General features: G+C 44.1%; 58 protein-coding genes, 1 tRNA gene and 2 other annotated features (2 of these 61 only partly in view). Of the genes, 36 read left to right on the top strand and 23 right to left on the bottom strand.

Annotated elements, in window-relative coordinates; genetic code table 11:
* Together mprF and A5883_RS09275 are read right to left on the bottom strand one after the other, a co-directional pair.
* Positions 1–671 carry the 5' end (the start) of a bifunctional lysylphosphatidylglycerol flippase/synthetase MprF gene (gene mprF, locus A5883_RS09280; protein ID WP_074931775.1) on the bottom strand. Its footprint begins 1,876 nt before the window's first position, so the window shows 671 of its 2,547 coding nt (coding positions 1–671); its start codon is at positions 669–671; its stop codon lies beyond the left edge, outside the window.
* A 2-nt stretch (positions 672–673) separates the two neighbouring features.
* Complete coding sequence (locus tag A5883_RS09275) at positions 674–1,399, bottom strand: alpha/beta fold hydrolase (protein WP_074931772.1); 726 nt, start codon at positions 1,397–1,399, stop codon at positions 674–676.
* A gap of 266 nt (positions 1,400–1,665) precedes the next feature.
* Here A5883_RS09275 and A5883_RS09270 point away from each other — a divergent pair, with 266 nt between their 5' ends.
* From A5883_RS09270 to A5883_RS19135, 3 genes are all read left to right on the top strand, one after another.
* On the top strand, positions 1,666–2,691 hold the full coding sequence (locus A5883_RS09270) for an NAD(P)/FAD-dependent oxidoreductase (protein WP_074931769.1): 1,026 nt from the start codon (positions 1,666–1,668) through the stop codon (positions 2,689–2,691).
* A 200-nt stretch (positions 2,692–2,891) separates the two neighbouring features.
* Entirely contained in the window at positions 2,892–3,767 is an 876-nt protein-coding gene (locus A5883_RS09260) for a cation diffusion facilitator family transporter (RefSeq protein WP_005225697.1), read from the top strand.
* A gap of 131 nt (positions 3,768–3,898) precedes the next feature.
* Positions 3,899–4,069, top strand: coding sequence for a hypothetical protein (locus A5883_RS19135; RefSeq protein ID WP_005225698.1), 171 nt, complete (start codon positions 3,899–3,901; stop codon positions 4,067–4,069).
* A gap of 115 nt (positions 4,070–4,184) precedes the next feature.
* Here A5883_RS19135 and A5883_RS09255 read toward each other — a convergent pair whose 3' ends face one another.
* Complete coding sequence (locus A5883_RS09255; protein WP_015509456.1) at positions 4,185–4,448, bottom strand: hypothetical protein; 264 nt, start codon at positions 4,446–4,448, stop codon at positions 4,185–4,187.
* Positions 4,449–4,616: 168 nt separating this feature from the next.
* Here A5883_RS09255 and A5883_RS09245 point away from each other — a divergent pair, with 168 nt between their 5' ends.
* Together A5883_RS09245 and A5883_RS09240 are read left to right on the top strand one after the other, a co-directional pair.
* Entirely contained in the window at positions 4,617–5,105 is a 489-nt protein-coding gene (locus A5883_RS09245; RefSeq protein ID WP_086338388.1) for a GNAT family N-acetyltransferase, read from the top strand.
* A 30-nt stretch (positions 5,106–5,135) separates the two neighbouring features.
* Entirely contained in the window at positions 5,136–5,873 is a 738-nt protein-coding gene (locus tag A5883_RS09240; RefSeq protein WP_086338387.1) for a MurR/RpiR family transcriptional regulator, read from the top strand.
* 23 nt (positions 5,874–5,896) lie between these two features.
* On the opposite strand, the gene A5883_RS09235 is transcribed toward A5883_RS09240, so the two are convergent.
* Positions 5,897–6,667, bottom strand: a complete 771-nt coding sequence (locus A5883_RS09235) for a MurR/RpiR family transcriptional regulator (RefSeq protein WP_015509458.1) — start codon at positions 6,665–6,667, stop codon at positions 5,897–5,899.
* A 171-nt stretch (positions 6,668–6,838) separates the two neighbouring features.
* On the opposite strand from A5883_RS09235, the gene A5883_RS09230 reads away from it, so the two are divergent.
* The 10 genes from A5883_RS09230 (at position 6,839) to A5883_RS09185 (ending at position 16,576) form a co-directional block, all read left to right on the top strand.
* A complete protein-coding gene (locus A5883_RS09230) occupies positions 6,839–8,230 on the top strand; it encodes a glycoside hydrolase family 1 protein (protein WP_086338386.1) in 1,392 nt (463 codons plus the stop codon).
* A 12-nt stretch (positions 8,231–8,242) separates the two neighbouring features.
* Entirely contained in the window at positions 8,243–9,547 is a 1,305-nt protein-coding gene (locus A5883_RS09225; RefSeq protein ID WP_074931750.1) for a PTS sugar transporter subunit IIC, read from the top strand.
* Between the two features lies 1 nt (position 9,548).
* The gene (locus A5883_RS09220; RefSeq protein WP_010747943.1) at positions 9,549–9,794 is read left to right on the top strand and encodes a hypothetical protein; all 246 of its coding nucleotides are present in this window, start codon (positions 9,549–9,551) and stop codon (positions 9,792–9,794) included.
* A 140-nt stretch (positions 9,795–9,934) separates the two neighbouring features.
* On the top strand, positions 9,935–11,233 hold the full coding sequence (locus tag A5883_RS09215) for a PTS sugar transporter subunit IIC (RefSeq protein ID WP_005225702.1): 1,299 nt from the start codon (positions 9,935–9,937) through the stop codon (positions 11,231–11,233).
* A 28-nt stretch (positions 11,234–11,261) separates the two neighbouring features.
* Complete coding sequence (locus tag A5883_RS09210; protein ID WP_005225703.1) at positions 11,262–11,513, top strand: hypothetical protein; 252 nt, start codon at positions 11,262–11,264, stop codon at positions 11,511–11,513.
* A 1-nt stretch (position 11,514) separates the two neighbouring features.
* Entirely contained in the window at positions 11,515–12,609 is a 1,095-nt protein-coding gene (locus A5883_RS09205) for a DUF871 domain-containing protein (RefSeq protein ID WP_086338385.1), read from the top strand.
* A 4-nt stretch (positions 12,610–12,613) separates the two neighbouring features.
* Positions 12,614–13,726 carry an amidohydrolase/deacetylase family metallohydrolase gene (locus A5883_RS09200; protein WP_086338384.1) on the top strand — a complete coding sequence of 371 codons (1,113 nt, stop codon included), beginning with the start codon at positions 12,614–12,616 and terminating at the stop codon, positions 13,724–13,726.
* Positions 13,710–14,816, top strand: coding sequence for a DgaE family pyridoxal phosphate-dependent ammonia lyase (locus A5883_RS09195; protein WP_086338383.1), 1,107 nt, complete (start codon positions 13,710–13,712; stop codon positions 14,814–14,816). Before A5883_RS09200 ends, A5883_RS09195 begins: the two co-directional genes overlap by 17 nt.
* Positions 14,813–15,562, top strand: coding sequence for a 2-dehydro-3-deoxy-phosphogluconate aldolase (gene dagF, locus A5883_RS09190; protein WP_086338382.1), 750 nt, complete (start codon positions 14,813–14,815; stop codon positions 15,560–15,562). Before A5883_RS09195 ends, dagF begins: the two co-directional genes overlap by 4 nt.
* Before the next feature lie 9 nt (positions 15,563–15,571).
* On the top strand, positions 15,572–16,576 hold the full coding sequence (locus A5883_RS09185) for a sugar kinase (protein ID WP_086338381.1): 1,005 nt from the start codon (positions 15,572–15,574) through the stop codon (positions 16,574–16,576).
* A 106-nt stretch (positions 16,577–16,682) separates the two neighbouring features.
* Here the strand turns inward: A5883_RS09185 and A5883_RS09180 are convergent, their stop codons facing one another.
* From A5883_RS09180 to A5883_RS09140, 8 genes are all read right to left on the bottom strand, one after another.
* Complete coding sequence (locus tag A5883_RS09180) at positions 16,683–17,261, bottom strand: TMEM175 family protein (protein ID WP_010747949.1); 579 nt, start codon at positions 17,259–17,261, stop codon at positions 16,683–16,685.
* A 99-nt stretch (positions 17,262–17,360) separates the two neighbouring features.
* Positions 17,361–17,921, bottom strand: a complete 561-nt coding sequence (locus tag A5883_RS09175; RefSeq protein ID WP_010747950.1) for a TetR/AcrR family transcriptional regulator — start codon at positions 17,919–17,921, stop codon at positions 17,361–17,363.
* Positions 17,922–17,923: 2 nt separating this feature from the next.
* Positions 17,924–18,847 (bottom strand): phytoene/squalene synthase family protein, encoded by a 924-nt coding sequence (locus A5883_RS09170; protein WP_086338380.1) that lies wholly within the window; start codon positions 18,845–18,847, stop codon positions 17,924–17,926.
* Positions 18,837–20,324 (bottom strand): phytoene desaturase family protein, encoded by a 1,488-nt coding sequence (locus A5883_RS09165; protein WP_005235239.1) that lies wholly within the window; start codon positions 20,322–20,324, stop codon positions 18,837–18,839. The genes A5883_RS09170 and A5883_RS09165 overlap by 11 nt, the downstream gene beginning before the upstream one ends.
* Entirely contained in the window at positions 20,321–21,037 is a 717-nt protein-coding gene (locus A5883_RS09160) for an ABC transporter ATP-binding protein (protein ID WP_005225713.1), read from the bottom strand. The genes A5883_RS09165 and A5883_RS09160 overlap by 4 nt, the downstream gene beginning before the upstream one ends.
* 11 nt (positions 21,038–21,048) lie before the next feature.
* Positions 21,049–22,113, bottom strand: coding sequence for an ABC transporter permease (locus A5883_RS09155; protein WP_086338379.1), 1,065 nt, complete (start codon positions 22,111–22,113; stop codon positions 21,049–21,051).
* 315 nt (positions 22,114–22,428) lie between these two features.
* A complete protein-coding gene (locus A5883_RS09145) occupies positions 22,429–23,088 on the bottom strand; it encodes an HD domain-containing protein (RefSeq protein ID WP_086338378.1) in 660 nt (219 codons plus the stop codon).
* Entirely contained in the window at positions 23,078–24,001 is a 924-nt protein-coding gene (locus A5883_RS09140) for a dihydrodipicolinate synthase family protein (protein WP_086338377.1), read from the bottom strand. Before A5883_RS09140 ends, A5883_RS09145 begins: the two co-directional genes overlap by 11 nt.
* A gap of 337 nt (positions 24,002–24,338) precedes the next feature.
* On the opposite strand from A5883_RS09140, the gene A5883_RS09135 reads away from it, so the two are divergent.
* From A5883_RS09135 to A5883_RS09125, 3 genes are read left to right on the top strand one after another with little or no spacing between them, the layout of a single operon-like run.
* Positions 24,339–26,171, top strand: coding sequence for a beta-glucoside-specific PTS transporter subunit IIABC (locus A5883_RS09135; protein ID WP_086338376.1), 1,833 nt, complete (start codon positions 24,339–24,341; stop codon positions 26,169–26,171).
* 46 nt (positions 26,172–26,217) lie between these two features.
* On the top strand, positions 26,218–27,681 hold the full coding sequence (locus A5883_RS09130; RefSeq protein ID WP_086338375.1) for a glycoside hydrolase family 1 protein: 1,464 nt from the start codon (positions 26,218–26,220) through the stop codon (positions 27,679–27,681).
* A gap of 20 nt (positions 27,682–27,701) precedes the next feature.
* Complete coding sequence (locus A5883_RS09125) at positions 27,702–28,550, top strand: PRD domain-containing protein (protein WP_086338374.1); 849 nt, start codon at positions 27,702–27,704, stop codon at positions 28,548–28,550.
* Positions 28,551–28,615: 65 nt separating this feature from the next.
* On the opposite strand, the gene A5883_RS09120 is transcribed toward A5883_RS09125, so the two are convergent.
* On the bottom strand, positions 28,616–28,981 hold the full coding sequence (locus A5883_RS09120; RefSeq protein WP_005225720.1) for an HIT family protein: 366 nt from the start codon (positions 28,979–28,981) through the stop codon (positions 28,616–28,618).
* A gap of 209 nt (positions 28,982–29,190) precedes the next feature.
* On the opposite strand from A5883_RS09120, the gene A5883_RS09115 reads away from it, so the two are divergent.
* From A5883_RS09115 to A5883_RS09100, 4 genes are all read left to right on the top strand, one after another.
* A complete protein-coding gene (locus A5883_RS09115; RefSeq protein ID WP_086338373.1) occupies positions 29,191–30,171 on the top strand; it encodes an aldo/keto reductase in 981 nt (326 codons plus the stop codon).
* 75 nt (positions 30,172–30,246) lie between these two features.
* Positions 30,247–30,654, top strand: coding sequence for a MerR family transcriptional regulator (locus tag A5883_RS09110; protein ID WP_034868481.1), 408 nt, complete (start codon positions 30,247–30,249; stop codon positions 30,652–30,654).
* 60 nt (positions 30,655–30,714) lie between these two features.
* Positions 30,715–31,275, top strand: coding sequence for an NAD(P)H-binding protein (locus A5883_RS09105; protein WP_086338372.1), 561 nt, complete (start codon positions 30,715–30,717; stop codon positions 31,273–31,275).
* A 164-nt stretch (positions 31,276–31,439) separates the two neighbouring features.
* Positions 31,440–32,063: a YitT family protein gene (locus A5883_RS09100; RefSeq protein WP_086338371.1), complete on the top strand. Its 624-nt coding sequence runs from the start codon at positions 31,440–31,442 to the stop codon at positions 32,061–32,063.
* 102 nt (positions 32,064–32,165) lie between these two features.
* Here the strand turns inward: A5883_RS09100 and A5883_RS09095 are convergent, their stop codons facing one another.
* Genes A5883_RS09095 through A5883_RS09080 form a run of 4 tightly spaced genes read right to left on the bottom strand, consistent with a single transcriptional unit; the run spans position 32,166 to position 35,245 of the window.
* Positions 32,166–32,930, bottom strand: a complete 765-nt coding sequence (locus tag A5883_RS09095; RefSeq protein ID WP_086338370.1) for an ABC transporter permease subunit — start codon at positions 32,928–32,930, stop codon at positions 32,166–32,168.
* Positions 32,927–33,838, bottom strand: coding sequence for an ABC transporter ATP-binding protein (locus tag A5883_RS09090; protein WP_016610334.1), 912 nt, complete (start codon positions 33,836–33,838; stop codon positions 32,927–32,929). The genes A5883_RS09095 and A5883_RS09090 overlap by 4 nt, the downstream gene beginning before the upstream one ends.
* Positions 33,835–34,062 (bottom strand): PLD nuclease N-terminal domain-containing protein, encoded by a 228-nt coding sequence (locus tag A5883_RS09085; RefSeq protein WP_010747962.1) that lies wholly within the window; start codon positions 34,060–34,062, stop codon positions 33,835–33,837. Before A5883_RS09085 ends, A5883_RS09090 begins: the two co-directional genes overlap by 4 nt.
* A complete protein-coding gene (locus A5883_RS09080; RefSeq protein ID WP_016610333.1) occupies positions 34,055–35,245 on the bottom strand; it encodes a helix-turn-helix domain-containing protein in 1,191 nt (396 codons plus the stop codon). The genes A5883_RS09085 and A5883_RS09080 overlap by 8 nt, the downstream gene beginning before the upstream one ends.
* 170 nt (positions 35,246–35,415) lie before the next feature.
* Between A5883_RS09080 and A5883_RS09075 the strand changes: the two genes are divergently transcribed.
* Positions 35,416–36,567 carry a glycerate kinase family protein gene (locus A5883_RS09075; RefSeq protein ID WP_123833874.1) on the top strand — a complete coding sequence of 384 codons (1,152 nt, stop codon included), beginning with the start codon at positions 35,416–35,418 and terminating at the stop codon, positions 36,565–36,567.
* Between the two features lie 73 nt (positions 36,568–36,640).
* Here A5883_RS09075 and A5883_RS09070 read toward each other — a convergent pair whose 3' ends face one another.
* Positions 36,641–36,979 carry a RidA family protein gene (locus tag A5883_RS09070; protein WP_086338368.1) on the bottom strand — a complete coding sequence of 113 codons (339 nt, stop codon included), beginning with the start codon at positions 36,977–36,979 and terminating at the stop codon, positions 36,641–36,643.
* 268 nt (positions 36,980–37,247) lie between these two features.
* On the opposite strand from A5883_RS09070, the gene A5883_RS09065 reads away from it, so the two are divergent.
* Positions 37,248–39,812 (top strand): HAD-IC family P-type ATPase, encoded by a 2,565-nt coding sequence (locus A5883_RS09065; protein WP_086338367.1) that lies wholly within the window; start codon positions 37,248–37,250, stop codon positions 39,810–39,812.
* 16 nt (positions 39,813–39,828) lie between these two features.
* On the opposite strand, the gene A5883_RS09060 is transcribed toward A5883_RS09065, so the two are convergent.
* On the bottom strand, positions 39,829–41,280 hold the full coding sequence (locus tag A5883_RS09060) for a helix-turn-helix domain-containing protein (protein WP_016610327.1): 1,452 nt from the start codon (positions 41,278–41,280) through the stop codon (positions 39,829–39,831).
* An 861-nt stretch (positions 41,281–42,141) separates the two neighbouring features.
* Positions 42,142–42,354, top strand: a binding site (T-box leader).
* A 66-nt stretch (positions 42,355–42,420) separates the two neighbouring features.
* Positions 42,421–42,668 (top strand) — a binding site (T-box leader).
* A gap of 58 nt (positions 42,669–42,726) precedes the next feature.
* Between A5883_RS09060 and trpE the strand changes: the two genes are divergently transcribed.
* From trpE to trpA, 7 genes are read left to right on the top strand one after another with little or no spacing between them, the layout of a single operon-like run.
* Positions 42,727–44,133, top strand: a complete 1,407-nt coding sequence (gene trpE / locus A5883_RS09045) for an anthranilate synthase component I (protein ID WP_086338366.1) — start codon at positions 42,727–42,729, stop codon at positions 44,131–44,133.
* Positions 44,114–44,692, top strand: coding sequence for an anthranilate synthase component II (locus A5883_RS09040; RefSeq protein ID WP_086338365.1), 579 nt, complete (start codon positions 44,114–44,116; stop codon positions 44,690–44,692). The genes trpE and A5883_RS09040 overlap by 20 nt, the downstream gene beginning before the upstream one ends.
* 16 nt (positions 44,693–44,708) lie before the next feature.
* The gene (gene trpD / locus A5883_RS09035) at positions 44,709–45,743 is read left to right on the top strand and encodes an anthranilate phosphoribosyltransferase (protein WP_086338364.1); all 1,035 of its coding nucleotides are present in this window, start codon (positions 44,709–44,711) and stop codon (positions 45,741–45,743) included.
* A 26-nt stretch (positions 45,744–45,769) separates the two neighbouring features.
* Positions 45,770–46,528 carry an indole-3-glycerol phosphate synthase TrpC gene (trpC, locus tag A5883_RS09030; RefSeq protein ID WP_086338363.1) on the top strand — a complete coding sequence of 253 codons (759 nt, stop codon included), beginning with the start codon at positions 45,770–45,772 and terminating at the stop codon, positions 46,526–46,528.
* Positions 46,525–47,172, top strand: coding sequence for a phosphoribosylanthranilate isomerase (locus tag A5883_RS09025; RefSeq protein WP_086338362.1), 648 nt, complete (start codon positions 46,525–46,527; stop codon positions 47,170–47,172). Before trpC ends, A5883_RS09025 begins: the two co-directional genes overlap by 4 nt.
* On the top strand, positions 47,169–48,362 hold the full coding sequence (trpB, locus tag A5883_RS09020) for a tryptophan synthase subunit beta (protein ID WP_060792448.1): 1,194 nt from the start codon (positions 47,169–47,171) through the stop codon (positions 48,360–48,362). The genes A5883_RS09025 and trpB overlap by 4 nt, the downstream gene beginning before the upstream one ends.
* On the top strand, positions 48,359–49,135 hold the full coding sequence (gene trpA, locus A5883_RS09015) for a tryptophan synthase subunit alpha (RefSeq protein WP_005225741.1): 777 nt from the start codon (positions 48,359–48,361) through the stop codon (positions 49,133–49,135). Before trpB ends, trpA begins: the two co-directional genes overlap by 4 nt.
* Before the next feature lie 147 nt (positions 49,136–49,282).
* On the opposite strand, the gene A5883_RS09010 is transcribed toward trpA, so the two are convergent.
* A complete protein-coding gene (locus A5883_RS09010; RefSeq protein ID WP_086338361.1) occupies positions 49,283–50,140 on the bottom strand; it encodes a PhzF family phenazine biosynthesis protein in 858 nt (285 codons plus the stop codon).
* Positions 50,141–50,254: 114 nt separating this feature from the next.
* Between A5883_RS09010 and A5883_RS09005 the strand changes: the two genes are divergently transcribed.
* Positions 50,255–50,791: an AAA family ATPase gene (locus A5883_RS09005; protein WP_086338360.1), complete on the top strand. Its 537-nt coding sequence runs from the start codon at positions 50,255–50,257 to the stop codon at positions 50,789–50,791.
* 39 nt (positions 50,792–50,830) lie between these two features.
* Here the strand turns inward: A5883_RS09005 and A5883_RS09000 are convergent, their stop codons facing one another.
* From A5883_RS09000 to A5883_RS08990, 3 genes are all read right to left on the bottom strand, one after another.
* A complete protein-coding gene (locus A5883_RS09000) occupies positions 50,831–51,253 on the bottom strand; it encodes an HIT family protein (protein ID WP_086338359.1) in 423 nt (140 codons plus the stop codon).
* A 341-nt stretch (positions 51,254–51,594) separates the two neighbouring features.
* Positions 51,595–51,668, bottom strand: a tRNA-Arg gene (locus tag A5883_RS08995).
* Positions 51,669–51,813: 145 nt separating this feature from the next.
* A complete protein-coding gene (locus tag A5883_RS08990) occupies positions 51,814–52,512 on the bottom strand; it encodes an O-methyltransferase (protein ID WP_005225745.1) in 699 nt (232 codons plus the stop codon).
* A 574-nt stretch (positions 52,513–53,086) separates the two neighbouring features.
* Here A5883_RS08990 and A5883_RS08985 point away from each other — a divergent pair.
* The 4 genes in view from A5883_RS08985 to leuD are tightly spaced (each overlapping or abutting the next) and all read left to right on the top strand, a layout consistent with a single transcriptional unit that may run on beyond the window.
* Entirely contained in the window at positions 53,087–54,607 is a 1,521-nt protein-coding gene (locus A5883_RS08985) for a 2-isopropylmalate synthase (RefSeq protein ID WP_086338358.1), read from the top strand.
* A complete protein-coding gene (gene leuB, locus A5883_RS08980; RefSeq protein WP_086338357.1) occupies positions 54,604–55,668 on the top strand; it encodes a 3-isopropylmalate dehydrogenase in 1,065 nt (354 codons plus the stop codon). Before A5883_RS08985 ends, leuB begins: the two co-directional genes overlap by 4 nt.
* Positions 55,649–57,031 (top strand): 3-isopropylmalate dehydratase large subunit, encoded by a 1,383-nt coding sequence (gene leuC / locus A5883_RS08975; RefSeq protein WP_086338356.1) that lies wholly within the window; start codon positions 55,649–55,651, stop codon positions 57,029–57,031. Before leuB ends, leuC begins: the two co-directional genes overlap by 20 nt.
* Positions 57,031–57,113: the 5' end (the start) of a 3-isopropylmalate dehydratase small subunit gene (gene leuD, locus A5883_RS08970; RefSeq protein WP_086338355.1), read on the top strand. Its footprint extends 505 nt past the window's final position; the window shows 83 of its 588 coding nt (coding positions 1–83); its start codon is at positions 57,031–57,033; the stop codon falls past the right edge of the window. The genes leuC and leuD overlap by 1 nt, the downstream gene beginning before the upstream one ends.

Here is a 57,113-nt window from a genome sequence, read left to right as displayed (position 1 = left end):
CCCATCAACAGACCCGTCGTAAAGAAGGCGGCAAAAACACCTAGCCATTCCAATAAGGAAGCGGCGATCAGCTGCAGACGATCGCGTCGTTGCAGCCCACCTAAGTAGGCATTTTTTTTGGAAAAACTAAGCGCATAGACGATTGGAAAATAAAGACTGCCGCCTAAAAGCCAGATCCAATACTGTTGGAGATAATCGGTCGTGGGGCCGAAGAGGACGAATGCCAGCGCAGCAAGCGATAAAATCGAAAGACCAGACATCAAATAGATAAAAATCTTCGATATTGCTTGGGCAACGTCTTTGCCTTTTTTTCCTTTGCCATAAAATTCCGACCGTAACCCGATACTGATGAAACCGCCAAAGCCGATCAAATTGTTCATGGTATTGATGATCCAGCTGGTTTCTAGTAAATAACGGCGATCAGGTTTGTCCCCTAGCAAGCGATTCAAGACGATATCATATAAGACCATGGGAAAGACACACAGTAAGCCAATGACAGCCATTAAAGCCACTCGCCAAAGGGATAGCTGCGCAAACAATTGTTTTAGTTGATCAATCGAGATCGTCTTGCTTAACGAAAGCAGCTCGCCGAACACGATCACGGCGACTGCAATTAAGAAGAGGGTTTTAAACAGTGAGCGGTGGTCGCGGAGCCAAGTAAAGATTCTCATAGTTATTCACCGACCCTTTCTAAAAAAGATAAAACTTTCGTATTAAATACTTCTGGATTTTTTCGTGCAAAACTATGTCCTTGTCCTTTGACGACGATAAAATTGGACTGAGGAATACTGTTTGCAATATAAAAAGAATGGGAAAGCTTGATCGAATCACGTTTGCCGACCAAAATCAATGTCGGCACACTGAGGTGATTCAAATCGGCTGTAGATAAACCGATTGGACGAAACAACAATCCCAAAATAGGCAGAAAGCCCCGCATGCCTTTGGAGAATGGGGAACAAAGCCAAACGATCAGATATTGCAAGACACTGCCGATTCGAGAAAAGAGCCTTACACCTCGCGGTTCCGTGTTGCCAGAGTTTAAAATCATGCAGCTGACATGCTCTGGGTAGAGATGGCAAAAGACCATCGCCAGATTGGCACCATCGCTAAATCCTAGTAAGGCGATTTTCGTTAGCTTTTCTTGCTGAATAATTGCTAAAAGATCTGTTGCCATTTTAAAAAAATCGATTTTCTTCTGCGTATTGGTGGATTTGCCATGCCCTCGACTATCGATTAAATACAGTTGATGTTTTTGACGCAAGGCGTCGACCTGCTTTGAGAAATAGGCACTGCTGCCGCCATTTCCGTGCAATAAAAAAAGAGGGCGTCCTGAACCGGTTTTCTCGTAATAGAGGACAGACCCGTCCGGTAAGGGCGCGTAACATTTTTCAACTTCCATTTTTTCACCTACTTTCTAAGAGTATACCTTGAAGTCAGGGACGATCACAAATATATCACTAGATAAAATGAGAAAAAATAACAATCTGCTCATCTTTTTTTTACCAGAAGTTCAGGAAAAGGCTTTTTTCTTTACAATGTAAAGAAAAATAATTGGTAAACATAATTAATTTGTTTTCAGAAAATTCTTTACAAATGGACGATCGTTGTCTATAATCGAACTAACTAATTGAGAATGATTTTCATTTACGAAAGAGAGGCTAGCTAATGACCACTATAGCAGATGTTCTGATTATCGGCGGAGGACCCACTGGACTCTATGCGAGTTTTTATGCTGGATTACGTGATCTATCGGTCGTATTGTTTGAAGCACAAGCCGAATTAGGCGGGAAGATCAATTTCTATCCTGAAAAAATGGTCTGGGATGTGGGTGCATTGCCGCCCACCAAGGGAAAGAAAGTCAAAGAACACTTGATTGAACAGGCCAAGTTGTTTGATCCAACGGTCTATCTGAAAACGAAAATCATCGCATTGACCAAGGAAGACGACCTTTTTTATGCAGTGGATGACCAAGGGAGGACCCACGTTGGACGCACCGTTTTAGTCTGTATCGGCGGCGGTGTCGTTTCTCCGCAAAAATTGCCATGTTTCATCCATAATAATGTCGACAACTATATCCACTATCAGTTTCCTGACCAGCAAGCTATCCAAGGCAAGCATCTAGTGATCTCTGGCGGCGGTGATGCGGCAGTGGATTATGCGATCGAAGCAGTGTCTTATGGTGCCAAAGTCACCCTGTGTTACCGAGGAGAAAAATTGAAAGCTCATGAAGCACAAGTAAAGAAGATGAAAGCAGAAGGGATTCAAGTGCTGATGAATCACACCATCGATGGGGTGAATCAAGCCGAAACATTCAATATGGTTCTACGACTAAAAAACAGTGCCAACCATGAAACGATCGATTTTTTATGCGATCATCTACTGATCCAACACGGGTATGACCGTGACAGTGGCTTGTTAGATAAAGTCTCCTTTGATCTTGCACGCCATGAAGACTTTTACCTCAATTGCGAGATTCCTACAAAAACTAGCCATCCTGGTGTTTTTGCGGCGGGCGACATTCATTATTTCAAAGGCAAAGTGAATCTTTTGGCGGGAGCCTTTCAAGATGCTGCGCAAGCAGTCAACCAAATCAAACACTATTTAGAGCCGACCAGTGTCCCACAGGCGATGGTTTCATCCCACAATGAGAAATTCAGTGAAAGAAATCGCCAGTTGTTGGTGAATGAGTAGCCATGCTTCTTTGTGAAAGAAAAAGTAGAAAAAGCAGGAGTCCCTTATGGGTCCTGCTTTTTTGGTGTCCTCAGAACAGAAATTCGTTTCACTAGAAGTGAATGTTTGCCGCTCCTAAAAAATAAAATCTCTCAAATAAATGATGCAAACTGTGAAAATTTCAGCTATTATTTTCAAGTTGACTATTTGGAGGGGATGACATGAATCAAACAAGATACGCAGAATTAAAACAAGCAGAAAGAGGCGCCATCTTAAGTATCGTTGCTTACATTTTGGTTTCGATCGCCAAACTTGCCATCGGTCGTTTGGCAAACTCTGAAGGACTATGGGCAGATGGGTTGAACAATGCGACGGATATCGTAGCGTCGATCGCTGTCTTGATTGGTTTGCGTTTGGCTCAAAAGCCAGCAGATGAAGACCATAAATATGGTCATTGGAAAGCAGAAAACGTGGCGAGTCTCGTAACGTCCTTGATTATGCTGGCAGTCGGTCTGCAGGTCTTATGGTCTTCCATTCAAACGATTCTACTCGGAGAAACGCAAAGTCCCGATATGATCGCGGCAGTCGTCGGTATCATTTCAGCTATTTTGATGTATGGCATGTATTATTATAATAAGCGATTATCCGCTCGCGTAAAAAGCTCCGCTCTGCTAGCAGCTGCTAAAGACAACCGCAGCGATGCGTGGACGAGTATTGGAACTGCGATCGCTATTTTTGCCGCATCATTTGGTATCGGTTGGTTGGACAGTTTGACTGCGATCGTGGTAGCTCTTTTGATTATCAAAACCGCCGTCGATATTTTTCGTGAGAGTGCCTTTTCACTTTCTGATGGGTTTGATGAATCGTTAGTCGTGGAGTATGAAGCGGCAATCGCTGGTTTTTCTGAAGTGAAATCTGTCAAATCGATTCGAGGAAGAATGTATGGCGCCAATGTTTTTCTTGATGTCGTCGTGACGATGGACAAATCTTTGACGGTTGAAAAGAGTCATAACGTTGCAGATGCTATTGAAGATCTCTTAGCTGATCGTTTTCAGGTGTTTGATACTGACATCCACATCGAGCCTGCTACCGAATAAATTTTCTGGCAAAACCTTGATAGGACAAGGATGTAAACCACCCGTTTCCTGTTTGTAAACTGAAAAGTTCTTACGGAACCTGCTCATTCATGCCAAACTAGAGGTAACAAAGGAAGAAAGTAGGGAGCCCTATGAATAATAAGCAGGTAGTAGAAAATGAATTAGTTATTTCTTTAGATAAAATGGATGAAACAGAAATGATGGCACTTTGCCAACAATATATTGCGGCTATTGATGATAGCCAAGTCCTCTTCGCTTTACTGAAAAAAGTTCAAGCCTCAAAAGCAGCAGTAAGTAAATAAAAAACAAACCGGCATCTTATGCATTGATGTTCCCCTCAGCGAAAGCGAAAGGCGCATTGATCAACAGGAAAAGATGCCGGTTGTTTTTATTTTGTTTGAGTCTTTTTAAAAACTTTTAAAGGACGTTTAATAGTGCGATTAACCCATAGATGATCAAAGAGGCTATTCCTAGAGGAACAATGCGTCGGAATATAATCTCTTTCAAGCGCTTGCCTGCTTGTCGTTCTTTTTCATAGTTAGGATCATGGGCATGCGCTTTAAATTGCTGAGGAGAACGAGAGAAGATCAAGCCATTGGTCATCGATAAAACCCAGCCAATCAACGCCATGAAGAACGAAACAAAAATGATTGCCAGTAAAAGTAGTTGCAAGAGCTGCATCGTGTTGCTACCTCCTTTTCGTCACCATTTTTTCACTTCTAGTTTACCATCTTTTGAGACATTTTGGGGTCTTTGTTCCACGTGCCCTTTCTTTTTTTTCCCTATCCATTATAATAGAGATATTTATAAACGAGTTTTTGTTTCGTGCAGCAGAAAGAAGGGGTTCTTATGGCAATCACAAAAAAAATCGTTCAATCACCTGAAGATTTCCAAACGTTGGATCGTTTGATCAAAGAAATCTGGCCAGAAGTGTTTACACCTATCATTGGGTCCGATCAAGTCGCGTATATGCTGGCTCATTACCAATCACCAGCAGCGATTCAAAACGAAGTCCAGCAAGGAGCAGTCTATCTTTTGTTATTAGAAGGAGACCGAGCAGTAGGATATACAGCGTATGAAGAAACGCAGCAGCAGATTTATTTAAGTAAATTGTATCTCCATCAATCCACTAGAGGCAAAGGCTATGCCAGCCAAGTCTTTGATTGGTATGAGGAGATCGCCTCAGGCAAAACACTGCATTTAAACGTCAACAAACAAAACCAGCAAGCGATCGCTGTTTATGAGCATCGCGGCTTTACGCGTGTTTCTGAACGCACCGTTACGATTGGTTCGGGGTTTGTGATGGATGATTTTATTTATGAGAAGAAGATGGTTTGAAGGCGAAGGTGCGCAGCAAGGAGAAAACTGATGGAACTCACTGCCGAGAATAAGTCATTTAGTAAGAAAGAATGGCAACTATTTCAGTACGTATTAAATCAGCAAGCAGAAGTCTGTTCGATGTCTATTCGTGAGTTGGCGGATGCAACAAAAACTAGCTCAACGACTGTTCTGCGGTTTTGTCGAAAATTTGATTGCGAAGGTTTTTCAGAATTTAAAATCAAATTGAAAAGGACGTTACAGAAACAAGGAAAGACTGATCGATTATTCAAACAAGATAAAAAAGCCCTGCACTATTTTTTTGAACGTATGGATGAATCCTTCTATCGAGAAACATTATTAACGATTGCTAAACGAATAAGCAAAACAAAACTTTTGATCTTAGCCAGTGACAAAGAATCGACACTTGCTTTGACCTATGCCCAACAAAAGTTTGCACGTTTAGATAAGATCGTGTGCGTAGAGAAAGAAACAACATCGATTAAATCCGTTTGGCGAACCTTAAGTAGCGAAGCCACGTTGCTGGTTTTTTCTAATAAAGGCGCCGATCCATTCCTTGAATCCTTGATTACTGAATGTACCACCGCTGGAATTTCGACCATTTCACTAACAAATCGTTCAACAACGTCAATTGCCAGACTTTCTGAGCGAAACTTTGCTTACTATTTTTCCGATAATCAAGCAGCTGATTCATTGTCCTCACAAATTCCAGCCATTTATTTGGTGGAACTTTTATTTGATTTAGTTACAGATTGTGAAGATCGCTGAATAAATGAAACTACCTGCGCCTATCAGAGAAGTTCTTCTGATAGGCGTATTCTTTTGGCAATTTTTTCAATTAAATAAATTGCTGGTAGTTGAGAAGTCAATTCAATGGTTTTCTCTTTTTTTTGACTGGCTTTAAAAATGGTCTCTCTTTCGATGTAATAGGGCACCGTTAAGTCGGATAACTGGCTGATAGTTGAATCTTCGGTATTCGTGATGGCAATAATCTGACAATCTTTTTGATTTAACTTTTGTAAGTATCGAATCATTTCTTGTGTTTCCCCAGAAATCGACAAAACAATGATACCGGTTTTGCACAATATGTCTTCAGGAAACCAGTCGATAGGATAATTTGAGGGATCGTCAACTTTTAATGCCGTTTTTCCCAAGTCAGTAAAATAGAGTGCGCCATATTCCGCAATCGTTTCAGATAAGCCTGATCCAATAAATAGCACGAAGCTTTTGTTCTTAAGAATCTCTGTTGCTCGATCGATTCTTTCAGATAAAAAGGGCTGGTTTACTCGCTTCAAGAAATCAATTGTTTGGGACTCATCACTATCGGATATTTTAGATTTTACGAGAGAATCTAAGTAAAAGCGCAAATTGATCTTAAATTCGGTAAACGTATCACATTCAAATTTCTTGCAAAAACGGCTAATACTAGCAGTACTGGTATGGGTCTCTTTGGCAAGTTCTTTCATCTTCATTTTAGACACTGAAGCCAAGTTTTTTGATACAAATCGGTAAACCTCGTATTCTAGTGCAGTAAGTTCAGGATTGTAGTCAAGAAAAAGCATGATGCACCTCCGTAACAAAGTGTTTTTTTTGTGGAACAAATGACAAGGGATGAAAACGTTCTCTATTTAGGATTATAACATTATATTGATTTTACTTCATGCTATACTTTCGTTGTTCAATAATGTAAGCGGATGCTTCGCTTAGTAAAAAAGGAATTGTAGGAGGGCGACATGGAGTATAATTTTTCGAAGGACTTTTTCTGGGGTGCAGCAACGAGTGCGACACAATCAGAAGGAACGATAGCTGGAGACAATAAAGGAGAAAACATTTGGGATTATGCCTCAAAAAACTATAACCATCGGTTTTTTGAAGGAGTTACAACAGAACATACATCAAGGTTTTATCAGGAAATGGAAGCGGATTTGGATCGAATGGCGGCACTTTCTTTTAATTCTTTTCGGACTTCGATCTCTTGGTCACGTCTTATTCCCGAAGGTACAGGGGAAGTTAATCCTGAAGCTGTTGACTTTTATACCAGAATGCTTGATGGGTTAAATCAAAGAGGCATCAAACCGTTTATCAATCTTTATCACTTTGACATGCCAATGAAATTACAAGAAATCGGCGGATTTGAAAATCGTGAGGTCATCGAAGCGTATCGGTCGTATGCGAAAATTTGTTTTGATCTATTTCATGAGAAAGTTGCGTACTGGTTTACCTTTAATGAGCCGATGATTCCAGCAGAAGCCGGCTATTTGCATGACCGACACTATCCTTATGTAGTAGATTTTAAACGGGCGGCACAAGTACTTCACCATATCATCCTTGCTCACTGTGAGGCAGTTAAGGTCTTTCGACAAGGAACTTATCAAGGAAAAATCGGTATCATCATGGATGTGATCCCAGTTTACCCAAGAAGCCAGCATCCTGCCGACTTAAAAGCAGCGGAAATGGCAGACCTCTTCTATACTCGCTCCCTTAATGAAGCGATTTTAAAAGGTCGTTACCCACAGGAGTTAAAGGCTATTTTAACGCGCTACGACCAAATGCCACGAGTGGAAGAACAAGATCTTGCTTTGATTGCTGAAACAACGATTGATCTGTTAGGAATCAATTATTACCGTCCACGGCGAGTGAAAGCCAAAGAATCTTTGCCTAATCCCGAGGGAGTTTTCTCACCAGAATGGTTTTACGATGATTACGAGATGCCTGGCAGAAGAATGAATACTTCAAGGGGGATTGAGATTTATCCTCATGGCTTGTATGATATCGCTAAAAAAATCCAGTTAGAATATGGGAATATTGATTGGTTTGTTTCAGAAAATGGCATCGGGATTCAGGGAGAAGAAACATTTATCGAAGGGGGGCAAGTGCAAGACAACTACCGAATTGCTTTTTTAAAAGAGCATTTAATTGAGCTTCATCAAGCAATGATGGAGGGGAGTAACTGTCTGGGGTATCACATGTGGACATTTGTGGACTGTTGGAGTTGGCAGAATGCGTTCAAAAATCGCTATGGCTTTTATCGTCTGGATTTAGAAACGGGAGAAAAAACGATGAAAAAGTCTGGCCTATGGTTTAAAGAAGTGATTCAAAAAAATGGTTTTTCAAACGAATTTTAGGAGGGTTTTATAATGAAAGTTTTAGACTCGGTTGCAATGAAGTTATTACCGATTGCCAATGCTATTGGACAGCAGCGGCACTTGCAGGCTATTCGAAATGGGTTGATTTCTATTTTACCGCTCACGATCGTTGGCTCTTTTTTCACTATTATTTTAAATTTGCCGATTCCTGGTTATACCGAATGGGTCGCACCTTATTTACCGGCACTTGACATTCCTTTTCGATTTACGGTGGGGTTAATGTCTCTCTATGCCTCATTTACGATTGGCTCCAACTTAGGTGCTAGTTACAAACTCGATCGGATAACAAGTGGGTTTTTATCCATGTTAGCGACGATTTTAATGGTCGTTCCGATCAATTTGGCGGAAGGCATCAGCACGACAGGAGATGCCGTACTTGCAGGAAGGTATTTACCCATCGCTTCCCTTGGATCCCAAGGATTATTCGGTGCGATCATTGCGGCGCTAGTTTCAGTAGAGATTTATCATTTTACAAAAGCAAAAAACTTGGAAATCAAGATGCCAGAAGGCGTACCGCCTGTTGTAGGCGAATCCTTTGCGGCACTCCTACCAACCTTGCTGGTTATCTTAGTCTTTTGGATTCCGCGCCACTTTTTCGGCTTTGATTTAAATGGATTGCTGACGATCGCCATCTCTCCTTTAAAAGGTTTCTTAACAGGTAATAATTTGATAGGCGGAATCATCACACAATTTGTTATCTGCGTTTTCTGGGTATTGGGTATTCATGGCCATGCCGTTTTAGGACCCATCATTCGTCCATTTTGGGATCAAGCAATTTTAGAAAATGCGGAATTATTCCAAAACGGTATGTCTGCCTTTGATCTACCAAATCTTTTTACCGAACAATTTTATCAATGGTATGCGCAAATGGGTGGTACTGGATCAACGCTTGCATTGGTTGTTTTGTTTATGTTCTCTCGTTCAAACTATTTAAAACAATTGGGTCGTCTTTCCATTTTACCAGGGATTTTTAATATTAATGAACCGATGATCTTTGGGACGCCAATTGTGATGAATCCACTGTTGGCAATTCCGTTTATTCTTGTGCCAATCGCTAATACTATCTTAGTCTATATCGTTACCGCTTTAGATTGGATGCCTAAGATGATGGTCAAACCACCATTTTCGATTCCCGCACCTCTTGGCGCATTGATTACCTCAAATTGGAATTGGGTTGCTTGTTTGATGGTCTTCGTCTGTTTCTTCGTTTCATTAGCGATTTACTATCCATTCTTTAAAGCATTTGAGAAACTTCAAGTGGCGCAAGAGCTAGAAACAGCTAAAGAAGGTGAGTAGAATGGTTCTAGTAGTGAGTTGTTTGCTCTTGATTTTTCTGACCCATCTTCTTTTAGAAAAAAATAATGCCAAAATCACGCTGGCTTTTTGGAAACTGTTACTTGTTTCCTTACTTTTCTTACTCAGTTTGTTTTTCTTGTTGATCCGCACTCCTTTGGCACCAGTTTTCATTTTGTTACTTATTATCAATTGTACCGTCATCCAAAATCGTTTTATGTATCAGTATCGACCGAAAGGACAACGATAGGACGCTTGATGGTTACTGTAGGAAATGTTATTGCGAAAAGATTATTCTATCTACTGTTTAAAAAACTATTTACGAACCCAGATCCTCTGTGCTATTATCCTTGTATAAACATTATAATGTTATAAATTAAGGAGGCAATTATGAAAGGGTTTGTAGAATTTATTGAACAGAAGTTGATGCCGATTGCAAATAAAGTGGGGATGCAACGGCACATGGTAGCGATTCGTAAGGGGATCATCGCTACGTTACCGTTAACGATCGTTGGGTCTTTCTTCACGATCTTGCTGAATTTTCCCATCGAATCAGTCGCTGCGGTGATCGAACCGTATCGGGAAGTTTTGGATATTCCCTTTCGTTATACAGTCGGATTATTGGCATTGTATGCAACGTATGGGATTGCTTCATCGCTAGCCAAAAGCTACAAGCTGGATTCATTGACTGCGGGTATCTTAGCAACGATGTCCTTTCTTGTAACCGCTGCACCACCGTTGCGAGTCTTCGATTCTGTGGAAGGCATCATTGATGCGGGACGCTATATCAATGTGGCAAACTTAGGCTCAGGCTCTTTGTTTGGCGCGATCGTCACGGCGATCTTGTCCGTTGAAATCTATCGTTTCTTTATCGTAAAAAACATTACCATCAAAATGCCAGATGGTGTGCCACCAGAAGTAACGAATTCATTTATGGCGTTGATTCCTGGAGGAGCGATCCTGATTTTGTTCTGGGTGATCCGTCATATGTTAGGCTTTGATATCAATGGCTTTTTAAGTAACTTGTTGATGCCGTTAAAAGACGTGCTAGCTGGTAACAGCTTGTTTGGTGGCTTATTGACTGTCTTCTTGATCTGTTTCTTCTGGGTACTGGGGATTCATGGACCAGCCATCATGGGTCCTGTCATTCGTCCATTCTGGGATATTTCCATCGCTGAAAATATGGAAGCGTTCCAAGCATCTGGCAATGCGCATGAATTGCCTAATATTTTTACGGAACAATTTTTACAATGGTTCGTCTGGATCGGTGGAGCCGGTACGACCTTAGCGTTGGTCGTTTTGTTCTTCTTCTCCAAATCAAAATACTTGAAACAATTGGGCCGTTTATCCATCTTGCCAGGCTTATTCAATATCAATGAACCAGTGATTTTCGGTGCACCGATCGTAATGAACCCAATCTTAGGCATTCCGTTCTTGGTGGCACCATTGATTACGACAACGATTTCTTACTTCGCGACTATTACGGGTGTCGTACCGATGATGGCTGCCAGACTTGGGTTTGCCATTCCAGCACCAATCGCCGCCTGGATGAGTACGGACTGGAGTATCGCAGCAGCGATTTTAGTAATCGTCAACTTCTTTATCACACTCGCAATCTACTACCCATTCTTTAAAGTCTTTGAGAAACAGCAGATTGCCCGCGAACAAGAAGAAGAAACAGCCGCTTAAGCAAGACAAAAAAGAGTGAGGTGCAAACATGGGGATTTATGCCATTTGTTTATTTTTTGGTTGTCAAATTTGGTTAACAAAATCAGCACAAGGGAAAAAAATTCAAGAAGTGCCGTTTTGGCGGATGCTTTTGTTCGGGATTCTTGGCGTTGCTGCAGCGATCCTACTGAGCCGTCAGTTTCCGTGGGGACCATTTTTGACGATAACGGCGACGATTGTTTGCAGTTCGCTTTTACTGACACGTTTTACTGCTTTTTATGAAGAAATGAGGATGAGATAAGTTGAAAAGACAACTAGGAGTATCGGTGTATCCCGATCACAGTGATTTTGAAACAGACAAAGCCTATCTGCAATTAGCCCATGAATATGGCTTTAGCCGCATTTTTATGAGTATGCTGGAAGTGAGTGACGGCAAAGAAAATGTGCAGAAAAAGTTTAAAGCGTTGATTGATTTTGCCAAAGGATTAGGCTATGAAACGATTTTAGACGTGGCACCAGCCATCTTTTCGGAACTAGGCATCTCCTATGATGACTTGACCTTTTTCCATGAACTAGGTGCCGATGGGATTCGTTTAGATTTAGGCTTTGACGGCAATAAAGAAGCGATGTTGACCTACAATCCCTTTGGCTTAGCTATTGAATTGAATATGAGCAATGATGTGGCGTATTTAGACAATATTTTGACCTATCAAGCCAACATTCCTTACTTATACGGCTGCCACAATTTCTATCCGCAAGAAGGAACTGCCTTGCCCTATGATTTCTTTGAAAAATGCAGTCGTCGTTTCAAGGAAAAAGGCATTCGGACCGCCGCATTTATCTCTTCTCAAACGGGAACGATCGGACCTTGGGATATCAATGATGGCTTACCGACCTTAGAAATGCACCGAAGAATGCCTGTAGAAACTGCCGCAAAACATTTGTTTGCCACAGGCTTGATCGACGATGTCATTATCGGAAATGCTTATGCTTCTGAAGCAGAATTGGCGGCACTAGGAGCGATTGATCGCTACCAGACTGCATTTGCTATTGAATTTGTGCCTGAAATCAATGAAGTTGAACGCCAAATCGCCCTGGACGAGCAGCATTACCGTCGAGGCGACATCACCGATCGGATGATCCGTTCCACAGAAGTTCGTAAAAAGTATAAGAACCATGACAATCCTGTCCATGACCACGAAGGCGTCTTTCAACGAGGGGACGTTGTGATTGGCAATGATCGTTTTGGCAAGTACAAAAACGAGCTGCAAGTCGTGCTAGAGCCTCACTCAGATCCACGAAAAAATAAAATCGGTTCGATCGTCGAACAAGAGTTAGTTCTGCTGCCCTTTATCCATCCTTGGTCGAAATTCACTTTCACAGAGAGGAAGGTGTAACGAAATGTTTGATTTGATTATTCGTCAAGCCCGCACGATCGATGAAGAAGTATTTGATATTGGGATTCAAGACGGGAAAATCACTGCTCTGGCACCCACGTTGCAGGAGCAGGCGAAACAAGAGCTGACCTTAGCAGAAGGGGAGTTCTTGTCAGCTGGTTGGATCGATGACCATGTCCATTGTTTCGAGGAAATGACGCTCTATTATGATTATCCAGACGAGATCGGTGTCAAACAAGGCGTCACGACCGTTATTGATGCGGGGACGACTGGCGCCGAAAATATCCATCGGTTTTATGATTTAGCCAAAGAAGCCAAAACCAATGTCTTTGCTTTAGTCAACATTTCCAAATGGGGGATCGTAGAGCAGGATGAACTTGCGGATCTGTCAAAAGTCAAAAAAGAATTGGTCAAAGAAGCGCTGCAGAAGTTTCCTGACTTTATCGTCGGGATCAAAGCCCGAATGAGCAAAACGGTGATCGGCGAAAATGGCATCACGCCGTTGAAATTAGCGAAAGCGATCCAAGCTGAAAATCAACCGCTGCCTCTGATGGTCCATATTGGTTCAGCACCACCAAATTTAGCAGAGATTCTCGCTGAATTGGAAGCAGGCGATGTGGTGACCCATTGTTTTAACGGCAAAGCCAATGGAATTTTGGATCAGACGAACCAAACCATGAAGCCTTTCGTCTTTGCTGCCTATGAAAAAGGCTTGGTCTTCGATATTGGTCATGGGACAGACAGTTTCAATTTTGACGTGGCGGAGACAGCCTTTGCCAATCAGCTGAAGGCTTCTTCCATTAGTACAGATATCTACATTCGCAATCGTACCAATGGACCAGTCTTTGATTTAGCGACGACTATGGAAAAATTAGCGGTCGTAGGGTATGATTGGCGTGAGATCATCGAGAAGGTGACCAGTGCCCCTGCGAAGCAATTTCATTTACAGAACAAAGGCGAGATCGCATTGGGATATGATGCTGATTTTACGATTTTCCGCTTTGAAGCGGGCGAAAAGGAATTGACGGATTCTAACGGCAATCGTCGAATCACGACACAACAGATCGTGCCGCAAAAAGCGGTGATAGGAGGGGAACTTTTTGACACTGAATATTGAAGAATTAGGCTTGAAAGAAGTCATCAATGCTTCTGGCAAAATGACGATTCTAGGTGTCTCGAAAGTCAGCGAAAGTGTGCTTGCAGCCCAGCGCTATGGCGGGGAGCATTTCTTTGAAATGGCAGATCTAGCAGAAAAAACTGGGGCCTATTTAGCAAAATTGTTGAAAACGGAAGATGCACAGATCGTTTCTTCCGCTTCAGCGGGGATCGCCCAATCGGTGGCGGCACTCATCGGTCAAGGCGACAGCTATCATTTGTATCATCCATATAGTGAGAAAATCAGTAAGCGGGAGATCATTTTGCCCAAAGGCCACAACGTAGATTATGGCACACCAGTGGAAGTGATGGTAGCACAAGGCGGTGGGAAGGTCGTGGAAGCAGGCTATGCCAATATGTGTACACCCGAGCACATTGAACAGATGATCACGCCCGAAACAGCGGCGATTCTCTACATAAAGAGTCATCACACCGTTCAAAAAAGTATGCTGACGGTAGCAGAAACGGCCCAAGTTGCCAAGGCACACGATCTTCCATTGATCGTTGATGCGGCTGCTGAGGAAGATTTGTTTGCCTATACCCAAGCTGGTGCTGATTTAGTGATCTATTCAGGTGCCAAAGCACTGTCAGGACCGAGCGCTGGCTTAGTGATCGGCAAGCAGCCCTATGTCTCTTGGGTGCGCCTGCAATCCAAAGGGATAGGTCGAGCAATGAAAATCGGTAAAGACAATATTCTCGGATTTACCCAAGCCGTGACGGATTATCTAGCGGAGGGAACAGAATCTGGCGCTTCGATGCAAGAGCGTCTGCAACCATTTATTGCGGCAATCAATGAAATCACTGGTTTCGAAGCAAAAATCGTTCAAGACAGCGCTGGCAGAGACATTTATCGGGCGAGTGTCAAAGTGAAAGAACCAAGTGCCAAAGCAGTGATCGACGCGCTAAAAGCAGGAGAACCAGCGATTTATACCCGTGAGTACCAAGCCAATAACGGCATTATTGAATTTGATATCCGAGCAGTCAATGAACAAGAAATGGCAGTGATCACTGATCGCTTACAAGAAATTATGTTAGGAGCAACCCGAAAATGAAAACTTCACCCAATTATTTCGCTGACCGTGTCTGTCTAAATGTGTTAGCAAACTCCATCGACAATGCGAAAGCTTGTTACGAAGCAGCAGAGGGCAACATCGTCCTAGGTGTTTTATCAAAAAACTATGATAGTGACGAGGCGGCTATCGCTGACATGAAGAACTATCAAGCGGCAACAAATAATGCCCTTTCTGTAGGGCTTGGTGCTGGCGACCCCAATCAAAGTGAAATGGTCTCCCGAATTTCCGCTGTTCTTCAACCACAGCATGTAAACCAAGTGTTCACGGGAGCGGGGACCTCACGAGCTTTGCTAGGACAATCTGAAACGATCGTCAATGCCCTTGTTTCACCAACGGGAAAAGTCGGCTATGTCAATATTGCGACTGGTCCATTGAGTTCACAAACTCCAGCTGCAGAAGTCCCAGTCGAAACAGCGATCGCTTTATTAAAAGACATGGGCGCTAGTTCTATCAAGTATTTTCCAATGAAAGGGTTGGCTCATAAAGCAGAATATCAAGCGGTAGCCGAGGCTTGTGCCGCGAATGATTTTTATTTGGAACCGACCGGCGGTATCGATTTAGAAAACTTTGAAGAAATCTTGCAGATCGCTGTGTATGCAGGAGTGAAAAAAATCATTCCACATATTTACAGCTCGATCATCGATGGCGAAACAGGGGACACACGCCCTGAAGATGTACAGACATTAGCAGAAATGACGAAAAAGGTGTTGGCAGCAGCCAAATAGGGGGGATCAATGATGCGGATCGGTGCTTACGGTGAGGTAATGATGCGGTTGACGCCACCAGAATATCGAACGTTGGAACAGACCCACTCTTTGCGAATGGATTTTACAGGAACGGGGGTCAATCTGTTAGGCAATTTGGCGCATTTCGGCTTGACGACGTCGATGCTGACACAGGTGCCAGCCAATCGATTAGGAGATACGGCAAAAGCCAGCTTGCGTTCCTATGGAATCCAGACGGCATTTGTTGGCAAAAAATATAGTCATATCGGCAGTTATTTCGCCGAGATCGGCTACGGCGCTCGTCCGACCTATGTGACGTATCAAAATCGCCATCATAGTTCCTTTGGCGTTTCAGGTCCAGAAGAATATGCTATCGATGGGTTTTTAGAAACGGTCGATCTCATTCATATTTGCGGGATCTCTCTTAGTTTGACTGAGAAAACCTGGCAAACAGCTTTGGCTTTGGCGAAACAGGCCCATGCCAAGCAGATTCGCGTCTGCTTTGATTTCAACTTCCGTCCAAGCTTGAATGAAGAATTAAATCGGGAGGTACTGAAACAACGGTATGAAACGATCCTACCCTATTGTGACCTAGTTTTCGGCTCTGTCCGTGACTTGGAGGAGCTATTGGCTTATCCCTTAGAGGAAATCGAAGGCGCCAAGCTTGCATTGATCCAATCCTTTATTGACCAGTATCAACTAGAATGGTTCTGCGGGACACGGCGTCTAGCCGTGGAAGACAAGCAGTTTATCAGCGGAAGGATCATTACGGCACAAGATACCTACGAAACGGCACCGCAGCTGCTGCAAGTGTTGGATCGGATCGGGGCAGGGGATGCCTATGCTGCTGGCGTATTATTAGGCTATGCCGAAAAATGGTCGCTCCAACGCACCGCTGATTTTGCTATCACCAATGCAGTATTGGCTCATACGATGCTGGGGGATGTCCCCTTAACCACCAAAGAACAAGTTGAACAAGTCTTACAGGCACCTGGGAAAGACTTGATTCGCTAGAAAAAACACTTGCGTCCTTCTCTTGATGGATGACTGTGCAAAAGTAGACCAATCGGCTGCTTGTGCGCAATCATTCACCGCTTTTAGGAGAAGGACGCAAGTGTTTTTATTGTTTTAAAAAGGTTTCTACTTTTTTCTCAGGGATCACCCACAACAATAGCACGAGACTATCCAGTGTGATGATAAATAGGGGATGGATCAGCCAGCCGAGGAGCAATGCCAGCACGTTGATAAACAACGTAAAGTAGAGTTTCTTGTATCCGCGAAACAGTTCCACGATGGCTTGATTGTCAGGATTGGCACGAACCAAGGATTTTCCAACTAGGAAATAGCTGAAATCCGTCAATAAAATGACAGCCCCGTATAGCAGCTGTGGGGCAAGAGCGACTGGATAACGACTGACCCATGACGTTACAAAAGGAAAGAGGGTCAGTGCCAGAATCAACAAATGATTCGCCCACAAGGTCCAACCGTCGATTTTAGACACTACTTGAAATAGATGATGGTGATTGTTCCAGTAGATCGCTAACATCACAAAGCTGATCAAATAAATAATAAATTGCTGTTCCACTCCTAAAAAAGAAGCAAAGGTATCGCCTTCGGGCTGGTGCAATTCCAATACTAATAAGGTCATTACGATCGCAATGACCGCATCGGTAAAGGCTTCGATTCGATTTTTTGACATGTACATCCATCCTTTTAAGTTTCTGTTTACTGGATCAGTGTACGCGATTGTCAGAAATTCGTCGAATGATTATTCTCGGGACAAAAACCAACGTTCCAGCTATTTAGCAATTGGCCCATTGCCTAGTGCACCGAATAAAAACAAATCGATCGCTTCTGGCATCTTGTCTTCTTTTTCTGGTGAGTCCAAATGAGCCGCCATCAGTACTAACAATTGACTGGTGACAAATTCTGGGTCGACATCCGAACGGAGATTGGAATCACTGCGACGAAACAAGTCAAGAAACGGTTCTTTATAATTTTTCCGCCAAAGCAAGTACAGTTTTTTAGAAGTGTCCTCAGAAACGGTATGCTGAATGTCGTGCATCATCATATAAAAATTGATCCGATGCCGACTTCTTAAAAAAAGAAACATGTTCAAGATTTTTTCAGAGATCGTCAAGGAAGTATCTTCAACGGTCTGATTTAGCTTTCCAGAAACCTCTTGTGCCAAAGAAACCATCACTTCATAATAGATGGCTTCTTTGCCTTTGAAGTGATAATAAAGATTGGGTTGGGTGATGCCGACGGCTTCTGCGATCTGTCTAGTAGAAGTTGCTTGATACCCCTGCTGCATAAACAGGTTTTCTGCCACTCGTAATATTTTTTCTCGCAAGTTCAAAGTCAGCCCTCCCAACGTTCCTGACGAAGCATTTTTTTCGCGGTAAACAAAAGTTGGATTTTCCGTTGTTTCGGTACCGCTGTTTTTTCAGCAAATACTTGATAGTTGTTTTTGCGAATCACAGTCAAGATTTCCCGATAGATCAAAGCAGCTGCTAATAGAGCTTCACGGCAATCTTCATCGATTTGCGGCATCATGACAAAAGATTCTTGATAAAGCGTCTCTGCCAGTTGCGCCTCGTGTTCCCACATCTCGATAAACTGCGGGTTTTGATTGCCAGCTGCTAAAGCCTCTCGCGAAAGGTTATATTGCGCCAAGACCGTTTGCGGCAAATAGATGCGGCCCATCCGCAGATCCTCGCCAATATCACGTAAAATATTGGTGCGCTGCATCGCTTCACCCAATTTGATGGCGGGCTCTTGAATCGCAGCGGCTGCTTGCGAGAGAATCGGCAAGAGCATCAGACCTACACTGCCAGCTACGTAGTAACTATAGTCAGAAAGCTCTTTTTCAGAGGTGGGCTGCTGGAAGTCAAGGTCTTGTCTTTGCCCCACCAATAGGTCGAAAAAGGGTTGAAATTGCAGATCAAACTGTTGGAAAGAAAGGGTCAATGCCCGCCAAATGGCTTCATCAGGATCTTCTTCCTTGACGGCTTGCGGCAAGTCGATCGCATCGTCTGAAACTTGTTTTTGCATTTCTTCCAAGCGTTTTTTCATGGCTTCGATCAACAATGGGTCTTGCTTTTCATCGACGGCATCATCGGCACGTCGGCAAAAGGCGTAGACGGCATAGACGGCGCGGGCTTTGTCTTTTGGCAATTGAGAAAAGGCGGTATGAAAATTTTTCGAATGCTTTTTTATGATGGCCTCACAGTATAAAAAATCGTTGTCGTATTCATCAAAGACGCTTAATGATTTAACGGTCATCTTTTAACAACTCCTCCACAGCTAACTTGGCACTTTGCATCACGATTGGCACACCCGCTCCCGGATGCGTACTGCTGCCGCAGAAGTATAGGCCTTCTGCATAATCAAATTTATTATGGGGACGATAGTAATTGCTTTGGGCTAAGGTCGGTTTCAAGCCAAATGTCGCACCGTTGTAGGCATTGAAGCGGTCATTGAAAGTATCTGGCGTATACATTTTTTCATACACGATGTGTTCATCGATATCCGTAAAGATCGTTTTTTCTTTTAATAATCCAATGATCTGCTGGCGGTAGCTTTGGATCGTTTCATCCGTCCATTGATCAAATTTAGATAATTCAGGTACTGGGACTAAAACATAAAGACCTTCTTGACCATCAGGTGCTAAGGAAGCATCTTTCAGGGTTGGGCGATACAAGTAGAAGGAAGGATCTTCTGGCAGCTTACCAGCCTCGAAAAGATCATCTACATTGCGTTTGAAATCATTGGCAAAATAAATGCTGTGGAGTGCGCTATCCTCATATTTTTTGTCCAGACCTAAATAAAGCAAGAAACAAGAACAAGAATAATCCATCGAAGCGATTTTTTGATTGGTGTATTTGCCGCGTTTTGATTCATCAGGAATCAAGCTTTCCATAGCATAAGGAAAATCAGCCGCACAAATCACGGCATCTGCGGTGATCGTTTCTCCATTGACACGAACGCCTTTGGTTTGCTTGTTTTCGATCAATAATTCATCGATCGGCGTATTGTAATGGATCGTACCGCCTAATTCTTGGAACAAACGTGCCATACCAGTGGCTAACGTATACATGCCGCCTTTGATGAAATAGACCCCATACATCAACTCGATCATAGGGATGATCGTATAAAGGGACGGCCCTTGGTAAGGGGAGACACCGATATACAAGGTTTGAAACGCCAATGATTTACGCAGGCGATCATCTTTGACAAATTTAGAAATGGAAGAGTAGGCGTCACTAAACGTTCGCAGCTTTAACCCTGCCCATAATGATTTGGGATTGTAAAAATCTCGCCATGTCCGAAACGACTTGGTGATGAAGGACTCTTTGGCGATCACATAGCGTTTGTAAATATCTGCTAAAAAGGCAAAATAGCCTTGAGCATCTTCTTCTGAGATCGCTTCTAGCGTTTTGGTCAATTCTACTAAGTCATTTGAGAAGGTCAGCGGTTCGTCTTGGGCAAAATACAGCTGCAGCATCGGATCGACTTTCTCCATAGGAATATAGTCATTCGGATCAACGCCAGCAAATTCAAACACTTCACGATAAATTTCAGGCATCATCACGATGGTGGGGCCCACATCAAAGGTAAAGCCGTTTTCCTTGATCTGATTCATTTTGCCCCCAGGTTGACCTTCTTTTTCGTAGAGGGTGACGTCATAGCCAAGTTTTTGCAAACGGACAGCAGCAGCTAATCCTGACACACCCGCACCGACAACAATAATTTTTTTCATGCTTGCTCCTTCTGCGAATCATCTGATTCGGCTTCTTTTTTCGTGTGTTCTTTTTCTTCTAAAACGCCATCTTTCATGACGAGAACCCGATCACAATAATCTGTTAAACGGGTATCATGGGTCACCATAATGGTGGCTTTTTGTTTTTCTTTGGTTTCTTTTGCTAAGATTTTGACGACTTCGACGGCTTTTTTTGAATCAAGACTCGCCGTTGGTTCATCTGCCAATATGATGGTGGGATCATGATAGAGCGCTCGGGCAATAGCCACACGCTGTCTTTCACCACCAGAAAGTTCATCGGGGTATTTGTTCTGCAGCTTTTCGATCCCAAGTTGTTCAAACAATTCAGTTGCTGATTGCTCTTGGGTTTCTTTGCTGACCTTATCCACTAATTGGAGTTGCTTTTTGACCGTCAAAAAAGGGACAAGGTTGGAAGCTTGTAAAATAAAGCCGATCTTTTTGAAACGAGTTTTTGCCCGTTGCTTTTCTTTTTGTTTACTGAAGGGTTCGTCATTGATAAACACTTCGCCTTCAGAGGGGGCTTGCAGACCACCGGCGATCGTTAGAAAGGTACTTTTCCCAGAGCCAGAAGGACCGATGATGGCGACAAATTCGCCTTTTTCTACCGAAAAGTTGGTTTCTTTCAAGGCTTCAATTGTCGCGTCCCCATCTTTAAATGATTTTTTGACTTGTTTGAATTCAATGGCACTCATGTTTTTTCCTCCTATCCGATTGCTTTCAATGGGTCGATTTTTACAATCGTTCGCACCGAGAAGAAAGCACCTAGCATCGCGATCAGAATCATCATGACACTGATACTAGCAAAGAATAATAGATTGATTTGGAATGGCACTGCCGCAGGTAACACGAGGGCGGTACCGATCGTTGCCAAACCACCGATCAAAACACCCGAGGTTGCCAATAAGAACGTTTGGGCGATCACCGAAAAAGCAATGTAGCGGCTAGAGATCCCTTGAGCTTTCATGACACCAAAAATTTCTGATTTTTGCATCGTTAACACATAGATAAAAATACCGATAACGATGGCAGCGATCACGATCAAGAACCCGATCATAAAGCCAAAGGTCAGCACTTGTGCGTTGTAACCAGGCAATTCATTAATAAATTTGCTGATATCCGTGGCGACCAGATCATCTGGCACTTCTTTGATTTTGCCACGAGTCACGATCGCGTTGATACGGGCATTTTCAGAATCATCTTCTTTTTCAAAACGAATTTCTTGATAGGCACCGATCGAGGTGTAGAGGACCGGAGCGACACTGAAGCGGGCGTTATCTGTAAAACCGACGATTTTTAATTTTTTGTCACTGCCTGCTAATTTGATGGTGTCACCAATGGAAATCCCGTATTCTTCCTCAATACTGCTGTCGGCGACCGCTTCATCATCTGAAGCAAACATCTCGCCATCGGTAATATTGGGTGCTAAAAATTGATCTGGATCAATGCCGAAAAAGGTGACATCGACTTTTTCACCGTTGCCTTCTTTGGTCACAACTCCAGCGGTTTGCGCCAAAACTGCTTTTTCTGGTGCATCGACTTCATCATAAAGACTGCGAGGAAGCATCGACATGTTTAAATTATCATTTGCTTCTTCGGTCAACAAAATTTGATCTGCCTCCCATTTGTCGACCGCCATCCGATTATCTTGAGCCAACCCATAAGCTAACCCAGTTAAAAAAAAGACCAAATAGGCGATTAAAAACATGACCCCTGTGACTAGGGCGTAACGCAATTTGGAATGGCGTATTTCATTGATTGCCAAAAACATAACGATTCCTCCTAATATTTTATCACTTGATAAAATAAAAATACCATTTTTTTTATTTTCAGCAAACTATCTTGCTTACAAAGAGTAAATTCGGTGAAAAAAGGAAGGTTATTTAGAAGGGACGTCTATTGAATTGAAGAAAACCACTTGCTGCCCTTTGATTTGAATAGGAGCGTAGGAGCAGCGAAGGGGCGGGGGATTTTAGTGGAGAAAGAACGTTTAGAATAACAGTAAAAGCCCTCTGATTCAGTGCAGACACAACTGCGGTGCTGAATCAGAGGGTTCCTATTTGAAGTCTGGTGCTGGATCAAAGTGTCAATCGTCAGTTTCTTTGCTTGTAGCGATAACTATCGGCACGATTTTTTCAAAGGAGTGACGGAAGCTTTCAGGTTGTGCTAATTTTTGATAGATGATCGCCAAACCATCTTGGTTTTTGCGATAATCCAACCAAACCTTCAGCTCACTTTGAGGACCGTATTTCTTTGAAATGTAATGATACGCTTCATGATGCAATTGTTCTAAATCTGTCAGCTGCTTTTTCTCATAAGCAAAAAGCAAGGTTCGCATGAGGATTCGCTCAAAATCTAAGTCGCGATCGGCTTCGGAAATAATTTTGCCATAAAGCGAGCGAGGCTCATAGGGCAGCGAGGCGCGATGATCTTCTACAGCTTCGCCGATCATTGAAATGACTGGAGGAGAGAAAAAGCGTGGCAACACAGCATCTTGTTCAACGATCTTGCGGGAATTGCTTTCGTGGTTTTTGCGGCCATAGAGCAAGCCGATATCATGGTAGGCAGCTACCGTATAGACGATATTCAGGTCAACGGGCAATGTTTCAGCAATTTCAAAACTATTTTGGATCACTTGGTGGACGTGCGCTGGGGAGTGACTGCTATCCAATTGGTTGTATTGCGGGATGATGGAGCTTTCAATATAGTGCTTTAGTTGTGGATCAATCGGTGCATCAATCTTCATTTGTCTGGTTCTCCTGCCTTTCATGTGCTAGATGAGGGGGAATTGAGCCAGTGCCAAACCGATCAATTGTTTCTAGACCTAGCGGCTGACGACAAAAGCCAAAGGGCTGTCCATCAATGGTGATTTGCTGCTTGAGCCACGGAAGGTAACTGATGGTATTGGTTGGATCGCCAGCAGCTGCTTGTTCCATATTCTGCCATTCATTCGACGTAGAAATCGTTGCATCACCTTTCAATAAGCCCTGCCAAATCACCTGGATCTCCTTGCGACAAAGGTTTCCTGCCATTGATGACAGCCCGTTAAACCCTAGTGCGACCTTTTCCGCCAAGTCCGCTTCACCACCAGCATAAAAGCGAAAATCGGCAGCCGTCTTTGTTTTTAGTTGAGGCACTCGCTCCTTCCTGCCAGCTTCTTTTAAGCCGATCACCCGAGGGTCAGCGATCAAGGTCAAGATACTTTCTGCAGATAAATCAAAGCCCGTGCGGCGGGGATTGTTGTATAAAATAACTGGTTTTTCGCAAGTATGGATCAATCCCTGAGCATAGAGCACGGCTTCCTTTTGCGTCAGGCAAAGATAAGGGGGAAAGCCTAAAACCACACCATCGATTCGGGGATTTTTGCTGATTGCTTCTGCCAACGCGAGCGTTTCATGAAATACGATGCCAGCTAAACCGAAGAGGACTTCGAAATCGGCTGCCCAGCTGGTTTCTTGCGCTAAGTCATGTAGAAGCTGTTTTTTTTCTGTTAAGGTCAATGAGTGCTGTTCACCGGTGGAGCCGCACACCAAAACCGATTTGATCCCTTGCTTTTGCAGTTGCAAGATATGAGCGATCGTCCTTTTCGTGTCAAGTCTTTCTGCATGATCAAATGCTGTGGGGACGGCAATATGCAGTGAGTGATTCAATGGAGTCATCCGATTCATCCTTTCTTGTGATACGTTTACTCAGCGATGTTCTTCTTGCTTCTGGTGCAAGCCAAGGAAGACGAAACAACTGATTATCCACTAAGTGTAGCAAACTTCCAGATTCAGAAAAAGACTTGAGGAAAATTTTTTAAAAACAGTGGTTGCGTTTTCAAATGAAGCATGGTATTATGCAAGTAATAAAACAGGCATGTGACTGGTAATGCAGGCAGGACCTATAAAAAACATGGAAGGGATCGTTGGATTCCGTTCAATGTTTTTGTAGGTGTTGCCTGCTTTTTTCTTTGTTTGGCCAACAAAGGAAAACTAATTAAAGGAGAAGAAAATTATGAATCTAAAAGAAACGGCAACTGCCATCGTTGAGTTGATTGGCGGAAAAGAAAATATCGCACATTTGGAACATTGCTCCACACGCTTGCGCTTTACCTTAAAAGACAATGGCCTCGTACAAAAAGATGCCTTGGAAAAAGTCGATGGCGTGATTGGGGTGCGACAAAATGTCCAATGCCAAGTCATCATCGGCAATGATGTCGTCGAAGTGTATGATGAGGTTATGAACGTGTTAGGTCATGAGCTAACAGCGGATGGAGGAAGTGAGGGCAAACAAAAACAATCGTGGGGTGCGGTCCTGCTTGATTTTATTATCTCGATTTTTCAACCGTTGATTCCAGCAGTCGCTGGAGGAGGCGTCTTGAAATCCTTACTGTTACTTGCTTCTGTCACTGGATTGATGGACAATACGAGCCAGACGTATCAAATTTTGAATCTGATCGGTGGCGCACCATTGTATTTCTTACCGATTTTAGTGGCGATCACCACGGCAAATAAATTAAAGGTCAACCAATTGGTGGCGGTTTCCGCTGTCGGTGCCTTGATTTTGCCTGAACTAACGACACTATTGACAGATGGCGCAGCGTTCATGGGCTTCGGTTTACAAAATATCGCTTATGCGTCACAAGTATTTCCAGCCATTTTAACGGTTTTATTTTACGCTCAAATTGAAAAGCTGTTTACCCGAATCTCACCAAAACCGATCCGTATCTTCTTTGTTCCAATGATGAGCTTAGTTATTACGGTTCCAGTTGCTTTATTGATTTTAGGCCCATTAGGCTTTGAAGTCGGAACGATTTTTTCAGCAGCGATCATTTGGCTGTATGCCCATTTAGGTTGGGTGGCAACAGGGATTTTAGCCGCTGTTTTACCATTGATGGTGGTTACTGGTATGCACAAAGCCATGATTCCCTATGCTGTTTCGTCCATGAGTGAGATGGGGGCAGAGCTGTTATACTTGCCTGCCTCATTGGCACATAACATCGCAGAAGCTGGTGCTTGTTTTGCGGTGAGTGTTCGGACCAAAGACCAAAAACTTCGTTCAACCGCTGTTTCTGCAGGCATCTCCGCCCTTTTTGGCATCACCGAGCCTGCTTTGTATGGGGTGACGATCCTGCATAAACGAGTGCTTTACGGCGTGATGGCTTCCAGCCTAGTTGGTGGTGCGGTGGCTGGTTTGTTTGCCATCAAGGCCTTCGCATTAGTTGGCCCTGGTCTAGCAAGTATCACTATGTTCGTGGATGAAGCCAACCCGATGAATCTTGTGTGGGCATTGGTCACGTTAGGGGTATCCTTTGCTGTTTCTTTTGTCCTTGTCCTTTTCTTATTCAAAGACAAAGTGGTAGAAAATAAGACGACTGTTGCCGATCCCAAAGCCGAAGTATTGAGCAAACCAGTAGATGGGCAAGTGGTAGCTTTATCTGAAGTCAACGATGAAGTCTTTTCAAGCGGTATGATCGGAGAAGGGTTCGGGATCATACCGACGTCTGGCGAATTGATCGCACCGGAAGATGGCGAAATCACGATGTTGTTTGAAACCAACCATGCGATCGGTTTAAAAACTCGTAATGGCGCAGAATTGCTCTTTCATATCGGCTTGGATACCGTTCAATTAGAAGGCAAACACTTTACCCCTTACGTGAAAGCGGGGGATCAAGTGAAACAAGGGCAACCCCTGATTCAATTTGATCTAGATGCCATCAAAGCAGCTGGGTTTGATCCAATCGTGATCTGTGTGGTCACCAATCAAGAGAACTTTACTGTCAAACCGATCGAATCAACCGATGAGCGCAACGAACAAGGTGTTTTATCGATTGTACCGATCGTCTAAACCAATGAGCAATGCAACAAAAACAATGTAAAAGGGGATTGAAAAAATGACTGAAACAACTTTTCCAAAGGACTTCTTATGGGGTGGCGCTATCGCCGCAAATCAAGTAGAAGGAGGTTGGAATCTTGGCGGCAAAGGCTTGTCGGTGGCGGATGTGGCGACCTACAAACCTCATGTCGATAACAAAGATTATGCGGCGCACATGAGCGTGACCGTAGAAGCCGTCAAAGAAGCGATGGCAGATCCAACAGATACCATCTATCCAAAACGGCGAGGAATCGATTTCTATCACCGCTATCCAGAAGATTTGGCTTTGTTTGCGGAGATGGGCTTTAAAGTGTTGCGATTGTCGATTGCGTGGACCCGTTTGTTCCCAACCGGGGAAGAAACGACACCCAATCAAGAAGGGATCGCTTTTTACCGCAATGTCTTTCAAGAAATGCAGCGCTTGGGGATCAAACCGATCGTAACGTTGTCTCACTATGAAATGCCGCTAGCCCTTAGCTTGAAGTACAATGGCTGGGTGGAACGTAAAGTAATCGATGACTTTGTCCGCTTTGCCACCGTCTGTTTCGAAGAATTTGGGGAGTATGTGGAATATTGGCTGACCTTTAACGAAATCGACAGTATCCATCGTCATCCCTTTACAACAGCAGGCATCATTCCAGAACAATCAGAAGCAGGCAAAGAAGAGCAAGAGGTGTATCAAGCGCTCCATCACCAATTTGTTGCCAGCTCATTAGTGACCAAAATCGCTCATGAGAAAAACCCAAACAATAAAGTTGGCTGTATGTTAACGAAACTAATGACGTATCCATTGACTTGTGACCCATTGGATGTTGAATTGACCTTAAAGAAAAACTTGGAAAATGATTTTTATGCGGACGTTCAAGTCAAAGGTGCTTATCCGCGAATGATTGAAAAAGATCTGGAAAAACGGGGCATCAAGATTGAAATGGCACCAGAAGACCGCCAAATCTTAAAAGATCACACCGTTGATTTTCTTTCTTTCAGTTATTATATGTCTATGGCTGAATCAGGCGACCCACATGCGGAACGGACACCGGGCAATACGGTTTTAGGGGTAAAAAATCCCAAGCTGCCGTCAACTGAATGGGGCTGGCAGATCGATCCTAAAGGCTTGAAAATCTCCTTGCTTTCATTGTATGATCGGTATCAAGTGCCATTAATGATCGTTGAAAATGGTATGGGCGCCGTCGATGTCCTTGAAGACGGCCAAGTGCATGATCCGTATCGGGTCGATTATTTCAAGGCACACTTCAAACAAATGAAGGAAGCCATCGATGAAGGGGTCGATTTGATTGGTTATACTTCTTGGGCACCGATCGATCTGGTCAGTGCTGGTACGTCACAAGTGACGAAACGCTATGGCTTCATTTATGTGGATGCCGATGATGAAGGAAACGGCAGTTATGACCGTTTGAAAAAAGATTCCTTCGACTGGTACAAAGAAGTGATCGCCACCAATGGCGCGAGTTTGGCAGAATAAACAGTGAGGAGCGAGAGTGCATGATTTACATCAAGAAAGTCTTAAATTCAAGTGTCGTACTTGTTGATAAGGAAGGCCAAGAAATGATTGCACTTGGGAAAGGCATCGGCTATGGAAAGAAAGTCGGCGACAGCATAGCCGATACCCAGATCGATCAAGTTTTTCTGCCAATCGATGAAAAAAAATCAGGTCAGTTTGCCGATTTAGTGGATGAGATTCCGTTGTACTATTTTGAAATGACCAAAGAAATCGTCCAGCTGGCGCAAAAAATGCTGCCATATCCGCTAAATTCAACGATTTACCTCACCTTATCGGATCACTTGCACTTTGCTGTAGAACGTCAGCAAAAAGGCTTGAGTGTGACGAATCGGCTCTATTGGGAAATCAAGAATTACTATACAGAGGAATTTCGAGCCGCCGAACAGGCACTACGCTTGTTGAAAGAGAAGTATCAAATTGAGCTGCCAGAAGAAGAAGCCTCCAATATCGCGTTTCATTTGATCAATGCCCAGTCGAACACCGAGGAAAATCAAGATGGGTTGAAAAAGGCCAAATTGATCGGGTTGATCGTCAATATGGTGCGCTACTCGATCCAGCAAGACGTCAACACCAATTCGATCCATTACAATCGCTTTATCACCCACGTGCGTTTCTTCGTTGACCGATTCTTTTTGGATGGTCTGCTGCAAGAAGATGATGAAGGACTATACCGTCAAATGTGGGCTCTTTATCCGAATGCTATGGAGATCGCGACAAAAGTCAAAGCCTATATCGATAAAGAATACCAAACGAAGATCCCTGCCAATGAAATCGTCTATCTAGGCGTTCATATCAATCGATTGATGAATCATTCAGCGATCAATTCCTAAGCGTCCTCATTTTAACAAACATAAACAAGCCGTTTCCCTTTGCTGGAGAAACGGCTTGTTTGTGTTTAGTAGGCTTGCTTGTTAGGAATCACGCCTCGAACGCCACCTTTTGGCTGCTCTACGTCGCCTTGGTAGCGTGGGATTAAATGACAATGGCAATGAAAGACCGTCTGTCCAGCAGCCTCCCCGCAATTGAAGCCGATGTTGAAGCCGTCTGGTCGATAGGTTTCCAATAAATAAGCTTTGCCTTCCTGCAACAAGGCCTGCAAGTCTTGTAATTCCTCTTGGGTGAGAGCAAAGTAATCTCTGCGATGCGCTTTGGGGATCAATAGCAAGTGTCCAGGGGTGACGGGGTACTTATCAGCGATCGCATAAAAGCGTTCGTTTTCAATGATCGCATGTTTTGAGGCAGTACAAAAAATACAAGTCAAAATCTTTCGCTCCTTTTTCTCGGCTAGATAGCGTATCAATACTTATCTTTAGTGTACCAAAAGCTGATTTGGAATGAAACGCACGAAAAAAAGCATGTCTTTTTGAGTCAATTGACAGTAAAATAAAAAAAGTTTATAAATTCGCTTGACTTAGAGTGCACTTCAACCTGTATGCTTAGTGTAACTTAAAAAAACAGGAGGACGTACAAATGGACTATGTAAAATTTGGCAATACAGGACTTGATGTGTCACCTTTGTGTTTAGGGACAATGGGATTTGGCGATCCCAACAGCGGGTTTCATGAGTGGGTGTTAGAAGAAGACGACAGTCGTGAAGTCATCAAAAAAGCCTTGGATCTGGGTATCAACTTTTTTGATACGGCAAATGTCTATTCTTATGGAGCGAGCGAAGAAATCGTCGGTCGAGCATTGAATGATTTTGCGCCCCGGGATGAGATCGTGGTTGCCACAAAACTATATTCTAAAATGAAACAGCGACCTAACAGTGGAGGCTTATCCCGAAAAGCGATTTTTTATCAAGTCGAACAAAGCTTAAAACGCCTGCAAATGGACTACATTGATTTGTATATCATCCATCGTTGGGATTACCACACGCCAATTGAAGAAACCATGAAGGCATTACATGATTTGGTAGTTTCTGGAAAAGTACGCTATATCGGCGCATCTGCGATGTACGCTTGGCAATTTGCCAAAGCACAAGCAGTCGCTGAAAAAAATGGCTGGACCAAATTTGTTTCGATGCAAAATCACTTGAACTTGCTTTATCGAGAAGAAGAGCGAGAAATGATGCCCTTGTGTGCCGATCAAAAAATTGCCGTGACGCCGTATAGCCCATTGGCTGCTGGACGGTTAACAAGAGATTGGGGTGCAAAGACCAAACGGTACGTAACGGATAAAACCGCCAATCAAAAGTACGACAAAACGATGGAACAAGACCGAGAGATCGTGGCGCGGGTTGCACAGATCGCTGACAAACACCAAAGCAAACGGGCGCAAATCGCCTTGGCATGGTTATTACAAAAAGAACAAGTGGTCGCACCAATTATCGGCGCAACAAAAGAAAGCCATTTATTAGATGCATTACCTGCCCTTGATCTAAAGCTGACTGCCGAAGAGATTGCGTATTTGGAAGAGCCATACTTGCCTCATGCAGTGGTAGGAGCGGAATAACGAGTAACAAAAGGGCTTCTGGCTCGTAGCATACAAAACGATCTAGGAAAAAATGCAAAACAAGGAAGTGAAGCCATGAATATCAAAAAAGTCAGTGAACTGAGCGGTGTCTCAGCTGATACCATCCGTTACTATGAAAAGATTGGGCTGATTCCGCCGGTCAAACGCAATAAAAACGGTGTTCGTGAATTTGATGATGACGACTTAAAATGGATCACCTTTACCAGGCAAATGCGCAACGCTGGACTATCGATTGATGGGCTGAGTCATTACCTGGCTTTATTTGAAGAAGGGCGAGGGACGGTTCCTGAGCGCAAGCAGCTGTTAGCCGAACAAATTGCAGTTTTGCGGGAGAAAATCTCAGATATGACGGAAGCTGTTGAACGTTTAGAATACAAATTGGAACATTACGACGAGCATGTTCTGCCGACTGAAGAACGACTGCGTCAACGCAAAGCCAATCTCGTCAACCAGACTTTATGACAAGCCATTTTTTCTACTCAAAGAACGAGGCTTGAATTTTTCAAAAATGAAAGGGAGCTTATGAAACGACTTGCGATTTTAGGTGCTGCTGGCACGATCGGTCAGCGATCACGGCAAAAACTTTTGGAAAGAACCAATCGACCACTCGTACTCTATGCCCGCCGTGCAACGGAGCGTTTGAATGAGATCGATGCTGCGCGTGAGACGATCATTGATGGTGACTTTCTCGATTTAGGACGACTCGTTCGGGCATTGCAAGGCTGCCAGTCGGTTTTTTTGACGGATATCCATGATCCTCGGGCAACGCTGCGGGTGATCGAGGCAATGAAATTAGCAGAGGTCAACCAATTGATCAGTGTCGCACCCGAAAAAAGACTTTGTACATCGGCGGCATTGAAGCAATTGGCAGACTTAACAGCGCCTTTTCTTGCCCCTGAAAAGCATCAGCTGCTCTTGCAGCAAAAAAATCGCTTGATGTCCTACCAATTGATTGTAGGCTCAGAGTTGGCTGTTCGCTTTGTTCATTTGCCATCAATGGAAGAATGCATGTTACAGCCAGGGGGATGGCAAGAAGCAGTCGCAGAAGAAATGCTTGCGATGTATCACTGCTATACAGCCTAAAGCCTGTGCATTTGTGATGAAAACCAACATGCTTTCTTGAAGTTCAGAATCATTTTTTTCATGTTTTCATGAAAAAAATGGTTCTTTCTTTTGAGCTTTTTTTGATAGAATAGACAGAAGCTTTTATCCATAAAATTAGTTGCCAGATTGAAAGGAGAACGTTGATGGAATCACTTATCAAAAAAAATCTTGCTTTATTGCTTGGGGTGCTGTGGATCTGCATCGCATTAAACTTTTTCCTTTTGCCTCACAGTATTGCTTCTGCTGGTGTCGGGTCGATCGGCTACCTGATCGAAACCGGCTGGTCGATCAATCGTCATATCGTTGTCTGGGGGATAAATTTATTGATGCTGGTGTTGGCATTTTTGCTTTTAAAGCGAGAGGTCTTTGTCAATACGGTTATCGGCAGTCTGGCATTTCCCGTTCTTCTGGCGCTTTTACCAGAGATCATGCTCTTGCGTTTTTATTCTGTTTCCTTGATTTTAGGTAGTTTCTTCTTTAGCTTCGGTATTTTTTCACTTTATAAAATCGGTGCTTCCAATGGTGGGGTCACGATTCCGCCGCTGATTTTGGAAAAATACTATGGCATTCGAAAGTCTAGTGGTGTCTTCTTAACCAATCTGATCATCATCTTGTTGAATCTCCTGATTTTTTCTTGGCAAGAAGCCCTCATTTCCGCTTTCTCTATCTATTTGATTGCCTTTTTCATGCGCTTCTTTATGCGGATCGAGCAAAAAACACAGGCAAAAAAAGCAGTGAACGTTCAAGAAACAGCAGAACTAGAATAAACTAGCAGAAGCAAACCATCGGTGCAACAGGTAGTGACCCCCAAGAGTTAGACGAAACGTCTACCTACAGGAGGTCAGTACAACATTTGCACCGATGGTTTTTTAATAGTTTCTTTTTCTCAAAACAGCAATAGCCCCCGCTAGGCAGCTGATGATCAATAAGCAACTCAGCAGCAGCGCTGGCAGTAGTTCTCCTAGTTTGATTTGGTCGGTTAAGTAGTTAGGAAATTGGCTGGAAAGGGAATAAGGATTCCAGTTTGTTACTTGACTCCATAGGTTGCCTAACATGCCCATCAGATAACAGACGCCTATAAACAACAGCCCTTGATAGATGCTTTTGGCAAAGCTGGAACCTAGCAGCAGGATGCTGATTGCTAGTAAACCAAACAGCCAATAGCTGAACAATGCGCTAGGGACTTGAACAGCGCTAGAATCATCGAAATAGATCAAGGTATAAAAAGCACTGACACTGGCACTTAGGAGGTAGCTCAAAGACCACAGAATCGTTAAATAGCCAGCTTTGGCACAGACGATCGTCGTTTTCGGTAATCCTTTCGTAATCAGCTGAATAAAGGTCCCTTGGGCTATTTCGGCAGAGAGCGTATCGGTAAAAAGAACCACAAATACCAACAGACCAATCGTGCCGATGTTGCTGTAAAACTGAAGCCACGCATCGATCGCAGTCGGATCAGCAATCGTGATTTCAATCGATTCCGGCATCATACTGGCCATCAGATCTGGCATAATTTTGGCAGTAAAGGGAGAAAGTATACCAATCAGAGCAAACAGGATCAAGCAAATCAGCAGTTTTTTGCTGCGAAGACCGCCGAGAAATTCTTTTTTTAAGAAAACAAGAAACACCTTCATTTAATCACCTCCAAATAAATCGCCTCTAAAGTCGGTTCGATCCGTTGAAAGGATTCAGGTACTATCTGTTGTTCATTGAGCAATCGCAGCAACTGCTTTCCAACATTCGTGTCGGCAGTTTCGTCGATCAGTAATTGATTGTTCTTTCTTTCTGCCGCAATGCCGTGGGATGCTAACAGATTGGCAAATTTCGAATGGTCACCTTCGTTGGTAAAGACGATCCCAAAGGCGGTTTTTCGATAACGTTTTTTTAAGGAATCCATCGTTTCAAACGCCTGGATCTGACCTTTGTGCAAAATCGCAATGTAATCTGACAGCTGCTCGACATCTGCGAGAATATGGGATGAAAAAAGAACTGTCGTTTCTTCTTTGATTTTAGCCAATACATCAAGAAAGGCCTTGCGACCTAAAGGATCGAGTGCAGAGGTCGGCTCATCACAAATCAAGATAGCTGGTCGGTTGATCAATGCTTGAGCTAATCCAAGACGCTGCTTCATGCCGCGAGAAAAGCCAGCGATTTTTTGTTTCGAAGCTTCCAGGCCTACCAACGCTAAAACTTCCATCACCCGCTGAGGCTGAAAAGGTTCTTGATTGGGCTGGATTTTTCCGCAAAAAGTCAAATATTCTACAGCTGTCATAAACGAGTAAAACTGCGGTACATCTGGTAAATAGCCGATCCAGCGATTGGTCTTGGCTGAGCCGAATTGCACCACTTCGCCGCAAACGGTGATTTCGCCTTCATCAATGGGGAGCAATCCTAAAATCGCCTTCATGGTCGTTGTTTTGCCAGCACCATTTTCCCCGACAAACCCCACAACGCTGCCCTTTGGAACCGAAAAGGTTAGGTCTTGCAGCACTTGTTTGCGCCCAAAACGCTTGGATAAATGGTTGATCTCGATCATCTTCATTGTTGGTCCTCTTTTCCGAAAGCAAAATAAAGGATAGGACCGATCAGGCTAACAAAACAGGCGATGAAAAGCCAAAGAATGCGGGAGCCGAATTTAAACTGTTCTTGTTTTAAAATATCGCGAACCGCCAAGATGATCAAGACCAATTGCAAAACAATCAAGGGGATCAGTACGGGCAAATAATCAGACATATTTTCTGGTATATTTAGTGAAACACTATTCATGTGAAGCCCTCCTTTGTGGCTCATTTTCTTGTTCGGACAGTTTTTGCAGCTGCTGAAATAATTCTTCAAATAGTGGTTGCTTCAGATAAGGTTCAAATAATGGTGTGAACTGCGCGATTTCGAGAAATTGTTTTTTGACATTGTCTGAGTTCCGCGGGATCTGACTACCTAATTCTAATTCGCTGATCCACTCATCGATGCTATTGAAATAATCGTCTCCTTTCAAAACGATTTCCTCAGGCGTGTCTGCTAATGTTTTCACATACAGCGTTAATGCTTGTAGCAATAAGCTTTCTTTTCCTAAAGCGGCAAAAGAAACCATTCCAGCAGATAAAAAGTTCAGTAAAGAAAGGGGATGCAGCTGGGCCAGTTGGAAGCTCTCGCTGAGTGCCAGCCCACGTGCAAAGGTTTTTTCCAGTTGCTCCTCGTCTTGTGTGAGCATTGCCAAATAATTTGTCAGTAAGCTCATAAAAAGAATCAAGTATTGATAAATCGCACTTTGCGTCACAATCTCAGCTTGCTGCAACTGATTTTTTTGCTGAAATGCGGCGGCAATCAACGGTTCGCTAGGTAAGAAAGAGAGCGTTTTCGTGCCAAGGATCGCCAAGACCTCATCGGGCTTGTTTCTCATCAGCAGACAATAGGCTTCGATTTGTTGCGCTTGTTGTGCCAACGCATTGTCACCATGCGCAATGATCCGTTGATAAAGGATTTCTGCTTCTTTCAAATAGGTAGTTTTCTTCGCTTCCATCAAGGCTTCTTCAGAGGGGTGCCCTTCTGTGCTATCTGCTACAGGGACATCTGGCAAAAGATCCCAATGATTTAAGTAAAAGGAGCCCATCTGTAACAAGAACGGGTAACAAGAGTAATACCGTTTGGTAAAACTTTGTGCCAGCGCGAGGACTTCGCTTGGTGTTTTTGTTTGAAAGGCGTCTTTTAGTAATTGATAGATTCGCTGGATCTCTTTAGGAGATAGCTGCGAGTCCAAAATTAATAATTCATCGACGCTGCAATCAAAATACGCTGCTAATAAGGGCAGCGAGGTGATATCTGGATAAGACTGTCCCGTTTCCCATTTCGAAACGGATGCTTTGGACACATTCATAAACACTGCTAATTCTTGCTGGGTAATACCTCGTTGTTTTCTTCTCCGAGCGATTTCCTCGCCAATGGGTAAGTCCATAGTGCACCTCCGATAGGTTTGTTTGGTATACTTCTATCATAAGAGGATAAGAGATGACTTACAATGGATTGCTAGTTAATTTTTGGTTGATTTAATTAACTAAAAGTTGATTATAAGGCGAAGTATTCCAATCTTTGGGAAAGAGATGATCGTAAATGAGAGGTAGAAAATTGAAAGTTGTAGCAGCGATCGATTCCTTCAAAGGAAGTGCCACTTCCGCAGAACTAAATCAAGCGGTCTTAAGCGGGTTTTCAGACCAGTGGGAAACACGCAGTATCCCAATCGCTGATGGGGGAGAAGGGTCAATGGCAGCAGTCATTGCTGCGCTGGGAGGCAATTACGAAACGGTTTCAGTGACCGCTCCATTAGGCGGTAAGTTGCAAGCCCGTATGTTGGTCACAAAAATCAAGGAAGAAAAAATTGCCCTGATTGAATCTGCAGAAGTGATTGGGTTGCAACTCGTGGAACCTAGTGACGAGACCACCCGCAATAGCTCTTCTTTTGGTTTAGGCCAAATGGTCTTAGCAGCTTGCAGGCAAGGTGTGAAAAAAATTTACCTGACCCTTGGCGGTAGCGGCACTTCTGATGGGGGTGTAGGCTTTTTACTTGCGCTAGGAGCAACCATTCAAAGAAACGAGCGGATGGAAAACAATCCTTTGCTGCAAGCAGAATCTCTGGCGCTCAGCCAGTTGAACCCTCTGCTTGCACAAATTGACCTATTTGCATTAGCCGATGTAACGAATCCCTATTTTGGCAATCAGGGATTTGCGCAGGTTTTTGGTCCGCAAAAAGGGGCATCCCAAGAAACGATCCAGCAGTTGGATCAGCAGGCAAAGCGCTTGGCTGAGCACATCAAGCGGACCACGGGGATCGATCTGGAAGTCCCTGGTGCTGGTGCGGCAGGTGGACTTGGTGGTGCTGTTCGTTTGGCAGGTGGTCAATTGGTTCCTGGATTTGCGACGATCGCTTCATTGGTTGGATTTGAGGAAAAAATCAAAGAAGCAGATTTGTTGATCACGGGTGAAGGACGCATCGATGGGCAAACCGCTGGGGGAAAAGTACCCTATGGCGTCGCGTTGCTCGCCCACAAACATCAGGTACCGGTTGTTGCCATCTGCGGCTCCCGAAGCGACGATCTAGGAAAACTGCCGCAACTACTATCTGCCGTCTTTTGTATCCAGCAAGGTCCGATTTCGTTGACAGAAGCGATGGAGAAAAAGAGAACCTTAGTGAATACTCAACAGACTGCTCAAGCCATCGCTGGTTTTGTGGAGCAGTGGCAAAAAAAGACTGAATCAGACACTTCAGATAGGACTGAATAAGAAGATAACACCAAAAAACTTCGTATTGGCTACTGCCTTTTGTACGAAGTTTTTTTGGTGTTTTTCTCTGTGCTTAAGCCAAGGTAGCTTGTGCTTCAATCTCTACTTTAAAGTCAGGGGCAACCAAGCCGGCAACGATCACGAGACTCATGGCTGGTTTGTTTTCTACCAAAATAGTTGTAAACGCCGTACGGACAGCAGCTAAGTAGGCAGCATCTGTTAAAAAGACGGTCATTTTGACCACTGATGACCAGGACAGTTGATTGGCTGATAGAAGCTGTTCGATCTTTTTCAAAACGATGGTTGTTTGCTCTTGCGGGTCCTCAGGTGTGGCTCCGTCTTGCGACGGCGTTTGACCAGAAATGAAAAGAAAAGGTCCTTGAGCGATTTTTGTATCGGTATAGATTGCCATTTCTTTGGCTCCTTTCGTCTATCTTGCCTTTGGATGATGGGACAGATAGAAATTGATTGGGTGTGTCCTAGTTTACTTGATTCCACCTGCAAAAACAATCAACGGACGTGTTCAGTTGGTTGTGTGAAGCCACGTGACCAAGCCACTCTTCCCCTTTAAGAAAAGCACTCATTTTTTTCAGGCTCCGCTGAAATTATCGCCAGAATTTTATGGTTTCAATGTCTTATACTATGTTCAGATCAAATAAATAAACAAGGAGGAAAAAAATATGAATTGGTACAAAAACACAACAGAAGAACTATTACACACGTTGCAAACAACACGGCAGGGCCTTTCCTCCGAAGAACGCAACCAGCGTTTAGCAAAGCAAGGTGAAAATAAAATTACTGAGGCAGCGCAGATCCCCACATGGAAGAAAGTCGGCAAGCACTTTACCGACTTACTGATGTTGGTCTTGATCGTCGCAGCCGTCTTAAAAGGGATTTCTGGTGATTATATCGAAAGCGGCATTATTATGGCGGTCGTCGTCATCAATGGATTCGTCGGCTACTGGCAAGAGCGCAAAGCCCAAGAATCACTGGATGGATTGAAGCAGTTCATGGGGCAAGAAGCAACGATTTATGTTCACGGCCGCAAGAAGAAAATCGCTGTTTCTTCCTTAGTAAATGGAGATTTAGTCGTTTTAGGACCAGGAGATGTTGTACCAGCAGATATGCGCTTGATCGAAACCCATGATCTTGTGATTGAAGAGTCGATTTTAACTGGCGAATCTGAGCCTGTTCAAAAAATGACCGAGCCTATTACTCAAGAAAGTACAATTGGTGACCAGCGGAACATGGCGTTTTCTGGTACCCATGTAGAAAGCGGAACTGCCAGCGGGATCGTCGTTGAAATAGGCGACGATACACAAATCGGCCAGATCAATCAAGCAATTCAGTCTGTGAAAGCGCAAGAAACCCCGTTGATCAAAAAAATGAAGCAATTGAATCACCAAATCTTTAAAGGCATTATCGGATTAGTGATTTTCTTGATCTTCTTTACTACCTTCCGCTACGGCTTTGATCTTGATCTCTTGTTCTCATCAGGTATCGCCTTAGTGGTAGCGATGATTCCTGAGGGTTTGCCAGCCGTGCTGACCATGATTTTATCGATGGGTGTCAAGGAAATGTCCGAGGAGCAAGCAATCATCAAAACGATGCCATCAGTGGAGACACTAGGTGCCATGACGGTGATTTGTTCAGACAAAACAGGAACCTTGACCAAAAATGAAATGACGGTCGTCGATGTTTTAGTTGAGTCAAACGTGGATAAAGCAACGGTGCTTGATATCATGGCAAATTGTCAAGACTTGAAGCAAGACGAAGGACAAAAGGCTGCGGATCTCGTTGGGAACCCAACCGAAAAAGCCTTGTTACAATACGCAGAATCAGCGCAGCAACCATTGCGTAAAACAGTCGATAAGATTCCTTTTAGTTCCTCTTACAAGTACATGGCAACACGCCATCAAAATCAAGAAGAGCCGAATGCCTCGGTAGTTTTTGTCAAAGGTGCGCCCGAAGTGTTGCTTGAGAAAAGCCAACTGACTTCAAATCAAAAGCAATGGTGGTTAGATGAAAGTGCAAAATTAGCAGCGAAAGGGCAGCGGCTGATCGGCTTTGCGCATCTGACACTGTCGGCACAGGAGTCCTTGTCCCACGAAGGGCTAACCAATTTAACCTTTGTCGGGATCGCTGGTATCATTGATCCTCCGAAAGACAGTGCCATCAAAGCGGTAAAAGAGTGCTTGCAAGCGGGCATCCAAGTCAAAATGATCACAGGAGACCATGGCAAGACTGCTCAAGCCATCGGCAAGCAAATTGGCTTGAAGCACACGAATCACGTGTTGGAAGGGTTAGAAATCGATCTGCTGTCGGAGGAAGAATTGCAGCAAGCAGTCCAAAAGACAGACATCTTTGCTCGAACGACCCCTGAGCATAAATTACGGATCGTTAGTGCTTTGCAGGCGAATGAAGAGATCGTCGGAATGACCGGTGATGGCGTAAACGATGCACCAGCGCTGAAAAAAGCCGATATTGGGATCGCTATGGGGATCAAAGGCAGTGAAGTAACCAAGCAAGCAGCCGATATGGTTTTGGCAGACGATAATTTTCATACGATCGCCAATGCCGTCCGAGTGGGTCGTCGAATCTACGATAATTTGAAGAAAACCATCAACTTCTTCTTACCAACTGCGGTTGCCCAAGGATTGATCGTTATTGCGGCACTCTTGTTGAACCGACCACTGCCACTGACACCTGTCCAAATTTTATGGGTAAATATGGTGACAACGATCACGCTTTCTTACGCACTCGGTTTTGAAAAGGCAAGTGCGGATGTCATGAATCGACCACCACGGCCAATCAAAGAAGGCATCTTGTCTTGGTACAGCTTGTTCCGCATCTTCTACGTCTCGCTGTTGATCATGATTCCTTCTTACGTCTTAGCGGTTCAATTTGAGGGAACGGTCCTTCAGCAAAGTATGCTACTGCAAAGTATCGTCTTTGCCCAAGCGGTCTACTTGTTGAACTGTCGTGAGCTGGTCAAGCCAGCCTTGAATCGCCAACTGTTTGCCAACCGAGCGCTATTCGTTTCTCTTTCACTGCTGATCGTATTACAGGCAGCGATTTTCCTAACCCCTCTAGGACACCAGCTTTTAGGGATCGGTTCTTTGACCTTGATGCAGCAGTTGAGTATCGCTGCTAACGGCGCACTCCTTTTCGCAGTCGTTGAGGGTGAGAAATTTATTACGAATAAGCTGCAAGGACGGCAAAAAGCCGCTCCAGTGAAGCAGTAGCGGCAGCTTGATGATTCTAGCGATAGCTTAAATAATAGGTTTGGATGAGCTCAGTCACTTGATTGAGCTCATTTTTCGTTGGTACCATCGATAAGTAAAAAACTGGAACAGATACTTCCTCTAAAGGGAAATTTGAGAGAATAAAATCAACCTCGATTTCCGCCAACGCTTCTAGTTGACCAGGCTCGATCGCCGATAAAAGGATGCGGGCACCGAGGAAGTCATTCAATTCTTGCAGGAGATAAGCTTTCCAGGCAGGCTCACCTTGGAAAACAAAATACCCTTTTGCGCGAATGGGATTGATCTGTAAAATCGCTTGTTGGATCAGTAAGGTGGTGGTTGACCATAATGGAAAACTCATTTCCGATTGACTGGCTGTTTGCTCTTCTAAAAAGTCATGGATCGTCGCTTCGATCGATAGCGAATAGGGTTGATTTAACCGTTGGATCTCGTGAAATTCGAGCCCGAACAATTCTGAGAGCTTGGCTGACTCTTGCGATTTGATCAAAAGCAACAGTAGATTCTCAATCAGTTGTGTATCACTAGCTAAAGACAACTGCAACAAGCGGTCTAGTTTTCCAACAAAATGGGTCGTTTTCTGATAAATGGTTTGGTAGGATTCAAGGGTTGCTTGGATCGTTGCGGACCAGTCGTTATTGTAGTTCCAACTTTCTAAGAAGCAGTAGAAGCTAAAGAAGTGTTCGCTGCGTTCTAAATAAACGCCTTCTTTTTGATACAGCTGGCTTAATGGCTGTTGGAAAAGGCTATAAAGGGGATCGTCCCCCTGAAATTCAAAGGAATCGATACGGCAATTGGCTTTGATGCGAATCGTATTGATAAAAAACCAGCAGGTACCGTAGATTTGTTCCACTTCGATCTGCAGCTTGGCTTTTGCTAAGCGATCCAAGAAATGATAATAGTGAGACTCATGAATCGTATATTCCTCAAAAAAGTAATTGTTATGGGTGTATGGCAGTAACAGGCGATGAAAAAAAACACGGATGTTGATCTCACTTCCTTCAAAGCGGATCATGCGATTGGTGATCCGAATCCGCAACGAAAAATCAGTGAGACTTTTGTTTAATTTTGTCACATGTCGTCGCAAGGTCTCATAGGATGTCCCTGTTTGGCTAAGAATATCTTGCGTACGGAGTTCGCTGGAAAAAAGCAATGCTTTCATCAAAGAAACACCGATCGATTGAGGGAAAAACGTTTCCCAGAGCTGACTCATCAACAATGGCCCATCATGGGTCAGAGCAAAGCCACTACTAGCAGCTTCGATCTGCCAACCATCAGGCAATTGTTGGCGAATATAGGTTAGATCGGAAAAAACGGTTCGCTCCGTCGTATCGATCAATTTTGCTAGTTGCTTGGCAGTGATCATTTTGTGATTCGCCAGTTGTTCCAAGAGAAGGATCTGACGTAATAAATCCTTCTCCGTAATGATTTTTTTCATCATCCCATCCATGACAAAAACTTCCTTTCCGAGTCTTGAAGGTCAAAAGAGTCACATTGACTGTTTTGATGAAAGACAACTCTTTCGTGTTCATTTTGATTTTATACGAAAAAGGCAAGTTTTGCTATTTCCAATTCACTGGATGATGTTTTTTTATTAAAAAAGCTGGGATCGGCAACCTTCTGAGTAACTGTCTAAAGGAATGCGCTTGTTTTATGTGTTTTAATGGTTAGAGGTCTATCATGTGTTCGTATTTCTTCATTCGCAAATACATAGAATAACTTTCTTTCGATAATTTTATTTTTGAGGAAAAAAGACTCTTTTTGCGAGAGGCGTAGAGTTTTCGATGGAGCGCAGAATTGATGATCCATTCAATTTCGGCTTGTTCTTCCTCGGATAATTCGACTTTTTTCTCATTGGATTGAATGAGAGAGTAAGTAAATTCTAAGCAGCTCATTTTATAAATAAAGGTGGAAAAATATAATTTGTCTATGTGCATTTAATCACCCTTTCTTACATTCGGTTCAATCATATAGAAGAATATTTCAAATAACAATTCTGTTTTTTCATGATGTTATGAAAATTTTGGAAAAATGTCGATTTTTTGGCAAAATTATAGCAAAGTTTTCACTCTTTGATCTTCACGTAAGGGTTATAAAAAAACAAATATTATTTAAATAGAGTAGCAGCTATAATTAAGTACGCTGAAAGAAGTGAGGGAGATTTTTGTCCTAAAGAATGTCTTTTAATTTTGGTTAAGGCAACCCATTGTAGGTTGTTTTCTTGTATTGTCAAAAGGAGACAAAAAAATAAAATTCGCTTTTTTCTGTTGACAGATCAGCAAAAGCCACGTAATATAGCTACCAATAACTAGTAAAGACCAAACAAAAGAGAAGTATGAGGACGTTCGTCTTGCAGAGAGCTGATGGTGGTGTAAATCAGCAGATTGACGCTTCAGAAATGGACTTTTGTGTCGAAAGGCTGAAATCAGTAGGCTTTTTTCGGGATCTCCCGTTACAGAGAACGATCGTTGATAGACGATCTAGAGAACCAATTGAGGTGGCACCGTGAGTAATCGCCCTCATGCAGACGAGTTTGTTTGCATGAGGGCTTTTTTGTTTTTTTTGCCCTTCAACCAATAAAAAAATAAACGTAAAATCAAACTAAGAGAAGTACTTGAGTCTTTTTTGGTTACAGAAAGTCGGCGGTGATGAGAGTCCGATACCAAGAAATCAAGGAAATGGCCTTAGCCGATCATTTTTTGAACCCTTTTTTTGGCAGTAGGAAAATGCGGGAACTCCCGTTATAGAGGAAGACCGTTGTTAGACGGTTGATAGAGAAGAAGTTGTTTTTTTAGGCAACTTTCAATTGAGGTGGTACCGCGGTCATTCGCCCTCAAGCAGACGTTTTTATGATGTTTGCTTGAGGGCTTTTTGTTTACAAAGAAAGGAGCAGCTTATGTATCGAATGGAACGAATCAACAGCGATTGTTTGACACCTGTCTCAGTGTTTTTACGGATTCAAGGGGCGCATAAATGTTTACTGGAAAGTATTCCCAGAGAAGAAGATACGGGACGCTATTCGATCCTCACCTTTGATCCTGTTCAGAAACTGACCTTTAAGGATGGTGTTTTTCAAGTGGAGGATCTTTTGGAAAAAACGGTCAACAAGTATCCCTGTCAGGACCCTTTAAAAGAAATGGAACGGTATGTAGTCAAAAAAGAAACCACCGCTTTACCGAATCTGCCGTTGCAAAGTGGGGCGATCGGGTATGCGGGCTATGATATCGCAGCTTGCTATGAAGACATTGGACAACTGCCAACAGATGAATTGCAGGTGCCTGATATGGCCTTTTGGCTTTTTGAAACCTTTCTCGTTCTGGACCATCAAAGGGAAACCTTGACCATCATCCTTGAAAATTGCTACAGCCAAAGGGGGACCACCGAGATGGAGCAGGCACTCCAAGCGGTGCAGCAGCAATTAAGGACACCAGTCGCAGCTGAGACCCGTGGGTTATCGAATGAAAAGCTGCATTTTACAAGTAATGTTACCCAACATGCCTATGAAACGATCGTTCGTGAGGCAAAAGCCCGAATTACGGCAGGGGATATGTTTCAAGTGGTTCCTTCCCAACGTCTGCAAGCAGCATTTACACAAGATCCTTTTGACTATTACCGAAAACTGCGAGTGACGAATCCGTCTGCCTACCTCTATTATCTTGATTTCGATCACGGATTCAAAGTGATCGGCAGTTCACCTGAAAGCTTGATTCGGGTTCAAGGAACAACGATCACCACAAATCCAATCGCTGGTACCCGCAAACGAGGGGCAACCAAAGCAGAAGACGAAGCTTTGGCGGCGGAACTATTAGCAGATGAAAAAGAACGTGCAGAGCACCAAATGCTTATCGATCTGGGGCGCAATGATTTGGGACGAATCGCTGAACATGGCACGGTTCATGTTCCTTTATACATGGTGATTGAGAAATACCGCTATGTCATGCATATCGTTTCGGTGGTGGCTGCCAAGCGCAGAGCAGGTGTGACGGCAATGGATGCCTTGAAAGCAACCCTGCCAGCAGGCACGGTCAGCGGGGCACCAAAGATTCGTGCCATGACTCGCATCTATCAATGGGAAGCTGTTCGAAGAGGGGTCTATGCGGGAGCCGTTGGGTATTTTTCTCGAAACGATCAAGCGGATTTTGCCATCGGGATTCGAACAATGGTTTTGAAAGACGCGATCGCTTATGTCCAGGCAGGGGCGGGTGTCGTTTATGATTCTGATCCCTCATCTGAATACCACGAAACCTTACACAAAGCCAAAGCACTATTGGAGGTGTCAGCCAATGATTTTACTCGTCGATAACTATGATTCGTTTACTTACAATCTTCTCCAGCTCTGTCCAGAAGAAACAGTCGTCTTGCGAAATGATGATCCAGACCTTTTCCTTGTTGCTGAAGAAGCAGATGCCATCATTTTTTCTCCAGGTCCAGGACGTCCCGCAGAGGCAGGATTCATGATTCCTTTGATCAAAACATACCACAATAGCAAGCCGCTTTTAGGGATCTGCTTAGGTCATCAAGCCATTGGGGAAGCGTTTGGTGCCAAAGTGGTCCAAGCACCAGCCATTATGCACGGCAAGCAATCGAGCCTTACGTATCAGAAAAAAGGCGTATTCGAAACCTACCTAGGAGACATGACTGTCATGCGCTATCACTCGCTGGTCATTGAGCCAGCGACCCTTCCTGCACAATTTGAGGTATTGGCTGAAACAAAAGGGATCATCATGGCGATCCAGCATCGACAAAAGCCGATCGTAGGCCTTCAATTCCACCCTGAATCAATGGGGACAAACAAAGGGGCATTTTTTATCCAACGGTTTCTTGAACTCATTCCAGAAAACTCAGCAAAAAGCAGCAAATGAAAAAGGAGGAACATTTATGGAAGCAGTCAAAATACAGCAGCCGCAGCAAATCACCCAGCAGCTTTTTAATGGCAGTCATTTAAGTTATCAGGAGATGCGCCACTTTGCTCAAGGAATTTTAAGCGGGATGTTTTCAGAAAGTCAATTGGGGGCAGCGTTAGTTGCGATGAAGATCAACGGCATCACAGCCGCCGAATTGACCGCTTTAGCGGAAATCATGTTAGAGCATGCCGTTGCGATCCCTTATGAAGGAGGAGACGCCATGGACAATTGCGGTACTGGCGGCGATCACTCCAATAGTTTTAATGTCTCCACTACGGCGGCCTTCGTGTTAGCAGCTGGGGGAATCACGATGGCAAAACACGGCAATCGCAGTATCTCTAGTCGTTCAGGCAGTGCCGATGTCTTAGCCTGCTTGGGGGTATCGATCCAAGCATCACCAGAAAAAATCGCTGAGCTATTAACGACTGTCGGCATCGCGTTTCTCTTCGCTCCCTCGTTGCATCCCGGCATGAAAGCAGTGATGAAGATACGGCAAGAATTAGCAACGCCAACGATTTTTAATCTATTAGGCCCCTTGATCAATCCTGTTCCGTTGACTACGCAACTGATTGGGACTTACGCAGGCGAGAGCTTGGCCGACACCGCTCAGGCGTTAGGCAGTCTTGGTCGGCAAAGAGCAATGGTGATCCATGGATGCAACGGAATGGATGAAGCCAATTTGGCAGGTGAAACTGCGATCAGCTTTTATCAAGGAGGAGAGGTAGCCAATTTTTCTTTGGATCCACAAGCGTACGGCTTTACGCCAGCGCCGATCGAGGCGATCGTCGGCGGGGATGCCGCTCAAAATGCGGCGATCTTAACTGCGGTGTTGAAAAATCAACCCTCCGTTTATCTAGAAACGGTGGTCTTAAATGCAGGGTTAGGTTTTTACGCTAACGGCAAAGCCGCCACGATAGCGGAAGGGTTTGCGATGGCACGGGCGTGTATCGCTTCGGGCGCCGCCTATGACAAACTGCAGGAGTTGATCCGCCAGTCAAATAGTCAATAATTACTAAAGCTGTAAGGAGGAGAATCATGGATTTTTTAGAAACGATCATCCAGAAAAAAGTTGAAGAAGTTGCCGCGATGCCACAAGAAACCGAAAAGGTCGTAGCGAAACGCCCATCATTTTATCAGCAAGTCAAGGACCGACCACAAAAGATGCACCTCATTGCTGAAATCAAGCGTGCTTCACCCTCAAAAGGAGACATTAACCAAGCGATCGACCCAGTCACGCAAGCGCAAGCTTATGAAGCCGCGGGTGTCAGCGGGATTTCCGTTTTGACCGACCAGCAGTTTTTCAAAGGCTCGCTGGCAGATCTTGAAGCAGTCAGTAAGGCTATTTCGGTGCCTATACTATGCAAAGACTTCATTATCGACAAAAAACAATTGATTCGCGCCAAGAATGCGGGTGCCAGTATCGTTTTATTGATCGTGGCTGCGTTGGAGCCAGCCCGTTTGGTCGCGCTGTATCAAGAAGCCGAAGCACTAGGGTTGGAAGTACTCGTTGAGACCCATAATGCGGCTGAATTTCAACATGCCCAAGCATTAGGTGCCAAAATCATCGGCGTCAACAATCGTGACCTAAAAACTTTTGACGTTTCCTTGGATGTCAGTGTTGCTTTAGCACCTCAGCCATCGGAGGCGGTTTATATCAGTGAATCTGGTATTCGAACTGCCGCAGATGTGCTGCAGCTTGCACCGTTTTATCATGGAGTCCTCGTTGGAGAAACGTTGATGAGAAGCAATCGAATTGCTGAAACAGCGGCAGATTTGCAGGTGAGCCGCCGATGACCAAAGTGAAAATTTGCGGACTCACCGAACGCCTGCATGTCGAAACTGCCATCAATGCAGGAGCAGATTACCTTGGCTTTGTTTTTGCCGAAAGCCGTCGGAGAATCGATCCGACCCAAGTCCGCAAGATAACGGAGCAAGTACCCGAAAATGTAGGGAAAGTCGGGGTTTTCGTTTCTCCAAGTGTTGAAGAAGTGCAAGCGGCAATTCAAGCCGCCCAACTGACAGCGATTCAGCTCCATGGAACGGTTCTGCCATCTTTGCAAACAGCCATTCAGAAGGGCGTTTTTGCTCATCAAAAGATCGCAGTGATCCAAGCCTTTGATGGAGAAGCAGAAACTTTAAAGCAAGATTTCCTGAGCTGCGATGCAGATTTCGGTTTATTGGACGCTCCAGTAAGAGATCACCCTTATGCTGGCGGCAACGGCCAGTCCTTTGATTGGAAAAAAGCGGCGAGAGAACCGTTGCCGTTGTCTGAGCGATTTTTTATTGCTGGCGGGTTGCACGCGGAAAATGTAGAAGAGGCGATCCAACTTTTTTGGCCTTATGCTGTCGATGTTTCTTCAGGCGTTGAAACCCAGGGCAAGAAAGACAGTCGGAAAATCGAACAATTTATTCATTTAGTAAAGGAGAAAAAAAGATGACTCAGTATCCCACAAAAGCAGGATTTTATGGTTCTTTTGGCGGACAGTTTGTGCCAGAGACATTGATGTATGCAGTCAAGCAATTGGAAACTGTCTATCGTGAAGCACAAGCGGACGCAAGTTTTCAAGCTGAATTACAGGAATATTTACAAGAGTATGTAGGAAGAGAGACCCCCCTTTATCATGCCCAGCGCTTGTCACAACACTTAGGCGGTGCCAAAATTTATCTGAAGCGAGAAGATTTGAATCATACGGGTGCCCATAAAATCAATAATGCACTTGGCCAAGTCTTATTAGCAAAACGGATGGGGAAAAAGAAAGTGGTAGCAGAGACCGGTGCTGGGCAGCATGGCGTCGCCACAGCAACTGCGGCCGCGTTGTTCGGTATGGAATGCACGATTTTTATGGGCGCGGTAGATGTTCAGCGGCAAGCACTAAACGTCTTTCGAATGGAATTGTTGGGAGCAAAAGTGGTTTCAGTAACATCAGGCAATCAGACATTGAAAGATGCTGTCAATGAAGCGCTGCGCTACTGGGTCGCAACCGTCGAGGACACTCATTACGTGATGGGTTCGGTACTCGGTCCGCATCCTTTTCCAGAGATCGTTCGAGATTTTCAAAGTGTGATTGGCAGTGAGACACGGCGGCAACTATTAGAAAAAGAAGGACAACTACCAACGACAGTCGTTGCTTGTGTTGGCGGCGGCAGCAATGCGATGGGAATGTTTTACCCTTTCATCAACGATCAAACCGTTCGTTTGATTGGCGTTGAAGCAGCTGGAAAAGGCGTGGATACTACCGAGCATGCGGCGACTTTGACGAAAGGCAGTATCGGTATTTTACATGGTACCAAAATGCATTTGCTGCAAGATGATGATGGGCAAGTGATTGAACCCTATTCGATTTCAGCTGGTTTGGATTACCCAGGGGTCGGTCCCGAGCATTCTTATTTGAAGGAAATTGCGCGTGCGGAGTATTTCGCGGTCACTGATGAAGAAGCTGTTGACGCCTTTTATCTCTTGTCTCAAATCGAAGGCATTATTCCCGCTTTGGAAAGTGCTCATGCCGTTGCCTATGCTTTAAAGTTAGCGCCAACGATGACAGCAGAAGAACGCTTAGTGATCTGTTTGTCTGGGCGAGGGGACAAAGATGTTCAACAAATCAAAGATCGGAAAGGGGAAGCGAAATGACCAGCAAAACATTGACGATGAAACTAAAAGAGCGCCAAAAACAAGGCAAGCCTTTGTTTGTACCTTATATCATGGCGGGTGCCAACGGACTGGAACGCCTGCCAGCAGAAATCGAACTGTTGACGACACATGGCGCAGCCGCCATTGAAATCGGCGTGCCCTTTTCAGACCCAGTCGCAGATGGAGCGGTCATCCAAGCGGCTGGAATGCAGGCATTAGCCAATGGCACCACTTTAAAAAAGATCATTGCTGCGCTGCAAACGATCCATTCTGAGGTTCCACTGGTATTGATGGGGTATGCCAATTCATTCTTTCATTATGGGATTGAACAGTTAGCAAATGAGTTAAAAACGACAAATGTGAAAGGATTGATTATTCCAGATTTGCCTTTTGAACATCGATCGCTAGTAACGCCTACGTTTGATGCGGCGGATCTCGCGCTGCTCACACTGGTCTCTTTGACCAGTCCTCCAGACAGAATTCAGACGCTGATCGAAGAAGCGGAAGGATTCGTTTATGCTGTGACAGTGAACGGTGTCACTGGAGAAGATCGCCAATACAACGAACAGCTGGATCAGCATTTGCAAGCCATTTCGGAAAAAAGTCCGATTCCTGTACTAGCTGGTTTCGGGGTCTCGACCCACGCAGACGTGCAGCGCTTTGCCCGAGTGTGCGATGGGGTAGTGATCGGTTCAAAAATCGTAGCAGCCTTACAGAACGAGCCACTGCCTAAAGTCAGTGAGCTGTTAGCAGAACTTGTCGGTATTTCATAGAAAATCAAGGTGAAGGAAAGAACCCGAGTTGGGTTCTTTTTTTATGAGAAAACTAGTATTCGAGATACTGATGGGCTGCTATGGAAAAAGAACACGATGTGTGAAGAGGAAAAAAGGCTGATGGAAGATCAGCCTAAATTATTTTGATTATGCCAGTGTATCGGTGTCGATGGTGACTGTCTCGCAAAAATGCCCTCTGCCCCCAACGTAAACATGTTGGATTTCCTTTCGCGAGGACGTAGCTAGTTTGACAAAGATTTCAGAAGGTTCACCTAAATTGCTGCCTTGTTCAAAGCGATACACTTCTTTTTCAAAGGAACATTTTTGATGCAAGAAGCAAGCCAAAGCGGCATTGGAAGTACCTGTGGCAGATTCTTCATTGATGTCAAACAATGGGGCAAAGTTACGGCAAACGATTCGTTCTTTTTCCATTGCATATAAGTGCATGCCAACTACTTGTTGCAGCGCACTTACTTTTTTTATTTCTTCAAAATCAGGTGCAACATGCTGCAACTGGGCCGTTGTTTTGATTGGAACAAGGATATCTTTTAATCCTGTAGAAACGATTTGAATAGGAATTTGATCATTGATAGCATTGGTATCGAAACAGTCAGCTAATTGTTCTAGTGAAAGGACATCTGAAAACAGCGGTTTGTTCTGTTCCATGAAAATGACACCGTCTTTGATGGTGATCGACAAACGTCCGGCGTTGGTGTCGATGCGATACTGTTGCTTGGAAAGCTTGTTCAAATATGACAATAGAGCAAAGGAAGCAATTGTTGCATGTCCGCATAAGTCAACTTCTTCTTTTGGTGTAAAATAGTCAAATCGGAAATCGGCCTCCGGGGATTTCGATAAAAAAGCTGTTTCTGAAAAGCCTAACTCTTTTGCGATGGCTAACTTTTGTTGTGGTGTAAGGGGCTGTTCCAGCAAAACGACTCCAGCCTTGTTGCCACCTGTTTGATTTTTACTAAACCCGCTTGCGATATATGCCGTTATCTCCATAGGACACCTGCTTTCTTTATTCTTGTCAAGCATAGCATAATTTTTGCAGGGGGAGGATAAGAAAACGGATTGGTTGAGCGTGTTATACTGAAGGTACGACAGAGGAGGGACTTTATGAAGAAAGGGAAGGTAATTGTAGTCAGTGGTGTTACAGCGTCGGGCAAAACGACATTGGTTCGTGAATTGAGTAGATTGGCAGATGGAATAGTGATCTCCTTTGATGATTATAGTATCGATGCATTGCCCTCAGCACCATCTTTTGATTATTTTTTACAAGATCCCCGCGCAGCGATCAATCAATATGACATCAGTCTGCTACTAAAAGATCTGAAGAGAGCGATGAGCATTCAACCAATCATTTTTGTAGACTTTCCCTTCGGATATGAGCACCAAGATTTGCGTCAGTTGATCGATACGGTGATTTATTTGAAAACACCACTAGATATTGCTTTTGCTCGTCAGATTAACCGGGATTATACGAACGAATCAAAAGAAGCGATTTTGATTTGGGCAGATACTTATCTTTCCTATGCAAGGGAGCTATTTGTTTTACACGAACAGATCATTGCTGAAACAGCCGACTATGTACTGGATGGTGCTCGACCAGCTGATCAGCTAGCAGAACAAGTAAAGTATTATCAAGTATTTTAAGAAGCGCTTTTAAGCAAGATTTAGTCTACTGAGTTTTGTTTAAACTCCCTTACTATCTGTTTCAAAGGTCAAAAATGCCGCTGCTTCCTCTAAAGAGAGCGCTGCTCCATGGAATGTGGGCCACGCATTGATACCGTCACATTTTTTTCTCGGAATCAAGTGAAGATGAAAGTGAGGGACTGATTGACCCGCTGCTTGATTTGCTGCGCTTAGCAAATTAATCCCATCAAATCCTAAGCGAGTGACACAATGATCTGCTATTTTTTGAACCGTTTGAATGAGGTGAGCAAGAAGAACGGGGTCGCAGTCTAAAATACTGGTGTAATGTTTTTTAGGAATAACCAGCATATGATAATCCACGTCTTTGGCATGATCAAGGAAGGCGCAAACACTGTCATCTTCATAGATTACATGGCTTTTTATTTTTCCAGAGACGATACGGCAAAAAGGACATTCTTCCATCAAAATTCCTCCTATGGAATAAATTTTGTTAGTTGTGTTCGAGAAGTATAATATCTAAAAACGTGAAGCTACTGGATTATGGGAAACCATAAACGAGCTTTACAATTAAGCCGCTCTTTGAGAGGATAATATCATATTTATTTAGCAGTTAAAACTATACGTGATAATTAATGATGTTTTAGATAATTAGTTAATAGGTTGTTTGCAAAAGAAAAGCACCGTGCTGCTGATTTGTGGTAAAAGTGACGTTTGAAAAAAGTGGCTTTTAAAAAATTTGTCAAAAAAAATCGCTAGGAATCAAGATTCCTAACGACTTGCTAGCGCTATGCACGATAATATAACGTTCCAGGAGGGATTCGAACCCCCGACCGTTCGCTTAGAAGGCGAATGCTCTATCCGGCTGAGCTACTGGAACAAATAAATTTCAGCGAATGCTCACTTCGCCTAAGCTGTTGAAATCAATCAGCAACAAATAACATTATAGAAAAAGGGCGCAGCAATGTCAATCTCTTTTCGCCCTTTTCTTATTTTTTCTTTGAAAAAAGGAAGCGCAGCTGCCCTCAACCTTTCTCAGGTTCCTCAAGGATTACGCTATCTGCTTCTTTCGTAATGAGAATCACGCCATCTCCTAAAGGGACGAGGGTGGAGGTCAGCTGAGGATGGTTCATCACGGTATCCAAGAAAAGATTCAATTTGCGATGGATCGCTCGCTGGTTGCGAGGGATGTCTTCGATGGGTTGTAGAATCGTTCCAGCTTGAAACACGTCATCCACCATCAACACGCCGCCTTTGCGTAATAGACGCAGACATTCTGGTAAAAATTCAATGTATTTCGATTTGGCGCTGTCCATGAAGATAAAATCATAAGGACCACTCAATGTAGGCAGGACATCTGCCGCTTGTCCTTCTAATAGCGTGATTTTGTCTTCATTTCCTAAGCGAGCATAGGTTTCTTTGGCTTTGCGGATCATGACGTCAAAGCGATCGATTGTTGTGACATGCCCCTCTTTCACACATTGTGCCATCAAGCTTGAAGAAAAACCGATCGCTGTGCCGATCTCAAGGATTTCTTTTGGCTGAAGCTGTCCCAATAAAAACTGCAAAAAGACCACAGTTTCATGTGGGATGATTGGCACTTCTTTTTCATGAGCGGCTTGCTCGATTTCACCAAGTTCGCCGGGTAATTGTTTTTGTTTTTCACGCATAAACGCCACTAGTTCTGGTTTGACTACTGGACGATGCATCATTTCGTTGCGCATCTTCATCCTCCTCATTTATCGCTGCCCCTTATTATACGAATAACTCACCTTAAGTTCAATCTTTTCGAGTCTTTGGAACAACAAAAAAACCAGTCATACGACTGGCAGGATAAAGGGGTGAAAAATATTTTTGGGATATTTCTATCATAACGGTGTTATGTGGAGGTTTGGTTAAAATCCTGTGAAGATCTCGTCAGGTTCTGCTTAAATTTTCATCAAGGAAGAAAAGCAACCCATCATCAGGGCGAAAACGAACTTTTTATCGAAATATTCAGAAAATTCAGGGAAAAGTGTTGACAGAGGAACCCGCTGTTTGGTATCTTCATAACAAGATAAAAAAAGTGATAGGTGACGACGATGGATAAACGATTGAAACAAACAGCTGCATTTTTATTATTATTATCGTAAGGACTCTTTTTCTATGACCCGCCTTTTTAAGGTATCATTTGAAGAGTCCTATTCGCATTGCATGAAGGAAACCCTTTATGGAGTGCTTTTTTTATACCATTTTTTCAATTTGTTTGAATGAGGTCGCGCCAAGCGTGCCCCTACCACTGCCAAGGAGGAAATAGTGATGAGAAAAATCCAGTTCTTTGACACCACATTGAGAGACGGTGAACAGACGCCGGGAGTCAACTTCAATACGAAAGAGAAGGTTCAACTGGCGCTGCAATTAGAAAAATGGGGGATCGATACGATCGAAGCAGGCTTTCCGATTGCATCAGAAGGAGATTTTCAAGCAGTCCAAGCGATTGCTGGGGCGGTGACGAAAATGACCGTTGCAGGACTTGCCCGTTGTCAGAAAAAAGACATTGATCGTGCCTATGAAGCTCTTCATCAAGCCATCGATCCCCAGATCCATGTCTTTTTAGCAACGAGTGAGGTGCATCGCCAGTACAAGTTGAATATGACGAAAGCAGAAGTACTCGCTTCCATCAAAGAACATGTGGCTTATGCCCGTGAACGCTTTGAAAAAGTTCAATTTTCGCCAGAAGATGCCACCCGCACCGATAAGGCCTTCTTGCTTGAGGCGGTTCAAACAGCGATTGATGCCGGCGCGACGATCATCAATGTGCCCGATACAGTAGGGTTTACCAATCCTACGGAATATGGTGCGCTTTTTGCCTATTTGATCGCCAATATCAAGAGTGAGCAGCCGATCATTTTTTCTTCCCATTGTCATGATGACTTGGGAATGGCGACAGCCAATGCGCTGGCAGCTATCGAAAATGGTGCTGATCGGGTGGAAGGAACGATCAACGGGATCGGCGAACGAGCGGGCAATACCGCACTAGAAGAAGTGGCGCTGGCGTTGCATATTCGCAATGATTTCTATCAGGCTACCTCCAACATCAAGTTAAACGAAACAAAACGCACCAGCGATCTGGTGGCACGTTTGTCTGGGATCACGGTACCGAAAAACAAAGCGATCGTCGGCGGCAATGCCTATGCTCATGAATCTGGGATTCATCAAGATGGCGTCTTGAAAAATCCTGAAACTTACGAAATCATTACCCCGCAATTGGTAGGCGTACAAACCAACTCACTGCCTCTTGGCAAACTTTCTGGCCGCCATGCGTTTGTCGATAAAATGCAGCAGCTGGGCTACCAGTTTGACCAAGAAGAAACCAATGAATTGTTTAAACGCTTCAAAGAGTTGGCAGATAAGAAAAAGCAAGTGACCGAACAAGATTTGTTAGCGTTGGTGGCTGACCAAGGCCGCAGCCAAGAAGATGGCTGCGAGTTGGAGTCAGTTCAGCTGCAATACGTGTCCAATGGCCATCAAGGAGCGGTGGTTTCTATCATCAAAGACGAAGAAAAACAAGTGGCATCAGCCATTGGCGCAGGCAGTATCCAAGCTATCTACAACTCGATCGATCAGATTTTCCAGCAACAGCCGAAGTTGTTGAACTATGAGATCACTGCCTTGACCAGTGGGGAAGATGCGCAAGCGGAAGTGCACGTGGTTATTGAATGTCAGGAAACCAATGAAAAAATCAGCGGGATCGGCTTAGACTTTGATGTCTTGCAGGCGTCAGCCAAAGCCTATGTACAGGCTAGCGCTGCTCTAAAGAATCGAGGTGTCCTTGTTTGAAAAAGATCGTGGTTTTAGCAGGAGATGGCATCGGACCAGAAATTATGGCCAGTGCGCTTGCGGTATTGAAAGCGGCTTGTCCAGACCATCTCCAACGCTTTCATTTTGACAAGCGGCCATTTGGTGGTGCGGCGCTGGCACTTACTGGAGAGCCATTGCCGCAAGAAACACTACAAGCTTGCCAGCAGGCGGATGCGATCCTTTTAGGAGCCATTGGTGATCCAGTTTGGGAAAACGCACCGATAACACCCGAGAAAGGACTTTTGAATTTGCGTCAAGCGTTAGGGCTATACGTCAATATTCGACCTATCAAAGTAGTTGATGCGGTGATTGCTTTGTCTCCCATTAAAGAAGCGATCCTTCGGGGGACAGATTTTGTCATCGTTCGTGAGTTGACTGGCGGTATTTATTTTGGCGAAAAAGGAGAAAAAACTGAAGAAGCCTACGACATCAATCATTATCATCAAGCAGAGATTCGACGGATTTTGCGTAAAGCCTTTGAGATCGCACGCACGCGGAAGAAGCGGGTTCTCTCTGTCGATAAAGCAAATGTGTTGGCGACTAGCCGACTTTGGCGCCGATTAGCGGAAGAAACGGCACAGGAATTCCCAGATTGTCAGTTGACTCATCAATATGTTGATTCCGCTGCTATGAAAATCATCCAAAATCCCAAAGACTTTGATGTAATCGTGACAGAAAATCTCTTTGGCGACATTTTAAGTGATGAAGCCTCGGTTTTGCCAGGGTCATTAGGGGTGCTGCCCAGCGCAAGTCATGGCGCAGAAGGGGTTTCTTTATATGAACCGATTCATGGCTCTGCACCTGATATCGCTGGGCAAAATTGCGCCAATCCGGTTTCCATGATTTTATCTGTCGTCATGATGCTAAGAGAGTCCTTTCAAGAGGAAGAGCTGGCGGATACCATCGAAAGTGCTTGTTACGAGGTAATGAATGCGGGGATCTTGACCCGTGATCTAGGTGGTACAGCAACGACAACTGCCTTTACAGAAGCGGTTATTGCACAGTTAGGAGTGAGCAATTATGGGGAAAACGTTGTTTGATAAACTATGGGATCGGCATGTGATCACAGGAGAAGAAGGACAAGCGCAGTTGCTTTATGTCGATCTGCATATGATCCATGAAGTGACGACACCGCAAGCCTTCGAAGGATTACGGCAAGCGGGACGGACCGTCCGTTGTCCCGAAAAAACCTTAGCAACGATGGATCACAACGTGCCTACCAAAGATATTTTTACCATCACTGATCTGGTTGCAAAAAAGCAAATGGACACGTTACGTAAAAACTGTCGTGATTTTGGGATCGAATTGTGTGACAATGGCTCTGCCAACCAAGGAATCGTCCACATGGTTGGCCCAGAAGTTGGCTTGACCCAACCAGGGAAAACGATCGTTTGCGGGGATTCCCACACTGCCACCCATGGTGCTTTCGGTGCGATCGCGTTTGGGATCGGTACGAGTGAAGTGGAGCATGTCTTTGCGACACAGACGATTTGGCAGACAAAACCGAAACGCATGGGAGTTGAGATTACCGGTCACCTGCAGCCGGGAGTGTACGCCAAAGATATTATTTTGGCATTGATCGCGACGCATGGCACTGATTTTGGTGGTGGCTATGCCGTAGAATTCTTTGGCGAAACGATCCGTAGCCTGACGATGGAAGAACGCATGACCATTTGCAATATGTCGATCGAAGGTGGGGCGAAAATGGGCTTGATCGCACCTGATGAAACGACCTTTGCTTATGTGAAGGATCGACGCTTTGCGCCACAAGCGTTTGCCAGTGCGGTGGCTGATTGGCAAAGCCTTTATACCGATGAAGATGCCAACTATGATGCCCTGATCACCCTAGACGCAACAACCTTAGAACCCTATATCACTTGGGGAACCAATCCAGAAATGGGGGTACCAGTCAGCGAAGCGTTTCCTGAAGTGCGGGATCACAATGATCAGCAAGCCTATGAATATATGGCGCTGCAACCTGGACAGACAGCTGCTGATATCCCCATTGAATACATTTTTATTGGATCGTGTACCAATGGTCGGTTGTCTGATCTGCAAGAGGCAGCGGCGATTTTGAAAGGGCAAACTATCAAAGAAGGGGTCACTGGTATTATCGTTCCTGGTTCACGCCCTGTTCGTAAAGCAGCGGAAGCGATCGGTTTAGACAAAGTCTTTATTGACGCTGGTTTTGAATGGCGGGAGCCTGGCTGTTCCATGTGCTTAGGAATGAATCCTGATAAAGTACCAGAAGGCGTCCATTGTGCCTCCACATCAAACCGCAATTTTGTTGGACGGCAAGGGAAAAACGCGCGGACGCACCTCTGTAGTCCAGCGATGGCGGCTGCAGCTGCGATTCATGGGCGCTTTGTCGATGTACGAGAAGTGGTTGGAGGTGTGGGTTAATGGAAGCTTTTACGCAATTTGAAGGTACGACTTTACCTTTGATGAATGACAATATCGATACCGATCAAATCCTACCGAAAAA

The organism is Enterococcus sp. 5B3_DIV0040 (genome assembly GCF_002140755.1).
GTDB lineage: Bacteria > Bacillota > Bacilli > Lactobacillales > Enterococcaceae > Enterococcus_D > Enterococcus_D casseliflavus.
Note: the sequence above shows the minus strand (reverse complement) of the source record. Positions and strands in the feature narration are given on the sequence as shown.

Bases quoted from the DNA above. Each gene is read 5' to 3' on its own strand.
- A5883_RS09255 (WP_015509456.1), bottom strand. From the start codon at position 4,448: ATGCAGCTCTTGCAACTACTTTTACTGGCAATCATTTTTGTTTCGTTC.
- A5883_RS09240 (WP_086338387.1), top strand. From the start codon at position 5,136: ATGGAACTCACTGCCGAGAATAAGTCATTTAGTAAGAAAGAATGGCAA.
- A5883_RS09095 (WP_086338370.1), bottom strand. From the start codon at position 32,930: ATGAAGGTGTTTCTTGTTTTCTTAAAAAAAGAATTTCTCGGCGGTCTT.
- leuC (WP_086338356.1), top strand. From the start codon at position 55,649: ATGGGGAAAACGTTGTTTGATAAACTATGGGATCGGCATGTGATCACA.
- A5883_RS09110 (WP_034868481.1), top strand. From the start codon at position 30,247: ATGAATATCAAAAAAGTCAGTGAACTGAGCGGTGTCTCAGCTGATACC.
- A5883_RS09155 (WP_086338379.1), bottom strand. From the start codon at position 22,113: ATGTTTTTGGCAATCAATGAAATACGCCATTCCAAATTGCGTTACGCC.
- A5883_RS09165 (WP_005235239.1), bottom strand. From the start codon at position 20,324: ATGAAAAAAATTATTGTTGTCGGTGCGGGTGTGTCAGGATTAGCTGCT.
- A5883_RS09130 (WP_086338375.1), top strand. From the start codon at position 26,218: ATGACTGAAACAACTTTTCCAAAGGACTTCTTATGGGGTGGCGCTATC.
- dagF (WP_086338382.1), top strand. From the start codon at position 14,813: ATGAAAACTTCACCCAATTATTTCGCTGACCGTGTCTGTCTAAATGTG.
- A5883_RS09220 (WP_010747943.1), top strand. From the start codon at position 9,549: ATGGTTCTAGTAGTGAGTTGTTTGCTCTTGATTTTTCTGACCCATCTT.
- A5883_RS09275 (WP_074931772.1), bottom strand. From the start codon at position 1,399: ATGGAAGTTGAAAAATGTTACGCGCCCTTACCGGACGGGTCTGTCCTC.
- A5883_RS09270 (WP_074931769.1), top strand. From the start codon at position 1,666: ATGACCACTATAGCAGATGTTCTGATTATCGGCGGAGGACCCACTGGA.
- trpC (WP_086338363.1), top strand. From the start codon at position 45,770: ATGGATTTTTTAGAAACGATCATCCAGAAAAAAGTTGAAGAAGTTGCC.
- trpE (WP_086338366.1), top strand. From the start codon at position 42,727: ATGTATCGAATGGAACGAATCAACAGCGATTGTTTGACACCTGTCTCA.
- A5883_RS08990 (WP_005225745.1), bottom strand. From the start codon at position 52,512: ATGCGCAACGAAATGATGCATCGTCCAGTAGTCAAACCAGAACTAGTG.
- A5883_RS09145 (WP_086338378.1), bottom strand. From the start codon at position 23,088: ATGAAGATTGATGCACCGATTGATCCACAACTAAAGCACTATATTGAA.
- A5883_RS09230 (WP_086338386.1), top strand. From the start codon at position 6,839: ATGGAGTATAATTTTTCGAAGGACTTTTTCTGGGGTGCAGCAACGAGT.
- A5883_RS09125 (WP_086338374.1), top strand. From the start codon at position 27,702: ATGATTTACATCAAGAAAGTCTTAAATTCAAGTGTCGTACTTGTTGAT.
- A5883_RS09000 (WP_086338359.1), bottom strand. From the start codon at position 51,253: ATGGAAGAATGTCCTTTTTGCCGTATCGTCTCTGGAAAAATAAAAAGC.
- A5883_RS09170 (WP_086338380.1), bottom strand. From the start codon at position 18,847: ATGACCGTTAAATCATTAAGCGTCTTTGATGAATACGACAACGATTTT.
- A5883_RS08985 (WP_086338358.1), top strand. From the start codon at position 53,087: ATGAGAAAAATCCAGTTCTTTGACACCACATTGAGAGACGGTGAACAG.
- trpA (WP_005225741.1), top strand. From the start codon at position 48,359: ATGACCAGCAAAACATTGACGATGAAACTAAAAGAGCGCCAAAAACAA.
- A5883_RS09135 (WP_086338376.1), top strand. From the start codon at position 24,339: ATGAATCTAAAAGAAACGGCAACTGCCATCGTTGAGTTGATTGGCGGA.
- A5883_RS09115 (WP_086338373.1), top strand. From the start codon at position 29,191: ATGGACTATGTAAAATTTGGCAATACAGGACTTGATGTGTCACCTTTG.
- A5883_RS09105 (WP_086338372.1), top strand. From the start codon at position 30,715: ATGAAACGACTTGCGATTTTAGGTGCTGCTGGCACGATCGGTCAGCGA.
- A5883_RS19135 (WP_005225698.1), top strand. From the start codon at position 3,899: ATGAATAATAAGCAGGTAGTAGAAAATGAATTAGTTATTTCTTTAGAT.
- A5883_RS09210 (WP_005225703.1), top strand. From the start codon at position 11,262: ATGGGGATTTATGCCATTTGTTTATTTTTTGGTTGTCAAATTTGGTTA.
- A5883_RS09245 (WP_086338388.1), top strand. From the start codon at position 4,617: ATGGCAATCACAAAAAAAATCGTTCAATCACCTGAAGATTTCCAAACG.
- A5883_RS09180 (WP_010747949.1), bottom strand. From the start codon at position 17,261: ATGTCAAAAAATCGAATCGAAGCCTTTACCGATGCGGTCATTGCGATC.
- A5883_RS09005 (WP_086338360.1), top strand. From the start codon at position 50,255: ATGAAGAAAGGGAAGGTAATTGTAGTCAGTGGTGTTACAGCGTCGGGC.
- A5883_RS09185 (WP_086338381.1), top strand. From the start codon at position 15,572: ATGATGCGGATCGGTGCTTACGGTGAGGTAATGATGCGGTTGACGCCA.
- trpB (WP_060792448.1), top strand. From the start codon at position 47,169: ATGACTCAGTATCCCACAAAAGCAGGATTTTATGGTTCTTTTGGCGGA.
- A5883_RS09140 (WP_086338377.1), bottom strand. From the start codon at position 24,001: ATGACTCCATTGAATCACTCACTGCATATTGCCGTCCCCACAGCATTT.
- A5883_RS09160 (WP_005225713.1), bottom strand. From the start codon at position 21,037: ATGAGTGCCATTGAATTCAAACAAGTCAAAAAATCATTTAAAGATGGG.
- A5883_RS09080 (WP_016610333.1), bottom strand. From the start codon at position 35,245: ATGGACTTACCCATTGGCGAGGAAATCGCTCGGAGAAGAAAACAACGA.
- A5883_RS09010 (WP_086338361.1), bottom strand. From the start codon at position 50,140: ATGGAGATAACGGCATATATCGCAAGCGGGTTTAGTAAAAATCAAACA.
- A5883_RS09260 (WP_005225697.1), top strand. From the start codon at position 2,892: ATGAATCAAACAAGATACGCAGAATTAAAACAAGCAGAAAGAGGCGCC.
- A5883_RS09085 (WP_010747962.1), bottom strand. From the start codon at position 34,062: ATGAATAGTGTTTCACTAAATATACCAGAAAATATGTCTGATTATTTG.
- A5883_RS09040 (WP_086338365.1), top strand. From the start codon at position 44,114: ATGATTTTACTCGTCGATAACTATGATTCGTTTACTTACAATCTTCTC.
- A5883_RS09090 (WP_016610334.1), bottom strand. From the start codon at position 33,838: ATGAAGATGATCGAGATCAACCATTTATCCAAGCGTTTTGGGCGCAAA.
- A5883_RS09200 (WP_086338384.1), top strand. From the start codon at position 12,614: ATGTTTGATTTGATTATTCGTCAAGCCCGCACGATCGATGAAGAAGTA.
- trpD (WP_086338364.1), top strand. From the start codon at position 44,709: ATGGAAGCAGTCAAAATACAGCAGCCGCAGCAAATCACCCAGCAGCTT.
- A5883_RS09225 (WP_074931750.1), top strand. From the start codon at position 8,243: ATGAAAGTTTTAGACTCGGTTGCAATGAAGTTATTACCGATTGCCAAT.
- A5883_RS09235 (WP_015509458.1), bottom strand. From the start codon at position 6,667: ATGCTTTTTCTTGACTACAATCCTGAACTTACTGCACTAGAATACGAG.
- A5883_RS09025 (WP_086338362.1), top strand. From the start codon at position 46,525: ATGACCAAAGTGAAAATTTGCGGACTCACCGAACGCCTGCATGTCGAA.
- A5883_RS09100 (WP_086338371.1), top strand. From the start codon at position 31,440: ATGGAATCACTTATCAAAAAAAATCTTGCTTTATTGCTTGGGGTGCTG.
- A5883_RS09215 (WP_005225702.1), top strand. From the start codon at position 9,935: ATGAAAGGGTTTGTAGAATTTATTGAACAGAAGTTGATGCCGATTGCA.
- A5883_RS09065 (WP_086338367.1), top strand. From the start codon at position 37,248: ATGAATTGGTACAAAAACACAACAGAAGAACTATTACACACGTTGCAA.
- A5883_RS09070 (WP_086338368.1), bottom strand. From the start codon at position 36,979: ATGGCAATCTATACCGATACAAAAATCGCTCAAGGACCTTTTCTTTTC.
- A5883_RS09060 (WP_016610327.1), bottom strand. From the start codon at position 41,280: ATGGATGGGATGATGAAAAAAATCATTACGGAGAAGGATTTATTACGT.